The 55,393-nt window shown below is 63.0% G+C and carries 53 protein-coding genes and 2 pseudogenes; 20 read left to right on the forward strand and 35 right to left on the reverse strand.

What is annotated here, in order from left to right:
• Positions 1 to 133: 133 nt before the first annotated feature.
• On the forward strand, positions 134 to 1,072 hold the full coding sequence (locus tag CAG29_RS20940; protein ID WP_085695073.1) for a hypothetical protein: 939 nt from the start codon (positions 134 to 136) through the stop codon (positions 1,070 to 1,072).
• 47 nt (positions 1,073 to 1,119) lie between these two features.
• On the opposite strand, the gene CAG29_RS20945 is transcribed toward CAG29_RS20940, so the two are convergent.
• The 8 genes from CAG29_RS20945 to CAG29_RS20980 form a co-directional block, all read right to left on the reverse strand.
• Positions 1,120 to 1,863: a helix-turn-helix transcriptional regulator gene (locus CAG29_RS20945; protein ID WP_085632835.1), complete on the reverse strand. Its 744-nt coding sequence runs from the start codon at positions 1,861 to 1,863 to the stop codon at positions 1,120 to 1,122.
• Between the two features lie 164 nt (positions 1,864 to 2,027).
• Positions 2,028 to 3,398 carry an ATP-binding protein gene (locus CAG29_RS20950; protein WP_085695074.1) on the reverse strand — a complete coding sequence of 457 codons (1,371 nt, stop codon included), beginning with the start codon at positions 3,396 to 3,398 and terminating at the stop codon, positions 2,028 to 2,030.
• The gene (locus CAG29_RS20955; RefSeq protein WP_085585510.1) at positions 3,395 to 4,057 is read right to left on the reverse strand and encodes a response regulator; all 663 of its coding nucleotides are present in this window, start codon (positions 4,055 to 4,057) and stop codon (positions 3,395 to 3,397) included. The genes CAG29_RS20950 and CAG29_RS20955 overlap by 4 nt, the downstream gene beginning before the upstream one ends.
• Positions 4,058 to 4,066: 9 nt before the next feature.
• Complete coding sequence (locus CAG29_RS20960; protein WP_085585512.1) at positions 4,067 to 4,711, reverse strand: tetratricopeptide repeat protein; 645 nt, start codon at positions 4,709 to 4,711, stop codon at positions 4,067 to 4,069.
• The gene (locus tag CAG29_RS20965; RefSeq protein WP_085695075.1) at positions 4,708 to 5,517 is read right to left on the reverse strand and encodes an SDR family oxidoreductase; all 810 of its coding nucleotides are present in this window, start codon (positions 5,515 to 5,517) and stop codon (positions 4,708 to 4,710) included. Before CAG29_RS20965 ends, CAG29_RS20960 begins: the two co-directional genes overlap by 4 nt.
• Positions 5,504 to 6,178, reverse strand: a complete 675-nt coding sequence (locus CAG29_RS20970) for a TenA family transcriptional regulator (protein ID WP_085585516.1) — start codon at positions 6,176 to 6,178, stop codon at positions 5,504 to 5,506. The genes CAG29_RS20965 and CAG29_RS20970 overlap by 14 nt, the downstream gene beginning before the upstream one ends.
• Complete coding sequence (locus tag CAG29_RS20975) at positions 6,175 to 7,656, reverse strand: AMP-binding protein (protein ID WP_085695076.1); 1,482 nt, start codon at positions 7,654 to 7,656, stop codon at positions 6,175 to 6,177. The genes CAG29_RS20970 and CAG29_RS20975 overlap by 4 nt, the downstream gene beginning before the upstream one ends.
• Positions 7,646 to 8,323, reverse strand: a complete 678-nt coding sequence (locus CAG29_RS20980; RefSeq protein ID WP_085585520.1) for a thermostable hemolysin — start codon at positions 8,321 to 8,323, stop codon at positions 7,646 to 7,648. The genes CAG29_RS20975 and CAG29_RS20980 overlap by 11 nt, the downstream gene beginning before the upstream one ends.
• A 187-nt stretch (positions 8,324 to 8,510) precedes the next feature.
• On the opposite strand from CAG29_RS20980, the gene CAG29_RS20985 reads away from it, so the two are divergent.
• Complete coding sequence (locus tag CAG29_RS20985; protein WP_085632841.1) at positions 8,511 to 9,062, forward strand: cytochrome b; 552 nt, start codon at positions 8,511 to 8,513, stop codon at positions 9,060 to 9,062.
• A 15-nt stretch (positions 9,063 to 9,077) separates the two neighbouring features.
• On the opposite strand, the gene CAG29_RS20990 is transcribed toward CAG29_RS20985, so the two are convergent.
• Complete coding sequence (locus CAG29_RS20990; protein ID WP_085585524.1) at positions 9,078 to 9,998, reverse strand: universal stress protein; 921 nt, start codon at positions 9,996 to 9,998, stop codon at positions 9,078 to 9,080.
• A gap of 219 nt (positions 9,999 to 10,217) precedes the next feature.
• Between CAG29_RS20990 and CAG29_RS20995 the strand changes: the two genes are divergently transcribed.
• The 5 genes from CAG29_RS20995 (at position 10,218) to CAG29_RS21015 (ending at position 15,242) form a co-directional block, all read left to right on the forward strand.
• Positions 10,218 to 11,456 (forward strand): DUF4010 domain-containing protein, encoded by a 1,239-nt coding sequence (locus CAG29_RS20995; protein WP_085695077.1) that lies wholly within the window; start codon positions 10,218 to 10,220, stop codon positions 11,454 to 11,456.
• 177 nt (positions 11,457 to 11,633) lie between these two features.
• Positions 11,634 to 12,575 carry a universal stress protein gene (locus tag CAG29_RS21000; RefSeq protein ID WP_085695078.1) on the forward strand — a complete coding sequence of 314 codons (942 nt, stop codon included), beginning with the start codon at positions 11,634 to 11,636 and terminating at the stop codon, positions 12,573 to 12,575.
• Positions 12,576 to 12,616: 41 nt separating this feature from the next.
• Positions 12,617 to 13,501 carry a universal stress protein gene (locus CAG29_RS21005; protein WP_085632844.1) on the forward strand — a complete coding sequence of 295 codons (885 nt, stop codon included), beginning with the start codon at positions 12,617 to 12,619 and terminating at the stop codon, positions 13,499 to 13,501.
• Positions 13,502 to 13,538: 37 nt separating this feature from the next.
• On the forward strand, positions 13,539 to 14,459 hold the full coding sequence (locus CAG29_RS21010) for a universal stress protein (protein WP_085695079.1): 921 nt from the start codon (positions 13,539 to 13,541) through the stop codon (positions 14,457 to 14,459).
• A 420-nt stretch (positions 14,460 to 14,879) separates the two neighbouring features.
• Positions 14,880 to 15,242 carry a DUF6124 family protein gene (locus CAG29_RS21015; RefSeq protein ID WP_085585534.1) on the forward strand — a complete coding sequence of 121 codons (363 nt, stop codon included), beginning with the start codon at positions 14,880 to 14,882 and terminating at the stop codon, positions 15,240 to 15,242.
• 96 nt (positions 15,243 to 15,338) lie between these two features.
• Here CAG29_RS21015 and CAG29_RS21020 read toward each other — a convergent pair whose 3' ends face one another.
• The 3 genes from CAG29_RS21020 to CAG29_RS21025 form a co-directional block, all read right to left on the reverse strand.
• The gene (locus CAG29_RS21020; protein WP_085585536.1) at positions 15,339 to 15,626 is read right to left on the reverse strand and encodes a barstar family protein; all 288 of its coding nucleotides are present in this window, start codon (positions 15,624 to 15,626) and stop codon (positions 15,339 to 15,341) included.
• Between the two features lie 2 nt (positions 15,627 to 15,628).
• A complete protein-coding gene (locus tag CAG29_RS29155) occupies positions 15,629 to 15,706 on the reverse strand; it encodes a DUF2986 domain-containing protein (RefSeq protein ID WP_139831384.1) in 78 nt (25 codons plus the stop codon).
• A 103-nt stretch (positions 15,707 to 15,809) separates the two neighbouring features.
• A complete protein-coding gene (locus tag CAG29_RS21025) occupies positions 15,810 to 16,853 on the reverse strand; it encodes an alpha/beta fold hydrolase (protein WP_085695080.1) in 1,044 nt (347 codons plus the stop codon).
• A 221-nt stretch (positions 16,854 to 17,074) separates the two neighbouring features.
• On the opposite strand from CAG29_RS21025, the gene CAG29_RS21030 reads away from it, so the two are divergent.
• Positions 17,075 to 17,701 carry a LysE family translocator gene (locus tag CAG29_RS21030; RefSeq protein ID WP_085585540.1) on the forward strand — a complete coding sequence of 209 codons (627 nt, stop codon included), beginning with the start codon at positions 17,075 to 17,077 and terminating at the stop codon, positions 17,699 to 17,701.
• Positions 17,702 to 17,723: 22 nt separating this feature from the next.
• Here CAG29_RS21030 and CAG29_RS21035 read toward each other — a convergent pair whose 3' ends face one another.
• Positions 17,724 to 17,897, reverse strand: coding sequence for a DUF2986 domain-containing protein (locus tag CAG29_RS21035; RefSeq protein ID WP_085585542.1), 174 nt, complete (start codon positions 17,895 to 17,897; stop codon positions 17,724 to 17,726).
• Between the two features lie 155 nt (positions 17,898 to 18,052).
• A complete protein-coding gene (locus CAG29_RS21040) occupies positions 18,053 to 18,814 on the reverse strand; it encodes a leucine-rich repeat domain-containing protein (RefSeq protein ID WP_256575566.1) in 762 nt (253 codons plus the stop codon).
• A gap of 179 nt (positions 18,815 to 18,993) precedes the next feature.
• On the opposite strand from CAG29_RS21040, the gene CAG29_RS21045 reads away from it, so the two are divergent.
• Positions 18,994 to 19,455: an NUDIX hydrolase gene (locus CAG29_RS21045; protein ID WP_085632852.1), complete on the forward strand. Its 462-nt coding sequence runs from the start codon at positions 18,994 to 18,996 to the stop codon at positions 19,453 to 19,455.
• 653 nt (positions 19,456 to 20,108) lie between these two features.
• Positions 20,109 to 20,291: pseudogene (locus CAG29_RS21050) on the forward strand (transposase domain-containing protein); the annotation flags it as partial.
• A gap of 15 nt (positions 20,292 to 20,306) precedes the next feature.
• Here the strand turns inward: CAG29_RS21050 and CAG29_RS21055 are convergent.
• Positions 20,307 to 20,807: an N-acetyltransferase gene (locus CAG29_RS21055; RefSeq protein ID WP_085639338.1), complete on the reverse strand. Its 501-nt coding sequence runs from the start codon at positions 20,805 to 20,807 to the stop codon at positions 20,307 to 20,309.
• Positions 20,808 to 21,222: 415 nt separating this feature from the next.
• Between CAG29_RS21055 and CAG29_RS29160 the strand changes: the two are divergent.
• Positions 21,223 to 21,593: pseudogene (locus CAG29_RS29160) on the forward strand (SMI1/KNR4 family protein).
• 360 nt (positions 21,594 to 21,953) lie between these two features.
• A complete protein-coding gene (locus CAG29_RS21065; protein ID WP_256576803.1) occupies positions 21,954 to 22,874 on the forward strand; it encodes a GyrI-like domain-containing protein in 921 nt (306 codons plus the stop codon).
• 158 nt (positions 22,875 to 23,032) lie between these two features.
• On the opposite strand, the gene CAG29_RS21070 is transcribed toward CAG29_RS21065, so the two are convergent.
• The 4 genes from CAG29_RS21070 to CAG29_RS21085 all read right to left on the reverse strand — a co-directional run bounded on the left by CAG29_RS21070 (position 23,033) and on the right by CAG29_RS21085 (position 27,982).
• Positions 23,033 to 24,697: an ABC transporter ATP-binding protein gene (locus tag CAG29_RS21070; RefSeq protein ID WP_085632858.1), complete on the reverse strand. Its 1,665-nt coding sequence runs from the start codon at positions 24,695 to 24,697 to the stop codon at positions 23,033 to 23,035.
• A gap of 11 nt (positions 24,698 to 24,708) precedes the next feature.
• Entirely contained in the window at positions 24,709 to 25,350 is a 642-nt protein-coding gene (locus CAG29_RS21075; RefSeq protein ID WP_176244833.1) for a lasso peptide biosynthesis B2 protein, read from the reverse strand.
• A gap of 49 nt (positions 25,351 to 25,399) precedes the next feature.
• Complete coding sequence (locus tag CAG29_RS21080; RefSeq protein ID WP_170930390.1) at positions 25,400 to 26,812, reverse strand: asparagine synthase-related protein; 1,413 nt, start codon at positions 26,810 to 26,812, stop codon at positions 25,400 to 25,402.
• 792 nt (positions 26,813 to 27,604) lie between these two features.
• Complete coding sequence (locus CAG29_RS21085; protein ID WP_085639332.1) at positions 27,605 to 27,982, reverse strand: cytochrome c; 378 nt, start codon at positions 27,980 to 27,982, stop codon at positions 27,605 to 27,607.
• Positions 27,983 to 28,301: 319 nt separating this feature from the next.
• Between CAG29_RS21085 and CAG29_RS21090 the strand changes: the two genes are divergently transcribed.
• On the forward strand, positions 28,302 to 28,940 hold the full coding sequence (locus CAG29_RS21090; protein ID WP_085656473.1) for a hypothetical protein: 639 nt from the start codon (positions 28,302 to 28,304) through the stop codon (positions 28,938 to 28,940).
• Between the two features lie 8 nt (positions 28,941 to 28,948).
• Here the strand turns inward: CAG29_RS21090 and CAG29_RS21095 are convergent, their stop codons facing one another.
• The 4 genes from CAG29_RS21095 to CAG29_RS21110 form a co-directional block, all read right to left on the reverse strand.
• A complete protein-coding gene (locus CAG29_RS21095) occupies positions 28,949 to 29,353 on the reverse strand; it encodes a DUF6632 domain-containing protein (protein ID WP_085585554.1) in 405 nt (134 codons plus the stop codon).
• A 97-nt stretch (positions 29,354 to 29,450) separates the two neighbouring features.
• Positions 29,451 to 30,017 (reverse strand): hypothetical protein, encoded by a 567-nt coding sequence (locus CAG29_RS21100; RefSeq protein WP_256576804.1) that lies wholly within the window; start codon positions 30,015 to 30,017, stop codon positions 29,451 to 29,453.
• Positions 30,018 to 30,180: 163 nt separating this feature from the next.
• Positions 30,181 to 30,630: a GFA family protein gene (locus CAG29_RS21105; RefSeq protein ID WP_085695083.1), complete on the reverse strand. Its 450-nt coding sequence runs from the start codon at positions 30,628 to 30,630 to the stop codon at positions 30,181 to 30,183.
• A gap of 14 nt (positions 30,631 to 30,644) precedes the next feature.
• On the reverse strand, positions 30,645 to 31,103 hold the full coding sequence (locus CAG29_RS21110; RefSeq protein WP_085585558.1) for a GFA family protein: 459 nt from the start codon (positions 31,101 to 31,103) through the stop codon (positions 30,645 to 30,647).
• A 105-nt stretch (positions 31,104 to 31,208) separates the two neighbouring features.
• Between CAG29_RS21110 and CAG29_RS21115 the strand changes: the two genes are divergently transcribed.
• On the forward strand, positions 31,209 to 32,102 hold the full coding sequence (locus tag CAG29_RS21115; RefSeq protein ID WP_085695084.1) for a LysR family transcriptional regulator: 894 nt from the start codon (positions 31,209 to 31,211) through the stop codon (positions 32,100 to 32,102).
• Between the two features lie 55 nt (positions 32,103 to 32,157).
• Here the strand turns inward: CAG29_RS21115 and CAG29_RS21120 are convergent, their stop codons facing one another.
• Entirely contained in the window at positions 32,158 to 33,057 is a 900-nt protein-coding gene (locus CAG29_RS21120; RefSeq protein WP_371916648.1) for a GyrI-like domain-containing protein, read from the reverse strand.
• A gap of 151 nt (positions 33,058 to 33,208) precedes the next feature.
• Here CAG29_RS21120 and CAG29_RS21125 point away from each other — a divergent pair, with 151 nt between their 5' ends.
• Complete coding sequence (locus tag CAG29_RS21125; protein WP_085632871.1) at positions 33,209 to 35,413, forward strand: OsmC domain/YcaO domain-containing protein; 2,205 nt, start codon at positions 33,209 to 33,211, stop codon at positions 35,411 to 35,413.
• A 69-nt stretch (positions 35,414 to 35,482) separates the two neighbouring features.
• Here the strand turns inward: CAG29_RS21125 and CAG29_RS21130 are convergent, their stop codons facing one another.
• On the reverse strand, positions 35,483 to 36,331 hold the full coding sequence (locus CAG29_RS21130; RefSeq protein WP_085632873.1) for a hypothetical protein: 849 nt from the start codon (positions 36,329 to 36,331) through the stop codon (positions 35,483 to 35,485).
• A 141-nt stretch (positions 36,332 to 36,472) separates the two neighbouring features.
• Positions 36,473 to 38,032, reverse strand: coding sequence for a sensor domain-containing diguanylate cyclase (locus CAG29_RS21135; protein WP_085695087.1), 1,560 nt, complete (start codon positions 38,030 to 38,032; stop codon positions 36,473 to 36,475).
• Positions 38,033 to 38,246: 214 nt separating this feature from the next.
• Between CAG29_RS21135 and ycaC the strand changes: the two genes are divergently transcribed.
• Positions 38,247 to 38,879 (forward strand): isochorismate family cysteine hydrolase YcaC, encoded by a 633-nt coding sequence (gene ycaC, locus CAG29_RS21140; protein ID WP_085585570.1) that lies wholly within the window; start codon positions 38,247 to 38,249, stop codon positions 38,877 to 38,879.
• A gap of 56 nt (positions 38,880 to 38,935) precedes the next feature.
• On the opposite strand, the gene CAG29_RS21145 is transcribed toward ycaC, so the two are convergent.
• The 5 genes from CAG29_RS21145 to CAG29_RS21165 form a co-directional block, all read right to left on the reverse strand.
• Positions 38,936 to 40,195, reverse strand: a complete 1,260-nt coding sequence (locus CAG29_RS21145) for an FAD-binding oxidoreductase (RefSeq protein WP_085695088.1) — start codon at positions 40,193 to 40,195, stop codon at positions 38,936 to 38,938.
• A 3-nt stretch (positions 40,196 to 40,198) separates the two neighbouring features.
• Positions 40,199 to 41,776: an aldehyde dehydrogenase (NADP(+)) gene (locus CAG29_RS21150; protein ID WP_085695089.1), complete on the reverse strand. Its 1,578-nt coding sequence runs from the start codon at positions 41,774 to 41,776 to the stop codon at positions 40,199 to 40,201.
• Between the two features lie 68 nt (positions 41,777 to 41,844).
• Positions 41,845 to 42,792: a dihydrodipicolinate synthase family protein gene (locus tag CAG29_RS21155; RefSeq protein ID WP_085695090.1), complete on the reverse strand. Its 948-nt coding sequence runs from the start codon at positions 42,790 to 42,792 to the stop codon at positions 41,845 to 41,847.
• 52 nt (positions 42,793 to 42,844) lie between these two features.
• The gene (locus CAG29_RS21160; protein ID WP_085695091.1) at positions 42,845 to 43,771 is read right to left on the reverse strand and encodes a 4-hydroxyproline epimerase; all 927 of its coding nucleotides are present in this window, start codon (positions 43,769 to 43,771) and stop codon (positions 42,845 to 42,847) included.
• Positions 43,772 to 43,793: 22 nt separating this feature from the next.
• Positions 43,794 to 45,422, reverse strand: a complete 1,629-nt coding sequence (locus tag CAG29_RS21165; protein WP_085632882.1) for an APC family permease — start codon at positions 45,420 to 45,422, stop codon at positions 43,794 to 43,796.
• Between the two features lie 290 nt (positions 45,423 to 45,712).
• Here CAG29_RS21165 and CAG29_RS21170 point away from each other — a divergent pair, with 290 nt between their 5' ends.
• Positions 45,713 to 46,483, forward strand: a complete 771-nt coding sequence (locus CAG29_RS21170) for an AraC family transcriptional regulator (RefSeq protein ID WP_085585582.1) — start codon at positions 45,713 to 45,715, stop codon at positions 46,481 to 46,483.
• Between the two features lie 18 nt (positions 46,484 to 46,501).
• Here CAG29_RS21170 and CAG29_RS21175 read toward each other — a convergent pair whose 3' ends face one another.
• Positions 46,502 to 46,930 (reverse strand): hypothetical protein, encoded by a 429-nt coding sequence (locus CAG29_RS21175; protein WP_085656465.1) that lies wholly within the window; start codon positions 46,928 to 46,930, stop codon positions 46,502 to 46,504.
• A 181-nt stretch (positions 46,931 to 47,111) separates the two neighbouring features.
• Between CAG29_RS21175 and CAG29_RS21180 the strand changes: the two genes are divergently transcribed.
• The 3 genes from CAG29_RS21180 (at position 47,112) to CAG29_RS21190 (ending at position 51,549) form a co-directional block, all read left to right on the forward strand.
• Complete coding sequence (locus CAG29_RS21180; protein ID WP_139831520.1) at positions 47,112 to 48,776, forward strand: hypothetical protein; 1,665 nt, start codon at positions 47,112 to 47,114, stop codon at positions 48,774 to 48,776.
• A gap of 115 nt (positions 48,777 to 48,891) precedes the next feature.
• Positions 48,892 to 49,272, forward strand: a complete 381-nt coding sequence (locus tag CAG29_RS21185; protein ID WP_085695093.1) for a RidA family protein — start codon at positions 48,892 to 48,894, stop codon at positions 49,270 to 49,272.
• A gap of 288 nt (positions 49,273 to 49,560) precedes the next feature.
• Positions 49,561 to 51,549, forward strand: a complete 1,989-nt coding sequence (locus tag CAG29_RS21190) for a U32 family peptidase (RefSeq protein ID WP_085585590.1) — start codon at positions 49,561 to 49,563, stop codon at positions 51,547 to 51,549.
• 42 nt (positions 51,550 to 51,591) lie between these two features.
• On the opposite strand, the gene CAG29_RS21195 is transcribed toward CAG29_RS21190, so the two are convergent.
• The 3 genes from CAG29_RS21195 to CAG29_RS21205 form a co-directional block, all read right to left on the reverse strand.
• Complete coding sequence (locus CAG29_RS21195) at positions 51,592 to 52,827, reverse strand: aromatic ring-hydroxylating dioxygenase subunit alpha (RefSeq protein ID WP_085585592.1); 1,236 nt, start codon at positions 52,825 to 52,827, stop codon at positions 51,592 to 51,594.
• A gap of 119 nt (positions 52,828 to 52,946) precedes the next feature.
• Complete coding sequence (locus tag CAG29_RS21200; protein ID WP_085695094.1) at positions 52,947 to 54,296, reverse strand: MmgE/PrpD family protein; 1,350 nt, start codon at positions 54,294 to 54,296, stop codon at positions 52,947 to 52,949.
• 137 nt (positions 54,297 to 54,433) lie between these two features.
• Entirely contained in the window at positions 54,434 to 55,393 is a 960-nt protein-coding gene (locus CAG29_RS21205; RefSeq protein ID WP_085632890.1) for a LysR family transcriptional regulator, read from the reverse strand.

Genomic DNA, 55,393 nt, shown 5'->3' on the forward strand with positions numbered 1-55,393 from the left:
ACCTGCCCCACCCCGACATCCTCGAATGGTCAAAACCCCTGCCCCCCGAGCAATGGGCCCAACGCTCCCCGGCGCTTGTAGCCGCCATCGTCCAGCGCGAAGCGGAATTGGCCGCTCAAGCCGAGGCGCCGGCATGAGCACGCCAGCGGCCGGCACCACGAAGAAAGGGATGTTTTCGCGCAATGACTATCTGGCGCCGTTGCCGATCCCTACGGGGGAAAAGCCCTGTGACGTGCTCAATACCATCTGGCGCAAGAACGACGTCTTTATTGACATCGGCAACTACAGCATCGGTTCGGCGGTGATGGTGATGTGGCCGGGAGTTGTGTTGTTTTTAGCCATTTCATTCTTTATTCGAAACATCGACCCTGAATTCAGTCGCGATGTTCTGATCCTGGGTGCCTGCATCATGGCCCTCCCGATTTTTTGGTTGATCCAGGGCCTCCTCCGCGAAGTCCCCTTGCCCGTCCGCTTCAACCGCCAGCGCCGCGAAGTCTGCGTGCCCCGCGACAACGGCGAATACTGGATCGTCCCCTGGGAGACCGTGACCGCCGCCGCCACCCAGCATTCATCGGTCAGTCAGGGCGGCAGGGCCACGATGGGCCTGTTGGTCATCGGCTTCGAAAACCCCGACCCGACCGCCAGCGAGGACAACAGGCATTTTTCGCTGGGCTTCCCTTGCGGCGGCGGCACCACGGCGATGGCGTTGTGGGAATGCATGCGCAGTTACATGGAGGTCGGGCCGCAGGCAGTGCCGGATGCCGCGGCACTCGGGGCGGGCGTGAACCTGCGTTACTACATCGATTACATGAAGGAAAAAGCCGAGGAGCGTGGCTGGGTTTTGACACTGCTGTGGGAAGGCGTCGTCGGCGTCTTTATCTTCAACGCTCCTCTCGCCACATATCTGCAAAGGAGGAAGCTTTATCCGCCGCCGGAACTGTCCCACCCCGACATCCTCGAATGGTCAAAACCCCTGCCCCCCGAGCAATGGGCCCAACGCTCCCCGGCGCTTGCAGCCGCCATCGTCCAGCGCGAAGCGGAATTGGCCGCTCAAGCCGATGCGCCGGCATGAGCACGACCGCCGGGGAGCGCATCCTGGCTCCCCGGCGGTCGTGCCGCTCACGCGGCGTCGATGGCGCGCTCCTCCGGCGAGTACATCCAGCGCATCAGCGAGTGCCGGCCGCTGATGCCCAGCTTGATCGCCGCACGCTTGAGGTAGCTCTCCACGGTGTTGACCTTCAGTTGCAGCTGCTCGGCCAGCTCCGGCGCCGTGCGCCCGGCGAGCAGGCCGACGCACACCTCCGTTTCCCGGTTGGACAGGCGCAGGCCCTGAAGCCGCACGCGGTCGTGGAAGCGTTGGCGCAGGGTGTCCAGGCCTTGCTGGACGATTTCGGGCGAAGGGTGCAGGTGTTCGGCGGGCGGGTGGAGGGCGGTGATGTGTTTCTCCACCATCGGCAGCAGCACCGGCGAGATGTCCTGCAGCAGGCTGCGCTCCTGGGCGGAAAAACGCTGCGACGGGCAGCGGTACACCGAGATCACATAACGGTAGCCGTCCTTGCGCCGGGTCAGGTGCAGCTGCGACGCGTCGGAGATGGTGGCGGGCCCGCATTCGGCCGCCCGGTCGGCCGGGGCGACCGTGCTCAGCTCGGAGAACACCGTCTCGGCCAGCAGGGCGGGGTTCTTCACCGCTTCCGGCTCGTTGCGGGCCGCCGAACGGCCTACCGGCTCGACGCGCATCTGCCGGATGTGCATGGCATCCACCGCCAGTTGCGTGCGGATCAGGTCATGCAGCATCCGCGGAAAGTGGCGGCTGCCGGTGCTGGCAATGACCTTGCCGATGTGGGGGAACAGATGTGAGTTCATATGGTTCATCCATGAGTGGCTATGGGGTACTCGTTTCCGACACACCGGATGCCAACTCCGTGGCTAATGGCTGCGCGTCGGAGATTGGATCCTATCCTAATACAACGATTCAGAGACGGTTTAATGAAGGGGCTATTAGCTAATAACCGCGCAAGGGCCGCCGTTCATTCGCGCACCGGGATGGACAGCGTCGCCCGCAGGCCGCGTCCAGGCAAGTTGGCCATCTCGATGCGCCCGCCCAGGCGCGTGGCGATGGCGTTGACGATGGTCAGGCCCAATCCGGCGCCTTGGGCGTTGCCGCGGCTGTAGAACCGTTCGAACAGGCGCTCGCGATCCGCTTCGTCGATTCCCGGCCCCTGATCCTCGACGCTCAAGTGGCAGAAGCCGTCGGACAGGGCCAGCCGCACGCTGATCACGCCGTTTTCCGGCGAGAAGTTGGCCGCGTTGGTGATCAGGTTGTTCAGGGCGATGTCGATGGCGGCCGCGTCGGCCCGCACCCGCAAGGGCCGGTCGTCGGCGTCGAAGGCCAGTTCCAGGTGCTTGCTCAGCAACCAGGGGGTGAGCTGCACCAGAGTGCTGCGCACGGTTTCGCTGAGGTCGATGCGCTGCAGGGCCGGCGCGTTGGCCTTGGGGTCGAGGCGGGCCATGGTCAGCAGTTGGTTGACCAGACGGCTGGTGCGGTCCACGCCGGCGATCAGGAACGCCAGGGACTCGCGCCGCTCCTGTTCGGTGCCGGCCTCCAGCAGGTTTTGCGCATGCACGCGCAGCACCGCCAACGGCGTGCGCATCTCATGGGCGGCGTCGGCGATGAACCGCCGCTCCCGGCCCAGCACTTCCTGGAGTTGCGCGAGCATCCGGTTCAGGGCGGCTTGCATCGGTTCCAGCTCGCTGGGCAACGGCGTCAGTTGCAGCGGTTCGAAGGAGCCGCTGTCGCGGGCGCGCAGGGTGGCGGCCATGTTCGCCAGCGGCTTGAGGCCCCAGCCGATGGCCAGCCAGATCATCGCGGCCAGGATCAGGCTGCCGATCACGTTCGGCCCCAGGGTGTGGCGGACGATGCGGTCGACCAGGTCGGCGCGCACGTCGCCGCGCTCGCCCACCCAGATGCGCAGACCGTTCTGCTTATCCTCCAGGATGAAGGCCCGCCAGCGGTGTTCCTTCAGGTCCACCACATCGCTGAAGCCGGGATCGCTCGGCGGCGCGGTGAACGACGGTGCGCTGGCGGTGTGCACCAGCACCTCGCCTTTGCTGTTCCACACCTGAAAGGCCAACTTGCGTTCGTAGGGGTGGCCGTCGCCCCGGGGCACCGCCTCGGCCAGCGCCGTGTTGAAGGCGCGGTAGAGGTCGGTCTGCTCCCGCTCCGCCAGCGGCATGCGCATCACCCCTTGCAGCAGGCGGGCGTTCTGCGCCAGTTGCGCGTCGTAGATCTCGGCGATCTCGTGGTTGCTGTCGTGCAGGTTGAACACGCTGAGCACCGTCAGCCCGAACAGCATCAGGCCGATGATGAGGGTCAGGGTACGGCGTCGGATCGAGGTCAACGGCGTTCCTCCACCAGGTAGCCGACGCCTCGGATGGTGCGGATCAGGTCGGTGGAGAACTTCTTGCGCAGGTGGTGGATGTGCACTTCCAGGGTGTTGCTTTCGGCTTCCTCGTTCCAGCCGTAGAGCAGTTGCGTGAGGTGGTCGCGGGTCATGACCCGGCCCGGCGGCGACAGCAGTTCGTGCAGCAGTTGGTATTCCTTGGGCGTGAGCACCACCGGTTCGCCCAGATAAGTGACTTGCTGGGTGCCGGGGTTGAGGCTGATGCCGGCATGCTCGATCAGCATCTGCGCCCGGCCGGCGCTGCGCCGCAGCAGGGCGCGCAGGCGGGCCTTGAGCTCGGCCAGGTCGAAGGGCTTGATCAGATAGTCGTCGGCGCCGGCGTCCAGCCCGGCGATCCGGTCTTCGGTGGCGTCGCGGGCGGTGAGGATGAGCACCGGCAGGTTCGAGCCGCCGCCGCGCAGGCGGCGCAGCACCTCCAGGCCGTCCATGCGCGGCAGGCCCAGGTCCAGCACCGCCAGGTCGAAGGTCTCGGTGAGCAAGGCGTGCAAGGCGCTGCTGCCGTCCTTGATCCAGTCGACCGTATAGCCTTCGCGGCTCAGCGCCTGGTGGATGCCCTCGCCGAGGGCCTCGTCGTCTTCGATCAGCAGTAGGCGCACACCGGTTCCTCAGTCGAGTTTCTTGTTGACGTCCGCCAGCAGCGCGGCGATTTCCTTGCGGCGGCCGCTGTCCGCGCTTTCACGGCCCGGACGGGGCGCCGCCTGCTGGGCCTTCAGCAGCGCGGCCCTGGCTTCAGCGTAGCGTTTCTGACGGTAGAGGTGATCGCCCCAAAAGTACAGGCTGTCGATGCCGTCGGGGTTGAGCTGCAGGGCCTGCTTGAGCAGTTGCTCGGCCTTGTCGCTGTCGCCGAAGCCGATCGGCCAGCCCGGCACCCGGTCGTACAGCGCGGCGAGGCTGGTGTAGGCCGAGCCTTGCAGCGCCTTGGGATCCAGGGTCAGGGATTTTTCCAGGTCGGCCTTGGCGTCCTTGGCCTTGCCCAAGGCGCCGAGCCCGCCCTGGGCGCCGGCCCAACTGCTGGTGACGATGCCTTTCCAGATCCAGGCCTCGGCGACGGCGGGGCGTTCGGCGGTGAAGGCCGTCGCTTGGGCGGCCAGCTGTTCGAAGGCGGCGGCGCGTTGCTTTTCCGGCGTCTCGTATTGGATGTGCGCCCAGCCCTGCTGGATGGCGCTCAGGCGTTGCTGATCGGCGGCGTCCAGCGCCCAGGCGCTCTGGCCGAGTACGGTCAATAGCAGGCACGCGAAGAGTCTTTTCATGGTTTTGGCGTCTCGTTCTCGGTTTTTTCGCTCAGGTGACGGATCAGCGGCAATTGCTTGCGCAGGCCGCGGTCCACCAGGTTGGGCAGCAGGCTGTTCAGGCGCACGAAGAAGCGCTCGGGCCAGCCCAGATACAGGTCGCGGCGGTCGCCGGCGATGGCGTGGAGCACGGCCGACGCGACGGCCTGGGGCGCGTCGACGCTGGCCTTGAGCGCATCGTTCAAGGCTTGGGCGGCGGGGCTGTTCATTGCCGTCCGGGTGGCGCGGGGCGCGACATAGAGGACGTTGATCCGGGTGTCGGCCAGCTCGCGGCGCAACGCCTCGGAAAAGCCGCGCAACGCGAATTTGGTGGCGCAGTAGCTGGCGTAGCCGGGGTAGCCGATCGAGCCGTAGGTCGAACCGACGTTGACCACCATGGCGCTGTCGGCCTGCTTGAGCAGCGGCACCAACAGTTTGGTCAGGCAGATCGGCGCCGTGATGTTCACCGCCATCATCGTGTGGATCTCGCTGTCGTCGAGCTGCTCCAGCATGGCGAAGTGATTGACCCCGGCGGCGTTGATCAGCAGGTTGACGCCGCCGATGGCTTCGGCGGCGACCAGCACCTTGCGGCGGTCGCTCAGGAACGTCAGGTCGGCGGCGACCCAGGACAGCGTATCGGGGTAGCGCTGGAGCAAGGGCGCCAGGGCCTCGTGGTGGCGGGCGACGGCCAGCACCCGGGCCCCGGCCCGGCACAGGGCGTCGGTGATGGCCAGGCCGATGCCGCCGCTGGCGCCGGTCAGCACCACGCGGGCTTCACGCAGCTGCATGATCGGCCTCCCCGCCGCGGGGCAAGCCGCGGAACATGTCGGCGTAGAGCCGGTAGACGACTTTCGAGGCGTGGATCACCGCTGCCTGGTCGGCCGGATCGTCCAGCCGGTTCATCAGTCGGCGGTAGGTCTGCATGTGCTCGACGTCGAGCGAGCCGTGGGAGCTGAGGTAGCTGAACGCCGTCTCCGGCAGCGCCAGGCGTTCGCGGATGCTGCCCGCCGCATGGGTCGCCAGGGCGATGCTGGTGCCTTCCAGCACGTTGACCATGCCGAACAGGCCCACCGGGTTGCCCCGGGCGATCAGGTCGTAGAGGAAGCTGACCATCAGCTCGATGGGCAGCGACGGCTGCCCGTCGCGCACCGCATCGCGGTCGCCGCCGCACGCGGCGATGTCATCGAGCACCCATTGCTCGTGGCCGTACTCGTCTTCGATGTATTCGCACACCGCCTTGCGCAGCCATTCCAGGCGTGCCGGCAGGCGCGCGCCGCACGCCATCATCAGCGGCACGGTGTGGCGGACGTGGTAGTAGGCCTGGGCGAGGAACGCCCGGTAGCTCTCCAGGGTGACCTGGCCTTGCAGCGCGTCGACGATGACCGGCAGGTTGAACAGCGCGTGGCGTTCCTGCTGCGTGGCTTCTTGCAGGGTGTCGAAAAAACTCATGATGCGGAGTCCTCGGAAAGGGCAGGTTCGGTGAGCAGGCCGCGGTACTGCGCGACGATCGCCTCGCGGCGCGGGCGGCCGTTGGCGGTGAGCAGGCCGTTGGCCGGTGTGAAGGGTTGTGTCAGGCGCGTCCAGCGGTGCACCTGGGCGTAGTCGGGCAACGCCTCGTTGGCGGCGGCGACGGCGGCCGCCAGTTGTTCGTCGGTGCAGTCCGGGCGGTGCGGCCAGAGCAGGGCATGGTTGTGCGCCAAGGCCTCGCCGTACACGAAGGCCTGGGCGATGTGCTGGCGTTGGGTCAGCTCCGACTCGACCCACTCCGGATTGACGTTGCGGCCGAAACTGGTGATGAACTGATGCTTCTTGCGGCCCTTGAGGTAGAGAAAGCCTTCCGGGTCGAACTCGCCGAGGTCGCCGCTGGGCCACCACTCGCCGCTGTGCGGCGGTTCGCCCAGGTAGCCGAGCAGGGTCGAACCCTTGATCAGCACCTCGCCGTCCTCGGCCAGCCGCACCTCGACGTGGGGCAGGGGCTGGCCGACGCTGCCCGGCCGCCGTGCGCCGGGCCGGTTGAGGCAGACCACCGAGGCGCATTCGGACAGGCCGTAGCCTTCGTAGACCGGCAGGCCGACCCGTTGCGCCCGGTACAGCAGGTCCTGAGAGACCCGCGCGCCGCCGACGGCGGCAAAGCGCAGCGATTGCGGATTGAAGGCTTTCTGTTCGGCGGCGCTGACCAGCAGCAACAGCAACTGCGGCACCAGGATCAGGCTTTCGGGCGCCCGGCCGGCCAGGCAGCCGAGCAGCGCCGGCAGGTCGACGCCGCTGGCGCCGCGGATGCCCAAGGTCTGCTGGCTCGGCAGGCTCAGCGTCGCGCCGGCGTACAGCGCGGCGTAGCTGCCGAGGTTTTCCAGCAGGATCGCCAGCGGCAGCAGGGTCAGGTGATGGCGCGGCGCCGTGGGGGCGCTGGCTTGTTCCAGTTCCCGCGCCACCCGCAGCAGGCTGTCGGCGCTCAGGCACACACCTTTGGGGGTGCCGGACGTGCCGGAGGTAAAGGTCAGCTTGGCGGTGCCGGCGGGCAGGCGGCCGGGGCCGTCGAACGAACGGCACCAGAACTCACCGTTTGGGGTGTAGCCGGCGGCGAGCAGTTCCGCGGCCAGTTCCGGCTCGGCGATCACCCGTTCGGCCTGGCTTTGCGCCAGGCAGTGGGCCCTTTGCGCCGGGCTGAAGAACGGCGGCAGGGTCACGCAGGCCAGGCCTTCGAACAGCACCGCCAAGTCCCAGAGCATCGCCTCGACCCCGTTGTCCAGGGCCAGGGCGACCACCTTCACCTGCTCATCGCGCAGACGTTGCTGGCGGTACATCACCTCGGCGTACAGCGTCGTGTAGTTGATTTTCAGGGTGTCGCCCCACAGCGCCAGGGCGTTGTCGTTGCGCCCGGCGTGTTCGCGCAGGGTTTCCTGGAATCGTTGCCGTTCAAGCGACATGGCAGGCTCCTTCGAGGGAGGTCGGCAATCCCAGCCGGCTGAACAGTCCGATGTTGCGCAAATGGATGAAGCCGGCGCGGATATTGCCGACGTGCACCCAAGGCTTGCTTTCGTAGTAGCTGCCCCACTGGTGACGGTCGTCGCCCAGGCGTTGCGGGTCGGCGGCGCACAGCGTCACCGGTTTGAGCCCGAGGCGGTGGAAGCTGTTGACCAGGCCGACGTTGCCGGTGAAGGTCACCCATTCCAGGCCGCCCATGGCCAGCAGGTAGGTGATGGCGATGATGCTCATGCGGGCGCTGCCGGTGTCGCTGGCGGCGAGGTTGCCGACTTCGACGATGGCGGTGCGCATCACCGTGCGGTCGGCTGCGGCGCTGATCAGCGGCTCGATCGGTTCGTCCAGGTAACGCTCCAGGAACAGCGGTTCAAGATGGGCGCGGCGCACGCCGGCCACCGCGCACAGCTCACCGGCGCCGTCGTGCATGCCGAACAGCTGCGGCATGAAATGGCGGATGTCGGCGCCGTGGGCCTTTCGGAAACGCTGTTGGATGAACGCTTCGAACGTCTCGCGCAAAGGCTCGTCGGGCAGGGCGCCCGACAGGCGCATCTGCGGTGTCTCGGCCTGACCGAAGTGCAGGGGCAGGGGGATATTCCAGTCGGAGCCGGGCATGGGGCGGGCGCCTCCCTCAATGGGTTCGGGGACAGTATCCGAGCCATTTCTTAACGAAGTCTGAAGGTGAGAAAAGCGAGGGCCGGGCGGCCATCTTCAGATTGGCTTAAGACTTCGCGGGCAGGGTGTCGCCGTCGGTTCACCGGCAATCGGATCGAGTCGCCCACACAATCAGGAGGTTCCCCCCATGGCCCGCGACACTGGCGTCAACCGTTACGGAAAACTGTCGATCACCTTGCACTGGCTCATGCTGGCGCTGTTCGTCGGGGTGTACGCCTGCGTCGAACTCAAAGGCTTCATGCCCCGCGGCAGCGAAGCGCGGGGCTTGCTGATGGGCCTGCACGGCGTGTTCGGCGCCAGCATCTTCGTGCTGGTGTGGCTGCGCCTGTTCGGGCGCCTGACCCCGCGCCCGCCGATCACCCCCGCGCCGCCGGCCTGGCAGACCGGCGTGTCGCACCTCATGCACCTGGCGCTGTACGTGCTGATGATCGCCACCCCGGTGCTGGCGTGGCTGATGCTCGCCGCCGGCGACAAGCCGTTCCCCTATTTCGGCTTTCACCTGCCGGCACCGGTGGCCGTGGATCCGGACCTGGCCAAGCAGCTCAAGCATTGGCACGAACTGCTGGGCAGCGCCGGCTACTGGCTGATCGGCCTGCATGCGGCCGCCGGGCTGTTCCACCACTATTGGGTGGGCGACGACACCCTCGACCGCATGCTCGGCGGGCGTGACCGCAGCTGACGCAGCGCGGCGGGCTCAGAGCGTCTGCGGTGCGATCACCCAGACGCTGCACGGTATCTTGTACAGCAAGTGTTCCACCGTGCTGCCGACCAACCGGCCCGCGCCATGGTGGCCGACCCGGCCCATGACGATCATGTCGATGTCATACCCGGCCGCGTAGCTGCACAGCACCTTGGCCGGGTTGCCCATCACCATGTGCCGGCGTTCCGGCGCGATGCCGTTGCGTTCGGCCATGTCGCGGAAGGCGTCGGCCTGGGCGTCGAACAGCGATTTGGCGGCGCTGGAGGAGAAGAACGCCGAGGCATTGTCGAAGCCGAACTCATCGGCGCTGATCGACGACAGGTCATGGGCGTAGATCACATCGAGCTCGGCGTTGCAGATGCTCGCCAGCTTCACGGCCTCGCGCAGGATGCTGTCGTTGAGGTCGGCGTACTGGCCCTCACGGTGGAACGGATCCACCGCCGCCAGGATCCTGCGCGGCAGGGCGTGCCCGACGTGGCTGACGAAATGCAGCGGCACCGGGCATTCGCGCAGCAGGTGGATGTCCAGCGGGGTGAACATCAGGCGCGACAGGAACGATTCCGGCTCCAGGGCCTTGATCAGCGCCGCCATGGGCTGCTCCCTGAGGTGGATGAGGATTTCCTGCAGCGGCCGCTCCACCCACACCACTTCGGTGGTGACCGGCACCCCGATCTTGCGCAGGGGCCGCGCCTGCTCTTCGAGCCACTGGCGATGGCGCTCGGTGTAGCCGATGCGCATCTGTTCCAGCGCCTGTTCATTGACCATCCCGGCGGTGGCCAGCCCCTCCAGATAATCGAAGGCCACGATGTGCAGGGCCGCGTCCGACGCCTTGGCCAACGCCGCGGCGCGGTCGAACGCGGGGCTGTTTTCCATCAACGGTGAGGCGACCAGCATGAAACGCGAGGGCTCGGACATGATGAAACTCCTGTGGCGAGGCGTTTGGGATCAATGCCCACAGGGTGCGACCGGCGGTGGCGGGGGGCTTGACCTTTATCAACAACCGGCGACGGGCCCGCGTGCCGCCGACGGGCGGTCGGACGTGGCCCGCGTCATGGATTGTTGATCATTATCAAGTGCCGCCAAGGCCCGGCGGCGCAGTCTGGGCGGGGTGCGAGACGCTCGGGGGACAGGCTCATGAATGCCGCGCTGGAACTGGCGGGCGCCGCCGCCGCGCTGGGGATCGGATTGCTCATCGGCCTGGAGCGCGAGCGGCACAAGGGGCGGGGCGACAGCCGCGCCTGCGCCGGGCTGCGCACGTTCGCCATCGCCGCGTTGCTCGGTTACGTCGCGATGCAGGTGGGCGGCCCGCCGCTGGTGGGCGTCGTCGGCGGCTGCCTGGCCGTGCTGGTCAGCGTGGCCTATTGGCGCAGCCTGAGCCGCGATCCCGGCGTGACCAGCGAAGTGGCCTTGATCACCGTGGCCCTGCTGGGCGCGCTGTGCGGCACCGCGCCGGAACTGGCGGTCGCCATCGGCGTGGTGATGGCCGGGCTGTTGGCTTACCGGCGCCGGCTGCACCACTTCGCCCGCAGCCAGTTGAGCGACGCGGAGATGCGCGACGGCCTGGTGCTGCTGATCGCCGCACTGGTGGTGCTGCCCCTCACGCCCGACCGCTACCTCGGCCCGTACTCGGCGCTCAACCTGCGCACGCTGTGCACGTTGACCGTGCTGCTGATGGGCGTCGGCGCCGTCGGGCACATCGCCGTGCGCACGCTGGGGGTGCGCTACGGCTACGTCGTCAGCGCCATCGCGTCCGGTTTCGCCTCCGGCACCATGACCGTCGCCGCCATGGGGCACATCGCCCGCCAGGAGCCGGACAACCTCAAAGTGTTGAGCGCAGCCGCCATCGTGTCGAACCTGGCGACGGTGACCCAGGTCGCGCTGATCCTCGGCACGGTCGACACGGCGCTGCTGCCGTACCTGCGCAACCCGCTGCTGGCCGGGTTCGGCGCCGCGTTGCTGTTCAGTCTCGGTTTGCTGTTCCTGCGGCCGGCGGCCAACGCCGGGCAGCCGGTCAAGGTCGGCGGGGCGTTCAACCTCAAGCTCGCGCTGGCGGTCGCCTTGACCATGGCCGGGGTGACGTTCCTGTCGTCGCTGATGCTTGACCGCTTCGGCGAGGCGGGCGTGAGGGTGACGGCGCTGCTCGGCGGGTTCGCCGATGCCCATTCATCGACAGCCTCCATCGCCTCGCTGGCCAAGGGCGGGCTGCTGGCCTACAGCGCCGTCGCGACGCCGGTGCTGCTGGCCCTGACCAGCAACGCCCTGAGCAAATGCCTGGTGGCCTGGGTCAGCGGCGGGCGGCGGTACGCCGCGTATGTCGTCCCCGGACAGCTCCTGCTGACTCTGGCCATGTGGGCCGGTCTGCTGGTGCATTGAGCGGCGATTCGCCCAAGGGCTGACAAAGATCAACGCGCGCCCGGCGCACAGGCCCATGCTGCAGACGCAAGCCCGACGAGGGCGGGCCGCGCATGGCGCCCGGTTGACGTAAATCAAACGGGTGCGCAGCCCCCGAGGCCAAGCTGAAGGCCTGAAATTGTCTTGCGGAGGCGTGAAATGGATCGATACCGGCGTTTGCTGCTGATCGCTGACCGGACCCTGCATCCGTCCCCGGCCATGTCACGTGCCGTGGCATTGGCGGGGGCGAGCGGGGCCGCGTTGGACGTGCGGGTGTTCGCGGAGCCCGCACCGGTCGTTCACCTGTGGGAAGACAAGATCGACGAGGCCGAATACCAGCGCTACCTGCGCCATCACCGCCGCTGGGTCGCCGATCAGTTGGAGCAACTGTCGGGGCTGGGCCTGGACGTGACGGTGGAGGTGGTGTTCACCACCCACCCGCAATTGGACATCCTGCGCTGCGTGCAGGATCTGCAGCCCGACCTGCTGATCAAGGACGTGACCCTGGAGCCGTTGCTCAAGCGGGTGTTCGTCACGCCGCTGGACTGCCACCTGCTGCGCGAATGCCCGGTGCCCGTGCACCTGGTCAACCAGATCCGCTACAGCCTGCCGCACCGTGTCGTGGCGGCGGTCGACCCGTTCGACCCCGCCGGCATGGCCAGCGGCCTGAACGACACCATCATCCGCTCCGCCAGCGCCTTGGCGATCCAATGCGACGCGCCGCTGCACCTGCTGTATGCCTACGACCTGACGCCGGCGTTCAACGGCGATGCGCCGTTGGTCAGCGGCTGGGGGGCGGACTTCGTCGAGTCCCTTCGCGAATCCATGCACCGGGCCTTCATTGACCTGGCGGAGCGCCATGGCGTGCCGCCCGAACGCCGGCATTTCGTGATGGGCCTGCCGGTGCCGGTCATCAGCGAGTTCGTCGAACAGTACCTGGCCGATGTGGTGGTGATGGGCACCGTGCACCGCACCGGCCTTGACCGGTGGCTGGGCAGCAACACCGAACGGGCGCTCTACTCGGTGCCGGGCAGCCTGCTGGCGGTGGGGCATGCCGCGGGTGAGACACGAACGGGCGATGCCGCCGGCATTGCCGATTGAGGGGACAGACGTGGGTTTCACCCACCTGAAGGGAGATTGGCATGAGCCAGTATCAACGGTTGCTATTGATCACTAACCCGCTCCTGCGCCAGTCGTCGGCGCTGAACCATGCCGCAGCGCTGGCCAAGGCCAGCGGCGCCGGCCTGCACATCCTGGCGCTGATGCCGTCGCTCAAGGGGCTGTCGCTGCTCGAAGAGGGCAACCGCGCGCAGGCGCGGGAGAGCTTCCTGCAGGAGCACCGGCAGATGCTCGACGCTCAGGTGGACAACCTGCGCAGCCGCCGGATCGAGGTGACGTCGCAGGTGGTCTGGGCGCAGGACATCGAGCGCGACATCCTCCAGCACGTCGCCGAGTACCGGCCCGATTTGCTGATCAAGGAAATCGAGCAGGTCTCGTCCCTCAAGCGCGCGTTCTTCACCCCGCTGGACTGGCACCTGCTGCGCCATTGCCCCGTGCCGATCTACCTGGTGGGCGGCAACGGCTACGTGCTGCCGCGCAAAGTGGTGGCGGCGGTCGAGGTCTCGGACAGCGAGTCCGCCGACAGCGAACTGAACGAACGGATCATCCGCCAGGCCAACGCCCTGGCCATCCAGTGCGACGCGGAGCTGCACCTGGTGAGCGCCTGCGACCTGTCGGCGGCCTACCTGGCGGACATGGGCGGCTTCCCCCTGGCCGACCTCACGCGGGCCATGCGCGACGACATGCAAAAGGCCTTTCTGCACCTGGCCAGCCGTTTCGGCGTGCCGTCCGAGTGCCGTCACTTCATCGACGGGCAGCCGGTCAACGTGCTGAGCCAGTTCGCCGAAGAGCGCCACGTCGACGTCATCGTGATGGGCCGGGTGCAGTCCCGCGGCCTGAGCAAACTGCTGGGCAGCACCACCGAGCACATCCTCTACCAGGTGCCTTGCTGCGTCTTGGCGGTGTGAACACGCAGCGCCGGCCACGGCCCTTCGGGAGCGTGCGATGGTCAAGCTCAAGCGGATTCTGTTGATCGCGCCCCGCGAAACGGTGCGCACCCCGGCCTTCGAACGGGCGCGGGCCCTGGCCTGCGCAAGCGGCGCGCTGCTGCACATTGTCGCGTTCGATTACGTCCGGGTGCTGGCCGTGGCCGGCCTGCTGGATCACGAAGCCATGGCCCAGGCGCGGGAAGGCTATCTGCAGGTGCACCGCCACTGGCTGGAACAGCAGGCGCGGCTCCAGCAGTGCGCGGGCCTGCAGGTGACCACCGAAGTGGTCTGGTCCAAGGCGAGCCCGGCGCACCTGCTGGACTACGTGAACGATTTCCATCCCGACCTGGTGATCAAGGACGCCCGCTATGTCGTGGCGCTGGGCCGGGCCTTCCATCGCCCGGCGGACTGGCAACTGATGCGCGAGTGCCCGGCGCCCCTGCACCTGGTCACCGACGCCGTCCACCCCGCGCCGCAGAAGATTCTGGCGGCGGTCGACCTGTCCCACCTCGAAGAACTCACCCAAGGCCTGAACGACCGGATACTGGACGTGGCCGCGACGCTCGCCGAGCGCTGCGGCGCCTCGCTGCACGTGCTGAACGTGACGCGCTGGGCGGTGACGGACGGCGCTCCCTTGAGCAGGCCGACCGCTTGCCTCGACCCGCGCCTGAGCGAGGCGATCAACGACGCCCAGGAAGAGGCGTTCGCGACCCTGGCCGAGCGTTACGGCATCGCCCCGGCGTGTCGGCACCTGCTGACGGGCATTCCCGACGAGGTCATCGTCCGGTTCGCCCGCCAAGGCGCCTTCGACATGTTGGTGTTGGGTTCGGCGTATCGCGGGATCGTGGGGCGCTTGCTCGGCCGCACCGCCGAAAGCGTGCTGAACCGTGCGCCGTGCAGCCTGGTCGTGGTCAAGCCCGCCTCGTGGGAGGACTGAGCGCGGCCCGTGCAGGTTCGGCCCGGCCGACGCGCAGGGCAGGGGAGAGGGCCGACGCCAGTGGTGTTTAAGTCGTGGTGTTTAAAGACACCCACGGTTACTTCCCCAAGGCTACGACGCCTTGCGCCGTTGCCTACGCCTGCGCCAGAATCCGCCGGCTTGTGCGTCTGGGGGGCGGGTCTTATCGTTTTCGGGTCACTGAAGAACAGTGATCGGGTTTGGTAGCCCGGACATTCCAGGCGCATTACGCCACCTTGCGCAGACGTCGCTTTCGTCTGTGTGCTTGATGGTGGCCATGCGCAGGGCTTCTTCGGAAGCGCCGGGTTCCTGGACCGGTCTACCAACCTGTGTATGGTCGCCACCCATCGTTTGGTAGCGAAGGGTGATGACTCCTAAAGCGTTTGCCCAGGAGATTCATCTATGTTCAAGCCAACACCGAATCCACCCGTCACCGATCCGGCATCCCCGTACGAATCCGCCGATTCGCGAAAACTCAACGAAGCCGCCGAACGCGCCCTCGACCACTACCTCAACCCTCCGTCCCCTCTGCTGGGCCACCGTCAGGCGCCCGAACCGATGTACCTGGCCAACCCGGTCTACGACACCGAATCCCTGCTGGCCAACGCCAGCGAATCCCTGGGCTCGGCCGGCGCCATGCTCAACAACTTCGCCGCCGTGCTGGAGCCCATCCACCGCAAGACCGCCGTCGGCATCGCGCAACTGGTGATGCTGGGGGAGGTGGCGGTGAATCAGGCGCTGGATAACGTCGAGCCCAAGACGTAAGGGACGTAAGGGCAAAACCTCTGCGGCGGGCCGATGAGGGCTGGCCGCAGAGTGAGTATTTGCAGGCCGGTTGTTGAGTGTCGGCCGGAAAACCAACTACAGGAACTCAACATCCGGCGCGAATTCCGGGTATTCGGTTTTCATGTGTGCGAGGCATTTCTGCAGGAGCCTTGCCTCTTCCGGCAAGCGCCCCGACAGAATGTTCCACCCTAAAAGATGCAAGTGCCGGGGCATTTCAACGAGCCCTGTAATGGCATCCCAGAAAGCGTCCCAGTTGCAGCCGTACCAGCCAGGGAACTGAAGTGCATCTCTCAGGATGGCATGCAGTTCGGCGGAACTTCTGACTTCACTCAAGTCAATTTTCACGAGCGATAAGCGGGACATCGTCATTGTCTCGAAGGCTGTTCGCTGGCCTTTTTGGCGTGAGCCTTCAGCAGTTGATTGATCTTTTTCCGGCGGTTCATCGTTTCAGGTCTCTCTAGAGGTCATCCATCTCACCGCAAGACCGCCGTCGGCATCGCGCAACTGGTGATGCTGGGCGGGGCTTGCGACGGTGGATTGCGCCGGTCATCGGCCAGAGAGCGTCTGGGCCAGAAACTCGGTGATCAGCGTAGTCACCTGCTGCTGGATCGCCTCACGCGGGCGGCCGTTGTCGCCATCCCGGCAAATGATGCCGTCGCCGGGCGAGTCTTCTTCGAGCAACGCCTGCGCGCCGGGTTTGCACCGCGAAAGGAAGCTGAAGTGACTGGCGTCGCTGATTTCGACGTAAGTGCTTGAGGCCGGGGGCAAACGCTTGGCCAAGTGGGCGGACTCTAGCTGTGCGGGCAGCTCCGGCGACGGCACGCCGGCGGCGATCACCAACGTGGGCACCGGCAGCGCGGCAAGGCTCGCATCGGTCAGCCCCCGTGCCAGGCCCAGGTCCAAGGTGACCACCGCCGTGACGCGTTTATCGCGCCAGTCGGCGCCCTGGGCGGTTCTGGATTCTGCGGTGCTTGCGGGGTTCATCTGCCGGTAAACGGTGCAACTGGCCAACTTCGGGTGGGCTTTGCAGTCATCGGCGAAACGCTCCGGATCGAATCGGGCACCGGCGATCTCGAGCGCTGTCCAGCCGCCCAACGAGTGGCCCATGACCGCGATCCGGCGCTCGGCCACCGCTCCGAACCTCTCAGGCTGGGCGGTGACGGCCTCGATGGCCCGGCTGATGTCGACCGGACGTTGCCACAACTGCGCCGCGGCCTCAGGGCTGCGGTCGTGGGTGGTGGTGCCGGGGTGGTTGACGGCGGCGACGATGTAACCTCGGTGGGCCAAGGCACTGGCCAGCCAAGTCTGGTTGTTCCAGTTGCCCCTGAACCCGTGGGACAGCACGACCAAGGGATGCTCGCCGGCAGCGGGCGGCGCGTCGCGCACGGCGGGTGCGCCGATGAACACCACGTCATCGCCGATCAGTTGCGTTGCTGCGGCCGTCGCGCCGGGATACCAGACGACCATTTCCACGGCACGCCCGTTGCCCGTGTCCGGCAGTGTCGAAGCATGGAAGCCGACCGGGGTCTCGTCAGCCAGTGCGAGGGTTGTCACGCAGGTCAGGAGCAGGGCGCCGAAAGCTGTTTTCAATGTCGTTATCGTCCTTGAGCAGAAAAGAGCACGAACAACCGGGGCCGCCGTTGGGCGCGCCTGCCTTCGTCCGTGGTCGAAACCCGATGCGGGTGCCATTCAGTTGCCTGGGCATTAAGCCTGTTTTCACGTCGGCGCGCACGGGGAGAAAGGCACTCGGTTGCTTTCGGCGGCCAGATCAGGATAACTGTGGCGCTGAACTGCCTTGAGGGGGATACGCGATGTTCGATCCGGCATCTATCGTGACGTACGTGGCCGTGGTGATCGGCCTGTTCTTGATTCCCGGCCCCGCCGTGCTGTTGGTCATCACGCGCACCCTGCAGGGCGGACGCAAAGTGGGGATCGCCACCGGGCTGGGCGTCGCCTCCGGCGACCTGGTCCATACGCTGAGCGCGGCGCTGGGGCTGTCGGCCATTCTCATGACGTCGGCGCTGGCCTTCAACGTGGTGAAGATCGTCGGCGCCTGTTACCTGATCTACCTGGGCGTGTGCGCCTTTCTGGCCAAGCCGGGCGCTGCCGCACAGGCCAAACTGCCTGCCGTGACCCCGGGCCAAGCCTATTTCCAGGCCGTCGGCGCCGAAGTGCTGAACCCGAAAACCGCGATTTTCTTCCTGGCGTTCCTGCCGCAGTTCATTCATCCGGAATCGGGCTCGTCGTTGAGCCAGTTCGCCGTGCTGGGGCTGATCTTCTCAGGGCTCAGCGCGATCTACACCAGCCTGATCTCCGTCAGCATCCGCCCGTTGAGCCGGTGCATCAAAGGCCTTTCGAAGCTGCGGCGCTGGGAAGGGAAAATCATCGGGACGCTGTTTGTCGGGCTGGGGGTCAAGATCGCCTTGCAGCAGCGCTAGCGCAGCGAACCGCCCCAAACGGTCAAACCGGCGCGGCGTCCTGCGCAGCCTCGGCCGACGCCTGACTGGCCTCGGCCGCCATCTTCAACCGGTCCGCCTTGCAGATGTACTTGGGCTTGCTCTTGGGCGCCAGTTTGGCGCTGGCCTTTTTCGCGTGGGCCTTGAGCAGTTGATTGATCTTTTTGCGACGGTTCATTTTTCCACTCTCGTCAGACGACGGCTGCTTCGCACAACCGCGCGGCCATTTCATCAAATCGCCCGGCAACCTTCAAATGCGTTTGCGTCCGGTCGCCGCAAAGGCTTGCCGTTGGCGGGCCGGTTCTGTCGGGTGCAGCCCCAAAAGATCTTGCCCTATACAGATTGCGACATCGCCGGGAGCGATGCATCGATCACCATCTGTTCGAATTGACGGGTCAGCTTCTGAAACCTCGGAGCATCGCAGGCCGAACAAAGGAAAGGCATTCTCCGCCCCGTGAACATGGCCGTCGGGCCATTGCACGTCGCGCAACCGATATGGGTTGTGACGTAGGCCTTCAAAGGTTCGAGAAGTTGCCCGTTCAGCCGGCTGGCGAGAAAGGCGACCTGAGCGCGATCAAACTGATTGGTCAAACTCAAATGGCGAAGGTGGGTGCAGCGGGCAAGGCCAGTGATATCGTCGTCGCCCAGCTTCAGGTTCGCCAGCGACAGCTTGTTGAGCCTGGGAAGGCGTAACAGCGGTTCGAGGGTGTTTAGGCGCAGCGGTGTCGAGCCGCCCCACAAGGTGCCGGTCAGGCGCAGTTCAGTCAGTTCGCTCAAGGCTTCGATCCCGTCGAGCCGATGCAGTCCCACGCACTCTTCGACGGTGAGGTGCGTCAGGCCTTTCATTTGGAAGACAGGCGCCAGCGTTTCAATTTTCTTCGCCCGTTCCAACTTCAATCGCCGCGTGTTCGTTAACCCGGCGATTCCCTCAAGTGATGTCAGCTTCAGGAGGCGGAGTTGAAGTTCGACCGCGTTGCAGTTGGACAGCACGATGGGCCATGTTTTGTCTGAAACGTTGTAAAGCTGCAGCTCATCGGCTTGCGCAAGCTCTTGTTCGGAGAACGGCTGATCCAGTCTCAACATCATGTTTTGCATTCTCCGCAGTCGGTCCGTGAGGCGAGGTATCAGGCGGGGAGGCTATCGGCCGCAAGCGCACCTGTCCAGCGAGCGCACGGGGTCGGTTGCCGGCACTGGCGCGACGGGTGAAGTTTGTGCCTTGCCGTTGCCCGGAGTCACCCTTAACCTGCGCGCCTTTTCACTCAGGGAACGAACAGATGCGAGAGCGCAAGGCAGCCCGGCTATTGGTCATCAACCCTTCTCTGGAAGTCCTGCTGTTCAAGTTCTGCCACCACGACGATGCCTTGGCCGGCACCAGCCACTGGGCGACGCCGGGCGGCGGCCTGGAGGAAGGCGAAACGTTTCACGCCGCGGCCATCCGTGAGCTGCGTGAGGAAACAGGCATTCACGTCAACGAAGTGGCCGGCCCCGTGGCGGAGCGCAGAGTGTCGCTGCTGTTGCCGAGCGGAGAACCTGTGTTGGCGGTCGAGCAGTACTTTGTCGTGCATGTTCCGGACAACGACCTCTGCCGTTCGGAATGGACCGAGCATGAGAAGAAGGTCATGGCTGAGCATCGTTGGTGGTCGGTTCAGGCGTTGAACACTACGCAGGAAACGGTGTGGCCGGAGAATCTGGTGCAGATGTTGATAGGGGCGGGGGACGGGTTGCCTGACTGTTGACGGCGGCAGACATCAATCGCTTCCTGGCTGTCACGCAGGGTACTGATCGTGCCGGCGGTTGCGTCGGCCGGTTGAATCCACAGCCAAGAGCAGACATTCACCGCCATTTTCAAAGCCGCGTGGATACCTAAGTCTCGAAGCACAGGCCCCTTGCCGCTTCGTTCTCCGCTGCGTGTGATCGCCGTACCCCGGTCTTCGACGCTGTGTGCCAAGTGGCTCAGCACGCGCAATCAATGGGGCATGGCGACCAGGACGTATCGTCCATAGCCCAATCATTCATGAACGAGGATGCTGACTGAGCCGCCGGTGATTCGACAAGAGGCTTGATCGACACCACCTCTTGAGCATTCTCGAATCAGACAGCGTGCAGGAAGCTTTTAAAGCTTGATACTACTGGCCGATTACGGTCTTTCACCACCGTTACATTGACTTCCGCCCTATGCTCAATCTGCTCCCACACCTGGCTCCTGTGCGGGAGCCTTTTCTTGCTCGCCCGGCAATCACGCCGACCCGTGTTGGTCCACCATCTCCCGGCCAGCTGGACTCACGGCAGCCATCTTCTACGCCTGGCGCGCATCCATTAGACCGACAGTGCCCACGGTCTGTGGGGTGCCAGCGATTGTGCCGCCGGATTTGCAATGGCGCTGTAGATGGTCGAGGCGCTGATCCAATCGGCGCGCATGAATAGGCATGATCCGTATGCCTATCTCAAAGATGTGCTGACACGACTGCCGACACAGCGGGCCAGTGAGATCGGGTACTTGCTACCGCATCAGGGGACGCTTGCCTGTCTTGTGCAAGGCATGTTGCCTATCCACTTACCAATCATCAGCTGATTGAAAGTTAGCTAATTATCCACACGGTGCTTCTGTATCCAATAAGAGACTCATGTCAAAGCCAGTGATTCGAAAACCTAACTTTCTGTATAAATTCATAGCACGATGATTGTCAGGAGACACTCTGAGCTCTAGCTCACTGATTTTTAGAGCGCCTAGTTCATTTACAAGCTCACAAATAAAACTCTTCCCTATACCTTTACCCTGAAACTCAGGAAGTAAAATTATATCTGACAGAAACGCTGAGTCATTATCAACACTGAACCAAATGTATCCAGCCACCTGCCCCCCAGTTTCGTAAACTCGAAAATGGTTGTTCTTCGTGTTCATTCCTTGCGGCAATGCGACTCTATAGGTTCTGAAAGCCTCTGATCTCGCTTTGGTTTGACTGTAGAGATGGCTAGCCATTAAATCCTGAGCATAATCATCTACAGACAGAATTTCCCATGAATTATATTCGTTATCTCGCATGGGGCGATAAAGAAAAATATCTTTCTCCTTGCGCTCTTCTGTCATTTTTTTACAACTCCAACTGGTTTGTAATGCGTCTGTTCAATAGACCCACGCAGCAGCACTGAATTTAGGGGGTGGGTGTATATATTCCGGATTCAAATCTTGATCTCATATCAATATTCTAAGAAGCATATCGTCCAACCGCATGCGATCACCCGCGCAGAGCTATTATCACACAGATTTGTCCGTCGGCCGAGTGGTAGCAGAGCTGTCCAGTGGTATACGTAAGGTGAACTCACCTAGACAATTCTAGCCATGCAGCAGGCCGCGACCAGACTTGATTATTGGGACTGCGCCCCTCCTGATAACTCCGTGTCCCGGCCTCGCTGGGGTATAAGTTTTTAATCCTTCGATAGCCAGGTTCCGCTGACGGAACCAAACAGTTTGCTCATTAATCCTAGCGTAAGGTGACTCGTTTGTGATTAGCGATCCGTTCCGTGTCCTTGAAGACGCAGATATCGCAGAAGCAGAACGTAACCTTACTTCCATTTTCCTCCCGCCTATGTCGAGTTTTTAAAGGGGGGGGAAGTAACGTGGCGAATGCCTATTTTGAACCCGCTGTTATTCTTCCTGGGAGCAGCGATGTCGACATATTTCAAATTGCCGAGTCAGCATGGAACCATAGCGGTGTACCAAAGGACTGGCTCCCTTTCGTTGAGGGCAATGGCGACTACTTCTGCGTCTCACAAAACCGGTGAGGTAAGTTTTTGGTCTTACAATGGCGCGACGAATGAAAGGTGGCCGAATTTTTCGGCGTGGTTTCAGCAGGTCTGTGTAGAGCGCAATTAATACAACCATGAAAAAAACCGAAAGCGGACACAATAGCCTCGTCTAGATATCAAAATTCAGCCAATTTCCGCCGATGCTGACCGGCAGCTATGGGTCGTAAGCAGCCGGCCGCGAACGACTGCTATTGGCCGATAGCCGCCATGGAAAATGAGGCCGCCTTCGACCCACAGCTGACGGCGGCAACAAGCAAAACTCGCCAGTCGCGAATACTCAATCCTACGTCGATAAAACGAGCTACGGTTGTCGCAGAACCTCAACAGCTCAACACCCCCATGAACGGTAACCTTCAGACTACCCAACATGACCACCAACCCCTCCGCCCAAGCCTCCCGCGCTGAGTACGCGCGACGGATTAACCGCGTGCTCAACTACATCGATGCCCACATCGATCAACCTCTGGATGGCGCGCATTTGGCCGACATCGCCAATTTCTCGCGTTTCCATTTCCATCGGATTTTCGCCGCCTGGATGGGAGAGACGCTTGGCAGTTATGCACAGCGGCGACGGCTCGAGAAGGCGGCGTTACGGTTGGCCTGCGGCGGCCATGAAACGGTGCTTGAAACCGCGTTGGCCACTGGCTTCCAGTCGGGCGAGGCGTTTGCGCGGGCGTTCAAGCTCAAGTTCGGCTGCACGCCATCGGCCTGGCGCGACACCACGCCTCAGCGGCTCAAGGCTCAGGCGGCCGCGATCGGGCAGTCACCCGGCGGCCAAGAGAGCAATCCTGATCAGGTCTTCGGCAATCGCCATCAGGCAGGCGAGGGCGCGTTCGGTGAATCTGGCGGCTCTTATCGGCCACTGGAAGCCATCGCCATGGAAGTACGCATCATTGATCTACCAAAAGCGCGAGTCGCGTATCAACGTTTTATCGGCCCGTACGGTCCGGCCATCGGCGAATTCTGGAGAGCGGCCATTGCGCCGTGGATGCACTCCAATGGCCTCAGTGACCAAACGTGCTACGGCATCGGTTATGACGACCCCTCGATCACGCCGGCCGACAAGTGCCGCTATGACGCTTGCGTCGAAGTGCCCGCGCATTTCGTGGCCGGCGGCCAGGTGGATACTCAAGTCCTGCCGGGTGGCCGTTACGCCGTGGCGGGTTTCAAAGGGAAAACCGAGGGATTGGCCAACGCCTGGACTTGGCTGACGCGCGAGTGGATGCCGTCCAGCGGACTGCAATGCGACGATCGGCCTTGCTTTGAGAGGTTTGAAGCGGCCACCGCATTTGACGTCCGGACCGGTGAATTCAGCTGCGACATCTGCATTCCGGTGCGAGCGCTGTAGCGCAACAGGTAATGGGCCCGCACAAGGGCCCATTATCCTTCCTATGGACGCTGGGATTGACAAAGTCCCAGGCTACTTCGCCTTTGGAATGACGCCAGTCATGTACTGATTCAAAATGCTGCCATCGCTGATTAAGTGACCTATTATATGGGGAGATGTTATATGCACTCCTCCGGTTCAATAGGTTCTTTGCTAAGTTCAAGTGCAATGCCGTATTTCTTCTTCAAATTTTCATCATGTGTGACTACTATCAGGCACGGTATGTTGAGAACGAGCCAGTCAATAATTGTTTGAGAGCTTTTTTCGTCTAAAGCTGATGTTGGTTCGTCCAGTATAATTGTCCGCTTTTCTCTTAAAATAGCTCGGCCAATGGCAATTCGCTGTCTTTCTCCTCCACTCAGTCCACTGCCCGAAATGTCAATAGGACTAGATAGAAAAGTATCTATGTCAGAACCTGATGGAGTCAGCCTTAATAGTTCAACAACCTGTCTCAATCGTTGAGGGCTAACCGTTTCAGCTCCATAGATTAAATTATCCCTAAAAGTTCCAGGTATCAGAATCGGTTTTTGTGGAGCCACGGCGACTTCCGAAAGAATATGGTCACTAAGCGCTTCGGTTATCGAAAGCCCCTTGTAGTATGCGGCACCTGTATATTCGTGCTCAAATCCTAGCAGTACATTAATAAGCGTTGTTTTTCCTGCGCCGGAGCAGCCTGATATTATGTTCATGCCGGTTTTGAATTGGCAGTTGATTTGGTTAAGAATAGGTTTATTGTCTTTTTTTAGCGAAACACCTTCTAGGGTAAAACCTTCGATCTCTGAGTGCTCTTGAGGGTGAATAGGTTTGATTACACTTTCTTCGATGTATTTAATTCCATCGTTTAAAGATACTAGGTGGGCCTGTAGATTTATAAGGGTTCCGGCTAGCATATGCAGTTGCAAAGTAAACATGGTTATATACCCAACCACCATGACGAAGTCGCCGGCAGTGAAGGTCGAGTCATAGTTAAGCCCTGAAAGCATTATGAAAAATGCTAGCGCTGTACCAATCGCAAGTCCCTGACTAGCGATTTTTACACCCATAGCAAGATTTGCCTTTCTGATGGTATTGACATAATTGTCAAAAAAAGTTCTGCTGGACTGAAATTCCTTCATCAGGGTGTTGTTGAGTTTTATATCGTAGACGCGAGCAAGTCTCTCAATGGTGTAGCTGGACAGGTTGTTGTCAGCCTCGAATAGCGCTCTATGAATGCTAGAGCTAGATTTTGCGACATAAATGGAGATGCTAACTAGTATTATGCAAACAGCGAAAAACAGGGCTGCATACATCGCTCCCATTATTGTATAAAGAACACTTATGGCGATCGTGATTTCTACTATTATGGGGACAATTGTCCAAAAAATACCAACTGTTACCATGCTGAAGCTACTTGATGATCTGTTTATATCTGCAACTACGTATCCCGGATCAAGTTTTTGCTGTGCTCTATATGGGTATCTAAATATTCTGGATACAATGGCCTCGTAAATGGTGGCGTCGCACTTGGCAAGTATCCAAGCGGAAAAGACGCCTCGAATGTTGGAGAGGACTTGTGAGAATGTCCATAAAGCTGCGTAGCACCCGGAGTAAAATAAAAACTCTGCTTGAACGTTGTTTTCACTTTCGAAAGTATTTGCGGCGCTTCGCAACAAGACTGGAAGTAGAGAGTTCAGAACGCTGCAAAAGATGAATATCGCCGATACTGCAGAGAATCCTGCGATGAACCAACGATAGTTGGCTGCTATAATTCTAAAACTCTTAATGTACTGATTGATCCAGTTCATGTGATTTTGCCTCAAATGGTTAAGATTTTTGGTAGCTTTTTTGAGAGATCCTTGTCGTCAGCTATTACTTGCCCATCAATCTCTACCCACGCATGCGAAAGAAAGTCGTACAGTTGAACGCCAATAAAAAAGTCACAGGAAAAATTGTTCCTCGTGGCATGTTTGAATATGCATATAGAAGACTCTAGGCATTTTATTTTGAATGGCAGAACTAAAGAGGCGATGTGGATTCCACGAACGTAATGTTCAAGATTAGCGGTTCGGTCAAGTGGGATTTTTGATGTTGCTTTGTTTTTTGATGCTCTCATCTCATTTAAAGTATCTTCTAGTCCAAACCATGCTAAGTTTATTTTTAGCAGAAATAAGTCCATTAAGGCGCGTAGCGTTGGTAGGAGTTTTGTGTTGCTTGGTGTTTTTATGTTGTTTGTCTTCCAGACATAGTTGTCTAATCCCTCATAGCTTTCGCAAGCCTTATTGAGTGGCTGCAGTTTTTCAGCTGAGTTGTTGATAATGCCTAGCTTGGAGAGCTCTGTAATAACCGCCAGGTATGACGCGCTACGTGTGTCTCCATTGACTAGTGCCCTTGATTGAGATTCATCAAGGATAATATAGGAGTCCTCTCTTTCATTGAGGATTATGAGTTGGTCGTGCATAAGGATGTGGTGCGCATGGGGCTGAAAAGGCATGTTCATATATTCAGACTTATTTTATAAGAGAGGCGCAAATTACTTTAATTAGAAGTTTTTCCATTCCACCAATACCCATCATTGAACGTTTGAGTGCCTTTTCAATGTTGGGAACATTGATCAGGCGTTCTTTTGCAAGCCAACTACCTCTTAGGCTACTCAGGATTTTTTCTTCATGGAGCCTGAGTGCTCTTTGGTATGCGCCCGTGATGTGGCCCTTGTCACTTCTTAGGGGGATGTCTGAATATTTTATTTTGACGGATTTTTTTAGTGGAATTCTAACTTCGTGATGGTTGAACATGTCGTACGGGTTCTGTTTTAACACATAGTCAACCATTCGTTTGGTTGTGAATGGGTACACAACCTTAATTTTTTGTTTGTTTGAAAATAAACTTGAGGCATTCTGGCATAGGGCTTGTGCCACAGCCTGTATATGTTCATCTGATAGATTCTTTGGCTGTTCTATGTTCAGCGAAGGTGGGGTTTTTACGTTTAAAAAGTGATTTCGTAGAAGATTTTCATGATTTCGCTGCTTTCGTTCGCTAACCATCGTTTCATAGAGGCTAGCTCCGCTTAGCTTTGCCACCATTGCAGCAATTTTAACGGCTTGAAAAAAATTTTTATTTCGTAATAAATCATGAAATGCGGCAGCGGGAACAGGATCTAAAAAAAGGTGATCCCCACCGTGACCATCCAGTACAATGTAATCTTCATTCAGTTTATAATTTAGGAACTCTCTCTCTTTTTCGAAGACTTTATCAGACGCCATGCCGGAATGAAGAAATAAGTGATCTCCTGGCTCGATACTCTGAAAAAGATAATGTGGCTCGAACTTGAATAGAAGTTGTTTTACATTTAGTTTTCTGCAAAGGGCGGTGGCAGCGTTGCGATCATTGTTGGAGCTGGATTTTTCATCGGTCCAAGTTATCGCAATAATATTGTCTGCCCCAGCAATTTCTATGGCTGCAAGAAGTAAGCATGTTGAGTCAACGCCGCCGGACAGCCGAACCACAATTTTGCAATGGCCATTTCTTTGATGTTCTTCAGCGATGCAAGTAAGAAGTATGTTAAACGGATCAGGAGTTTCGTTGCTATCAATGCTTTCCTGGTGAGGAAAATTAATTTTGATATTGTCAGTATTATTTTTTTGATCGTGTGTGTACGTACATCCGGGAGGTAGTAATAGGCAATTCTCCCAATAGCTTGAAGTCGTTATTTTTTCTTCGAATGAAATTTGACGAAGGATTTCGTCTTTGTCTAATATTTTGGCTTGGTCATTATCGGCAACGATTTTACCGTTGCTCTTGTTTATGACTATTAGTTTTCCAGAAAATACAGGGTTCACATGTGTTATTTGGTTTTTTTTTGTCTCTAGGTTTTTATCTGAAAAAGGTGAAAATACCCTATGGGGCTGTCTTTTATTGCTCACGGCCATTCCTTTGGCTTTTCTTTGAAATAACAACTGAGTACTCAATGCTGAGTACTCAGTGAACTATTTAGGGCTTCAATGGTTAGGGATTCTTGGGCCGCCACAGTCTGGCCGATAAACAAAATATTTCCCTTCCATGATGCAGCCTCCACTGTATCCATTTATGGTAGGGCTAGCTTTGAATGTCACGAAGCTGGTCCTCGTGGAACGAGGAGCTTGAGCTTTGTTTTTTTTGAACATGAATTATTCCTTTATTTATATTCAACTAGGTTACCCTTCAGGGATGCTAATGAATATCATTCAGCCTTGCTAGATGTCAATAAATATTTTTGTTTTTGTCTTGGTAGGTACTTTTTGTACTGAATACAGCTTTGAGGGCGCTTTAATCGGTAGCGAATCGGTTTTGTATTAATTGTTAACTATCCAATACGAACAATCCGGTTCCCAAGGCACTGTGTGCGCTTCCGTGGAAGCATAAGGTTTATAGTTGACTCTGGTTAGGAAGGTCATAAGTCAATAAGCGGGGTTGGCAGCCTGCTAGGCTCTTAATTTTGCGCGATTAACAGTGTCTTGACCTCCACAAACTCTGATTCGCGTGATGTTATTTCGTGGTTTGGCTAAATTGCTTGATTCTGGTTGTGTTTAACCATGTTTACCGGCGGCGATTGATGTCATTCACAGGCGCTGGCTTACGGTAGGCAGCGGACGTACATGGAAAATATGTCCACCCCATTAGGCTTTCTTGCGTCATCGTGAATGCTCGTCTGCTTTTCTCATGCATCAATTTGAAGGCTACTTCGCCTTTGAAATGACGCCAGTCATGTACTCATGCAAATCGCGAAAGTCATTCACGCTCCAGGCATGGGGCGGAATCTTCACGCCGTTCTCCCGCAGGGTCCTTGGAATCAAGTCGCCGTTGGGGCGAAGAATGACCGAAGACACGATAACGCCCGGATATTCATTAAGCCGTTTCTTGAAGGCGGGTGTCGTCAGGTCCGGTGTCGGCGGGTTGCTTCGCTTGGCCAGCGGGCCGGTGCCTTTGATGTCCGGCCCGTGGCACACGGCGCATCGCTGGGCATAGAGGTTCTTGCCGTTGAGGGTGTCGGCGAAAGCGGGCGTTGTTTGGGGGAGTATCGAACTTGCCAGCAGCGCGATGAGCGTTCTTTTCATTTTTATCTATCGAAAGTGATGGGGATGCGTTGGCGCAGTCGCTGTCACGTTTACTGGCGGATCAGTGAGATCGCAATCCGTTGCATGAGGACGTCCTGTCGCACAGAGCCCGGGGATTGTGCAGGGTCTGGAAATGGAGTTAAAGACCGTGAATCCACAATGGCTATAACCATCGTGTTGCTCATGTTGACTTGGTCTAAAAAGTCCAAAATCCGCCAAGTACGCTTGCACTAGAGTGTCTGGGACACCGGGTGTCGTTGCGCGTTTTCAGGGAGTAGAGGCGGGATCCGCCAGCATTTTTCAGGGAGAGATTCGAGTCATGCCATTCGTTCTGACCGACCCGATTAACCAAGGCAACGGCCCGTTTTGCGGGGCTGCCTGTGCCGTGTATGTGCTGCACTGGTTGAGGGATTTGGGTTTGAGGGAAGGGGTGGCGGACGGGGTAAGCGGCGATGTAAACGCGGAAGTCACGCACGCAATGACCTATACCCGTACGGTCGATTGCACTAACTTCCTGGGCAGCACCCCCGCCAACATCGCCACCTACCTGAAAACGCATGAGCCCACCGTCAGCATTTATGCACCGACGGAGATCATCACCAATTGGTCCGTGCGCCCCTGGTACGCCGGGCTGCGCATGGGGCTGCAGACGTGCAGCAGCGTCAACTGGTCGTGCGGCTGCACCTGCGCGATGCCGGGCGGCGTGCTGGGCGATGACTATCTGATCATCAGCCTGATCAGCAAATCGTGGACGGTGCCTTTCTTCAGCTTCGATTTCTACAATGGCCACTTCGTCGTGCACATCAGCGATACCCAGTTGATGGATCCCAATGGCTATATCCGGGACTCTGCCACGTACCTGTCGGGCGGGTATCTGAGCCGTGGGTGGGCATCCGTGGGGCTTGATCTGCATATCTATAAGAATCGGGTGACGGCAGCCACACCGCTCCTGGTTTGATCCTGCTCTCAGGCCCCGTTGCCTGTCCTGGGCCGAGCGACCGACCGCGCGCGCCGTGTCAAAACGGCCAAGGCCACCGCCACGATGAACAGTGCCGGCACGTCACCTGCCAGGTGCCCCATTTGCCCAGACTGGGTAAGCGCCTGGACGGTCATGATGCCTGCGTGCACGGCGCTGGACCACACGGTGAACCCGATCAGGCTCAAGTGGGCCAACGGGTCACGCGCGGCCAGGATCAGGAACACGCCAAGCGTGGCGTAGAGGCCGACGATCATCATCGGGTAGTCCGAGTGACCGGTGTGCCAGGCCCAACCGGACGGCCAGAACACCATGAGCGGGTAGAGGGCAAGGCACGCGAGGCCTGCCAACACCAGCACGATGCGTAAGTACTTGAGGCAATCGACGGCGGTCATGGCGGGCTCCTCTTTGGGCTTGGCTCGGCACAGACTCCAAGTGGGGGATAACAGAAAGTGGACAGATCCATCGGTAACTATAGATCTGTCCCCTTTTTCAAGACGGGTACTCCCTGAGCCAATGCGCCATCACAGAGCCAGCCTCCAGACTGGAACGCTGTCGGCTAAGCACGCTCTCGAATCCATTGCGATCCCGAAACCGGGCGGTGAACTCAAGCAACTCCCGGTTGATCTGGTCAACTGTTCCAACTGTCCCGCCCTCAGCCAATGAATAGGCATCTTCGAAATAGCCGCACAGGCCAAGAGCGTCAGGAAAGTCGTAGTTAGATCGAGACCAAGATCGGTACAGTCCTTGCGCCAAGACCATTCCAAAATCGGGATTCATGAGGAGTTGTTCATGTGCCTTGGCTAGCACATAGGGCAACACCTCTGCGCTGCTCAAGGAGGGTGTCGCGACTCGAAGTAACTGACTTGCAACATCGTACCGATTCGAGCTGCTCATCAGTGCTAGCTCTATCAGCTCATAGGCAGGATCTTCCTGTGCCATGATCTGGTTATCCGCCCATTGCACGATGTCGGATACCTCAAGGACACCGAGTTCTAACGCTTCTCTTAGGTAAGCGATTTGATCCTCAATGCTAGGGTTGTAAGTGTTGCTCGTCATGCTGCCTTCTCGATTGTCCTGCCGGCATCTCTATTCTATTTCAACGATGAAGCTTTGTTGTCTGCCCAGAGAGGACCATGACAGAGCACGGCGAAGGGGGAACTGATGCCCTCGGGGTGCTGCACGCAATCAATCGCAGGCCGACACCTCCCCGAACCCAACATCACCCCCGCAAAAACCGCTCCATCAACCCCGCATATTCCCCCACCTCCGGAAACCCCTCAAAGCTGACGGACGCCCCCGTACCCGCCCACGGCAGCTTCTCCGACACCCACGTCTCCATGAACGGCGCATAGTCCTGCGGCCGGTCCAGCAGGCTGCTGCGCACGCCGACAAAGGCCTCGTTCTGCGCAGGGCGGGTGAACAGCCAGGTCAGGCAGTGCGGGCAGAAGTAGTGGCGGGTCGGGCCGTGGAGGCCGCCGATGACCGGGGTGCCTTGGGTGACGGCAAAGCGTTCGGCGGGGAACAGGGCGGTGAGGGAGAACGCGCTGGCGGACATTTTCTGGCAGCCGGTGCAGTGGCAGGCGCTGGTCATGACCGGCCGGCCTGACGCCTGGAAGGTCACTTGCCCGCAACGGCAACTGCCGGTGGCGCAGGGGGTGGGATCGGTCATGGGCAATGCTCCTTTCAGGGGTTGGAGGACGGTTGGCCGGAAGCGCTCAACGCGGCGGCGAACGCTTCGGGAGTGGGGCTTTCGGGCCAGGTCGGGATGCCGGCGGGCAGGTTCAGCCACGGCTGTTTGTGCTTGACCCAGATGTGCGCCACGGGGCTCAGGGCGGTGCGTTCATGGAGGGTGCCGGCGCGCAGCACCCAAAGGCCCGGTGCGGCGGAGGTGGTGTTGTAGATCCGCGTGTGGCAGGTCGCGCACAGGTGATGGTGTGAGATTACGCCTTGGTCTTCGTAGGCGTATTCGCGGGTGGGGCCGTCGACGGTGAAGGCGTCGGCGGGCAGCAAGGCGTGCAGCGCGAAGCTGCTGCCGCTCCAGGCCTGGCAATGCTGGCAATGGCAGGCGTAGACCGCGAGCGGCAGGTCGGTCGTGGAGCGGTAAGTGACGGCGCCGCAGCGGCATCCACCGGCAAGTGTCATGGATCAGGTCTCGTGTCAGTGCGATTTGATGGGTTGGGTACAGCATGCGCGCGTTTCGGATTGATTAGAATTGATCAAACTTGCCCAGCCGCTCATAGGAAATGTATGAACGCCCCTCAGCTCCAATGGGAAACCCAGCGCGTCTTCCTGGCCGTCCTGCGCACCGGCAGCCTGTCCGCCGCCGCCCGTGCGCTGGGCATCGCTCAGGCCACCGCGCGGCGGCGCATCGATGCGCTTGAGCAGAGCGTGGGGATGAGGCTGTTCGTGCGTTCGCCGGCGGGGCTGATGCCCACCGACACCGCCCGGGAACTGATCGGCCATGCCGAATCCATGGCGATGGCGGCCGAGGCCTTTACCCGCGCCGCGTCCGCGCAGGCCAGCGTGCCGGGCGGGACGGTGCGTGTCACCAGCAGCCAGTTGCTCGGCGTGGAAGTGTTGCCGCCCATGCTGCGCGAAATCCGCTCGGCCCAGCCGCAGTTGACGGTCGAGCTCAGCGTGTCGAACCGTCTGGAAGACCTGGCCTTGCAGGAGGCCGATGTGGCGGTGCGCATCCGGCGCCCGACGGAGGCGGCCGTCGTCGCCCGTCATGTGGGGGACTTGCGTATCGGTCTGTACGCCTCGGCGGATCTGCTCGGGCAGAAGGGCGCGCCCCGCAGTGTGGACGAGTTGAGCGAGTACCCGTTGATCGGCCCCGACCGCAACCTGACGGAAGTGGCGTTTCTGCAGCAGCAGGGTTTTCTCTGCGCCACGGCCCGCACGGTGTTGCGCACGGACAATCACCTGGCGCAGTTTGCGGCGCTCAGGGCCGGGCTGGGCATCGGCGTCTGTTCCAGCCAGTTGGCGCGGCGCCACGGGCTGGTGCGGGTGTTGCCGCAGTCGGTGGATTTCCGGGTGGACATCTGGATGGCCATGCACCACGACCTGCGGCGGGTGCGCCGCATCGCGCTGGTGTTCGATGCGTTGGCGCAGTCGATGTCACGTTTTCTGGCGGATCACTGACCGGCGGGCTCCGTCGGGTCAGGTGTCGGGGGCAGGCCGAGCGTGCGCCTCGTTTTCACTTCAGCGGCACATAAACATCCGTCTGCCACTGCGCCTGCGGCACGTCCGTCCCCACGCTCAGGTACTCGAAGAACAACGGTGCATCACGCAATTCCTCACCGCTGCCCGGCAGCCAGTCGCGGTAGACCGGGTAAATGGTTTCGCCCACGTGATCGGTCGAGCCCACGTGCCGCACCACCGCGCAGCGGCCGGCGGGGATGACGAGGTCGCGCACCCCGGCGTCGTTCGGCGCCACGGCTTCGTGGATTTCGCCGCAGATGTCGAAGCGGAAGTCCTCCGGCGCAATGGTGTCGGGGTTGCCATAGGGGATGCCGAAGGTGCGGCTGGATGCGACAGGCGACTGGCCGCTCTGCTGGCGCCACTGGATGAAGCGCTGCACGCTGGCGTTGAGCCGGCCCGGTGCGCCGCGGTGTTCGAGGGCGGCGACGTGGATCGGGGGGCATTCGACGATGTTGACTTGCATGGCGATGTTCCTTGAGAAGTGAGGGATGGCGAAGACCGCGTGCCAGTGCTTCCAGTCCGGCGCCTTGGCGAAGGCGGCGGGCGAGTTGCCGAACGCCCGCCGGAACGCCCTGGAAAACGCTTCGGGGCTTTCGAACCCGGCGTCGAACGCCGCTTCCAGCACCGTGTGGCCGGGGCGGGCGGTCAGGTTGTGCGCCGCCCGGCGCAGGCGCATCAGTTGCACATAGCGCGAGACGGGCACGCCGGTGAACGCCGAGAACTGCCGGTGGAAGTGGAACTCGGAGAAGTTCGCCACCCGGCTCAGCGCCTTCACCGACAAGTCGCCTTCGAGGTTGGCGTCGATGTAGGCGAGCACGGCGTTGAAGCGTTTGGCGTAGGCGGTTCGGGTCGGCGTGTCGGCCACGGGCAAGGCTCCTGGGTTGCGGTCGGCCATAGCATCGGCGAGGGCGGCAGGCCCGCGCCTAGCCGCGTTTGCTCAACGCGGGGTTCCGTCCGGCGACCGAATGACATTCGCACAAGACTTCCGGCGCAAAAGCCGGATAATGGCGGCCAATTCGTACAGCCCGCTATTCTGGTAACCCCGCATGGAAATCAAGGTCAACTTTCTCGACAACCTTCGGCTTGAAGCCAAGTTCGACGACTTCACGGTGATCGCCGATCAGCCCATCCGCTACAAGGGCGACGGTTCGGCCCCGGGGCCGTTCGACTACTTCCTGGCGTCGTCGGCGTTGTGCGCGGCCTACTTCGTGAAGCTGTATTGCGAGACCCGCAATATTCCCACCGAAAACATCCGTCTGTCGCAGAACAACATCGTTGATCCGGAGAACCGCTACAACCAGATCTTCAAGATCCAGGTCGAGCTGCCGGCGGACATCAGTGCCAAGGACCGCCAGGGCATCCTGCGCTCCATCGACCGCTGCACCGTGAAGAAGGTGGTGCAGACCGGCCCCGAGTTCGTGATCGAGGAAGTGGAAAACCTCGACGCCGACGCCCAGGCGTTGCTGATGCCGAGTGCGGGCTCGGGCGAGGGCACGTACATCATGGGCAAGGACCTGCCGCTGGAGCAGACCATCGCCAACATGTCCGGCATCCTGGCCGACCTCGGCATGAAGATCGAGATCGCTTCGTGGCGCAACATCGTGCCCAACGTGTGGTCGCTGCACATCCGTGACGCGCAGTCGCCGATGTGTTTCACCAACGGCAAGGGCGCGACCAAGGAAAGCGCGCTGGCCTCGGCGCTGGGCGAGTTCATCGAGCGGCTCAACTGCAACTTCTTCTACAACGACCAGTTCTGGGGCGAAGAGATCGCCAACGCGCCGTTCGTGCATTACCCGGACGAGCGCTGGTTCAAGCCGGGTCCGAAAGACGAGTTGCCGAGCGAGATCCTCGACGAATACTGCCTGGAGATCTACAACCCGGACGGCGAACTGCGCGGCTCGCACCTGTACGACACCAACTCCGGCAACACCCAGCGCGGCATCTGCTCGCTGCCGTTCGTGCGCCAGTCCGACGGCGAGACGGTGTACTTCCCGTCCAACCTGATCGAAAACCTGTACCTGAGCAACGGCATGAGCGCCGGCAACACCCTGGTCGAGGCGCAGGTGCAGTGCCTGTCGGAGATCTTCGAGCGGGCGGTGAAGCGCGAGATCCTGGAAAACGAACTGGCGCTGCCGGACGTGCCGCAGGAGGTGCTGGCCAAGTACCCCGGCATCGTCGCCGGCATCGAAGGCCTGGAGGCCCAGGGCTTCCCGGTGCTGGTCAAGGACGCGTCGCTGGGCGGCGAGTTCCCGGTGATGTGCGTCACCCTGATGAACCCGCGCACCGGCGGCGTGTTCGCCTCGTTCGGTGCCCACCCGAGCTTCGAAGTGGCGCTGGAGCGCAGCCTCACCGAGCTGCTGCAGGGCCGCAGCTTCGAAGGCCTGAACGACCTGCCGGCGCCGACCTTCGAGAGCCATGCGCTGACCGAGCCGAACAACTTCGTCGAGCACTTCATCGACTCCAGCGGCGTGGTGTCGTGGCGCTTCTTCAGCGCCAAGGCCGATCACGAATTCGTCGAGTGGGACTTCTCCGGCCACGGCGAGGACTCCAACGCCCAGGAGGCCGCGACCCTGTTCGGCATCCTCGAAGACCTGGGCAAAGAGGTGTACATGGCGGTGTACGACCACCTCGGCGCGCAGGCCTGCCGGATCCTGGTGCCGGACTACTCGGAGATCTACCCGGTGGAGGACCTGATCTGGGACAACACCAACAAGGCCCTGCTGTTCCGCGAAGACATCCTCAACCTGCACAGCCTCGACAACCGCAGCCTGCGGGTGCTGGGCAAGCGTCTGGACAACAGCGAACTGGACGACTACACCGACATCACCACCCTGATCGGCATCGAGTTCGACGACAACACGGTGTGGGGCCAGTTGACGATCCTGGAGCTCAAGCTGCTGATCCACCTGGCACTGCAGCGCTTCGAGCAGGCCAAGGAGCTGGTGGAAGCCTTCTTGCAGTACAACGACAACACGGTCGAGCGCGGGCTGTTCTACCAGGCGCTGAACGCGGTGCTGGAAGTGCACCTGGACGACGAGCTGGAACTGGCCGACTACGAGACCAACCTGCGCCGGATGTTCGGCAACGAGCGGATGGACGCGGTGATCGGTTCGGTGGACGGCAGCGTGCGCTTCTACGGCCTGACGCCGACGAGCATGAAGCTCGAAGGGCTCGACCGGCACCTGCGGCTGATCGACAGCTACAAGAAGCTGCATGCGGCGCGGGCGGCGGTGGTGGGCGTGGCCCGCTGATCGCGACCACAACGAGGCACCTAGGGGTGCTTCGTTGTGGGGGACGCGCCTGGAGCGGCCGCTTCAGACTCACCGGTGATGACGGTGGTTCTTCCCGACCGCACTCAGGATATCGAATTGGCCGGTCACTTTTACGCTCTTGCCATTCTCAAGGAAATCCGCTGCGAATGTTCCCTTGGTGTGCCCCGTTACAGGAAGGGCGGTAAGGGTGAGAGTGCCGGCCTCCGCGAAAAAAGCACCTTCGTACGGTCTGGAGTAGTGTATCCAGACATTTGGGTTGTTCCTCAGGTCGTGGGTGCCGAGGTTCGTGTCGTCCTTGAAGAAAACGCCGATCTGAGCTTTTTTCGGCGGCACCCCGTCCTCCACGGTCATGCGGCCGATGACTTCCCATACACGGAGCGTTGAGCCCTCTGGCGTCAGCTGAACGCTCAGCTGATCGGCACGGAAATCGCCCCATTCACTGGAGGCCGTGAACGTGCCGCTGCCGGTTGTGTCTACGACGCCACCGGTGATGCCTGTGATGTCGAAGCTGCCTGCACTGATATGGACGGTGGTGTCGCCGAGCCGGGCCTCGAACTGGAAATCGCCCTCCATCCGTTGCGTTTGCATGTCCAGCTTCAAGGTCAGCGTTCCGGAACGGGAAGCCAGGACGAGACCGTTTCCTGATGAATACCTTATGTACTCGCCACGGGCTTGACCAAGCTGCATGGGGTCGGGCACCAAGGACAGCGTCACAGACGAACCGTCGCCCGGAATGTCCACGGGAACCCAGAAGGCAATGGAGTGCTTTTCACCGTTCGGCAAGGCCTGACTTGCCTGCACGACATAGCGGTTGCCGACCCGGCGAATCTCGAAATCGTCTTGGCCGACGAAGGTCTCTTCGTAGTAGCTGATCGAAGCTTTCATGCTGTTGTTCATGGCTGGCTCCCTGTAGAGGCTCACGGGGGGATCCGTGAGTCCGTAACGTAGCAACGAAACCAACAGCGCATAACTGTCAGAGTTGACAGGTGGGTCAGGCCTGATTCGGCTCCCTTCGCCAGCGCTCGGGCTGCCGGCCGATCATGCCGGGGGCGCACAACACCAGCGGTTGCGGCCCTGTTGCTTGGCCTGATACAGGCAGGTGTCCGCCGCCTTGAGCAAGCTGGCCGGCGTGACGTCGTCGGTCACCGGATGGCCGGTGGCGATCCCGGCACTGGCGGTGACGTAACCCAGCGGATGCCCGCTGTGCTCAAGCCGCAAGGCGCGGATGGCCTGCAGGATCTGCCCGGCCACCTCGATGGCCCCGGCGCCGTCGGTGTTGGGCAGCAGCACGGTGAACTCTTCGCCGCCGTAGCGCACGGCCAGGTCGCCGGGGCGTTTGACCGCCAGCCGGATCGCCTGGCCGACGGCGTGCAGGCAGTCGTCGCCGGCGGCGTGGCCGTATCGGTCGTTGTAGCGTTTGAAGTGATCGACATCGAGCATGATCAGCGACAGCGCCGAACCCTGGCGGCGGGCCAGGCGGATCTCGTCGGCCAGCGCCGCGTCCAGCCGGCGGCGGTTGCCCAGGCCCGTGAGGCTGTCGGTCAGCGCCATGTCGCGCATGGTCTGGTGGGCCTGGCGGATCTCACGCTCCATGGCCATGCGCTGGCGCAACTGGTTCAGCACGATGAGTCCGAACGTGGACAGCACCCCGATCAGGAACACCAGCACCAGGCCGTTCTTCAACAGATCCCGGCGCCAAGGCGCGATGATCGAATCCCGGGACAGGCCGGCCTCCACCACCAGCGGATAGGTGGTCAGGGCGCGGTAGCCGTAGAGGCGTTCGGTGTCGTCGACCACGGCCTTGATCTGCGCGGTGCCGGTGTTGGCGCTGGGCAGGTAGGTCCTGAAAATCTCGCTGCCGGCCAGGCTCTTGCCCACCACCTGGGCGATGAACGGGCGCCGCACGAGGATGGTGCCGTCGCGCAGGGCCAGCACCAGCGCGCCCTTGTCGTCGATCCTGAAATCGCCGTAGTAGTCGACGAAATAGCTGACCTTCACCGTCCCCAGCAGCACGCCGGCGAACGAGCCGTCGGGATTGTTCAGGCGGCGCGAGATGGGAATGATCAGGTCATGGGTGGAGCGGCTTTCCACCACCTGGCCGATGCGCACCTGCCGATCCTCGTGGGTGCGGTGGTACTGGAAGTAGTCGCGGTCTGCGTTGTTGGCCATCTCCGGCGTGACCTCCTTGTCGGTCACGATCCATTGCCCGTCGGGGCCGTAGATGAACAGGCCATGCAGCTGCGGCATGATTTTCGATTGTTGCACCAACAGGTTGTGGATGCGCTTCACATCCATGTTCTGCAGGCCGTCGCCCTCGACCCGCTCGCACAGCCCGGCGGTGAGCACGTCGACTTGGCGGATGGTGTCTTCGGCGTGCTGCGCGGTGGCGCGGGCCAGGTTGGTGACCGAATCGCGGGCAGAGGCGAACGCCGCCCGGTAGTCGCGCCAGGTGCGCCAGCTCTCGACCGCCACAAAAGCGATGACCACCACCAACATGAAGCTGACGGTCAGGCGCAGGGTCGATCCGGCTTTGGCGTGGCGGGAAGGGGGCGGTGCGGCGTGGTCTGTTGTCAGCTCTGGCCGGTTGCGTCCGAGCATCAACATCTCCTTGGGGCATTCTGGACGTATTGCAGGGGGCCATTATGACAAGGATCGGCGCCAAGGTCGGGCCGGTCTTGAGGTTGTCATTGGATTGTCCTTTTTGAGTTGACGGTGAAACGCGTTTCAGCCGATTTATCACCTGAGGGTGACTCATTAATCTGTGCACATCTTGAACGCAACGCACTTCAACAATGAAAAAGGAGCTCCACCCATGACCGCTTACACCTACAACCGCCTCAACAAAGACGACGCCATCGTACTGCTGGTGGATCACCAGACCGGCCTGATTTCGCTGGTGCAGGACTTCTCGCCGAACGAGTTCAAGAACAACGTGCTGGCCCTGGCCGACCTCGCCAAGTTCTTCGACCTGCCGACCGTGCTCACCACCAGCTTCGAGCAAGGCCCCAACGGCCCGCTGGTGCCGGAACTCAAAGAGATGTTCCCCGATGCGCCGTACATCGCCCGCCCGGGCCAGATCAACGCCTGGGACAACGAAGACTTCGTCAAGGCGATCAAGGCCACCGGCCGCAAGCAGATCATCATCGCCGGCGTCGTGACCGATGTGTGCGTGGCGTTCCCGACCCTGTCGGCGCTGGCCGAAGGCTTTGAAGTGTTCGTGGTGACCGATGCCTCCGGCACCTTCAACACCACGGTGCAGCAAGCGGCCTGGGCCCGCATGTCGGCGGCCGGCGCGCAACTGATGAACTGGTTCTCGGTGGCTTGCGAACTGCACCGCGACTGGCGCAACGACATCGAAGGGCTGGGCAACCTGCTGTCCCAACGCATCCCGAACTACCGCAACCTGATGAACAGCTACGCGGCGCTGTCGGCGCGTCAGGGTTGATCGAACCCGACCACTGAAACAAAAGGCCTGCTTGTGAAAGCAGGCCTTTTGTCGTTTCAGAACCGGCTCAACCGATACGGCGCCAGATCCGGCAGTTGCCCGCTCTGGGTCGTCAGCGCAGACGCCATTCGCACCACCAGTTCCGCCGTCACCGCTGCCTGGGTGAGCCCCAGGTGCTGGTGGCCGAACGCGAGCAGCACCTTGCCGTCGCAGGCCTGGTCGATGATCGGCAGGGAGTCCGGCAGCGAGGGGCGAAAGCCCATCCAGGGGGTGGCGGCGTCGGCGTTCAGCGGGGTGCGGAACAGGCCGTCGCTCAAGCGGTGCAGCTGCCAGGCGCGGGCCATCGTCGGCGGGCGCTCAAGGCCTGCGAACTCGACGGTGCCGGCCAGCCGCAAGCCTTCGGCCATCGGCGTCATGATGAACTTGCGTTCCAGGGAGGTCACCGGGAAGGGCAGGCGTGCGTGTTCCTGGGACAGCATCAGGTGATAGCCGCGTTCGGTGTCCAGCGGCACCCGTTGGCCGGTCAACGCAGTGGTGAGCGCTGCCGAGTGGGCGCCGCAGGCGATCAGCACGCGGCGGGCGTGCAGCGCGCCGGCGTCGGTCGTCAGCGCGACGCCTTGGCCGCTCAGCCGGCCGCCCTGTACTTGCCGCGTCAGGAACTGTACGCCGCTGGATTTCGCGGCGTCGACCAGTTCGCGCACGACCCGGTAAGGGTCGAGGAAATGCCCGGTGGCGGGAAAGAACAGCCCGCCCTGAATGTGCGGGCTGAGCTGCGGCGCGACGTCTTGCACCGCACCGGCCTGCCAAAGGTCCACCGGCACCTGTTGCTGGCGCAGGCGTGCCTGAAGCGCTTCGATGGCCGCACGGGACTCGGGCCGTTCGAACACCAACAGCGAGCCGTCCACCTTCAGCAGGTCGGGGCGCTGGATGTCACCGAGCAACCGGTGCCAGGCGTCGAGCGAATGTTCATTCAGCGCCCGCAAAGCCGCAACGGTGTGGCGAAACGGCGCCGGGCGCAGGTTCAGCAGCAGGCGGGTGAACCAGGGCAGGGCCCGGGGCAGGTATTTCCAGTCCAGGCGCAGCGGGCCCATGGGGTCCATGAGCATGGCCGGCAGGCGCTTGAGGATCGACAGGTCGGCGATCGGGAACACCTGCTCGGTCGCCAGGTGCCCGGCGTTGCCGAACGAGGCGCCGTGGCCGGGCGCCTGCCGGTCGATCACCACCACGCGCAGGCCTTGCCGCGCCAGGCGCAGCGCACAGGCCACGCCGATGATGCCGGCGCCGACCACGGCGATGTCGTGCGTGTCGTCGGTCATGGCCTAGGCTTCCCTTTGGCCGTCGAGCAGCCGGCGCAGGCCCAGCGGATTGGCCTGGCGCAGCGCTTGCGGCAACAGCGCGTCCGGGAAGTCCTGGTAGCAGACCGGGCGCAGGAAACGCTGGATCGCCGCCGTGCCGACGGAAGTGCTGCGTGGGTCGGAGGTGGCCGGGAACGGGCCGCCGTGCACCATCGCGTCGCAGACTTCGACGCCGGTGGGCCAGCCGTTGACCAGCAAGCGTCCGGCCTTGCGCTCCAGGGTCGGCAGCAGGGCGCGGGCCTGATCCAGATCGTCGTCGTCCAGGTGTAGGGTGGCGGTGAGTTGACCTTCCAGGTGCTCGGTGACCCGGCGGATCTCGTCGAAGTCCTCGCACTGCACGACCAGCGAAGCGGCGCCGAACGCTTCGGCCTGCAAGCGGCGGTCGGCGAGGAAATCGGCGGCGTCGGTCACGAACAGGTGCGCCTGGCCCTGGTTCGGCCCGGTGGCGCGTTGGCCGACGGCGGCGATGCGCGCGTGCGGGTGTTCGGCCAAGGCGTTCACGCTGGCCTCGAATGCACTGAAGATGCCCGGCGTGAGCATGGTCTGGGCGGCGCTGCGTTGAAGGTGCTCGGCGGCGCTGGCGACGAAGGCGTCCAGCGCCGGCCCCTTGAGGGCGATCACCAGGCCGGGGTTGGTGCAGAACTGGCCGGCGCCCAGGGTCAGCGACGCCACGAAGCCTTGGGCCAGGGCCTCGCCCCGGTTGCGCAGTGCCGCCGGAAACAGCAGCACCGGGTTGATCGAGCTCATTTCCGCGTACACCGGGATCGGCTCCGGGCGCGCCTGGGCGGCCTGGCACAGGGCGAGCCCGCCGCTGCGCGAGCCGGTGAAGCCGACGGCTTTGATGCGCGGGTCGCTGACCAGCGCGATGCCGACCTCAGGACCTGAGCCGTAGAGCAGCGAAAACACCCCCTCCGGCAATCCGCAGGCCTTCACCGCACGGGCCACGGCGCGGCCCACCAGTTCGCTGGTGCCGGGATGGGCGCCGTGGGCCTTGACGACCACCGGGCAGCCCGCCGCCAGCGCCGACGCGGTGTCCCCACCGGCCACGGAGAACGCCAACGGGAAATTGCTCGCACCGAACACCGCCACCGGGCCCACCGGCACCTGACGCTGACGCAGGTCGGCGCGGGGCAGGGGCTGGCGTTGCGGTTGGACGGGGTCGATGCGCACGTCCAGCCATTCGCCGGCCCGCACCGTGCGGGCGAACAGGCGCAGTTGCTGGCAGGTGCGGCCGCGTTCGCCCAGCAGGCGCGGGCGCGGCAGGCCGGTTTCGGCCATGGCGCGGTCGATCAGCGCGTCGCCGAGCGCTTCGATTTCCAGGGCGATGGTGTCGAGGAATTCGGCGCGCCGTTCAACGGGCGTTTCGCGGTACGGATCGAAAGCGGCCTCGGCCAAGGCGCAGGCCTGTGCGACCTGCTCGGCGTCGCCGCCGAGGTAGGCCGGCTCCAGCGCGGTGTCGGTGGTCGGGTCGATCCCTCGGATCGCCTCGCGGTGGCCGGTGACGGCGTGTTGGCCGATCAGCAGTTTGCCCGTCAGGGTCATGGCGTGTACCTGGTCAAGAGAATGAGGCCCGCCGCAGGTGCCTGCGGCGGGTGGGCGCGCAGCGCAGGTCAGGCGAGGTTCTGTTCCGCCGACCAGTTTTCGTACCAGTGGCGGAACAGCGCGTACTGGTTTTCCGCGTAGCGGCGCTGGGCGTCGGTGAGCGCGTCGGTCTCGTTGAAGTGCAGGGTGTATTCCTTGTCGCCGTTGAGCACCATCAGGTGCTTGTAATACAGCACCAGGTCGGTGCCCTCGTCGAAGGACGACAGCACCGCCAGCGCCGATTCCAGCTCGCGCGCCTGGCGACGGGCCTTGGCGTCGCCCTTGGCCGCCTGCTTGCTCAGGGCCACCAGTCGCAGCACTTCCCGGGGCAGGGCGTTGCCGATGCCGGTGATGGCGCCGGTGGCGTTGCAGTTGACGAAGCCGTGCACCACCTGGGTGTCGACGCCGACCATGAGGGTCACGTCGTCATCTTTGGAGGTGATGTGTTCGGCGGCGTAGCGCAGGTCGGCGGCGCCGCCGAACTCCTTGAAGCCGATCAGGTTCGGGTGCTCGCGGCGCAGTTCGAAGAACAGGTCGGCGCGGGTGGCGAAGCCGTAGTAGGGGCTGTTGTAGATCACCGCCGGCAGCTTCGGCGCGGCGTTGAGGATGGCGGCGAAGTGGGCCTTCTGCGCGGTCGCCGAGGCGCCCCGGGACAGCACGCGGGGAATCACCATCAGGCCCTGGGCGCCGACCTTGGCCGCATGGGCGGCATGGGACACGGCCTCGCGGGTGTTGACCGCACCGGTGCCGACGATGGTCGGGACGCCGGCGGCCACCAGGCGCGCCACGCCTTCCTGGCGCTCGGCTTCGGTCAGCAGCGGCCAGTCGCCCATGGAGCCGCAGTACACGACCGCGCTCATGCCGATGTCGATCAGCTCGCGTCCCTTGGCCACCAGCGCGTCGAAGTCCGGTTTGCGCTGTGGGGTGCACGGGGTCATCAGGGCGGGCATGCAGCCGGTGAAAATGTTGTCGCTCATGGTCGTTCTCCAGGGTTCAGTGATTGATCGGGTTGAAAAGCGGCGCGGCGGCTCAGATGCCCCACGCGAACGGATCGGTCTCGTCGATCAGCAGGGTGCTGTCGGCGGTCATGTGGGCGCGGCCGGTGATGGCGGGGCGGATGCGTTCGCCTTCCCATTCGTAGCGGCCCTCGAAGCGGCTGCCGGTGACGCTCGCCTGCACCCAGCGCTGGCCGGGCGCAAGCTTGCCGTCGGCGGCCAGGCACGCGAGCTTGGCGCTGGTGCCGGTGCCGCAGGGCGACCGGTCGTAGGCCTTGCCGGGGCACATGACGAAGTTGCGGCTGTCGGCCTGGGCGTCGGCGGCGAACAGTTCGACATGGTCGATCAGTGCGCCGTCCTCACCCTGGATGCCTTGGGCTTCGAGGGCCTTGAGCATCGCCCAGGTGAACTCGGTGAGGGCTTCGGCGTTGTCCAGGGTCAGCGTCTGCCCGTGCTCGGAGACAAGGAAGAACCAGTTGCCGCCCCAGGCGATGTCGCCGAGGAAGCGGCCATGGCCCGGCACGTCTACCGGCACCTGTTTGCGGTGGCGGTAGGCGGGCACGTTGTACAGGGTCACCGCGCCGTCCTCGTGCAGGACCGCACTGACCGGGCCCACCGGCGTGTCGATCTTGTGCACGCCGGGCGCGATCAGGCCCAGGTGCGCAAGCGACGCGACCAGGCCGATGGTGCCGTGGCCGCACATGCCCAGGTAACCGGCGTTGTTGAAGAAGATCACGCCGCAGGTGGCCTCCGGCGACACCGGTTCGCAGTACAGGGCGCCGACCAGCACGTCGTTGCCGCGGGGCTCCAGCAGGCAGGCGCGGCGCCATTGGTCGTGGTGCTGGCGCAGGGCGTCGCGTTTTTCGGCCATGGTGCGGCCGGGCAGGTCGGGGAAGCCTTTCATCACCAGGCGCGTGGGTTCGCCGCCGGTGTGCGAATCGATGACGTGTACTCGTTTCATGGACGTGTCCCGTTGAGTGGTTTCAGTAGGCGCCGGCGGTGCGCGGCTTGGCGGTGGCGTGGTCGGAGGCGGCGGCTTCGCTTTCGTCGTCCTCGGATTCCAGCTGCAGCAGGTGCGCCGGCACGCCGGTCGCCGCGCCCCAGTAGTAGATGCCGGTGGCGCAGGCGGCTACGACGAGGGTGTCGAACGGGTGGGCGAGCAAGCCCAGGCCGCCGAAGGTGCCGAGTTTCGACAGCACCAGGGTCACGGCGTAGAACGCGATCAGCCAGGCCGAGGAGCGCACTTGCCGCGCCAGGCTCAGGTGGGCGGTGGGCACGAACCGGCCGCACAGCAGGTACACGACGAACATCAGGATCTGCAGGCCGAGCAGCCAGGACACGGTGCTCCAGCCCGACCAGTAGACGATCAGCGCGGCGATGATGAACGACACCGGCCCCAGCACGCCCATGCGCTTGACCCGGAACGGGCGCGGCAGGTCCGGCGCGTTGCGGCGCAGCGCCGCCACGGACACCGGCGCCACGGCATAGCTGAGCACCAGGGCGGCGGACACCACGTTGATCAGCGCTTCCCACGACGGGAACGGCAGCGTCCAGAACACCGACAGGCCGAAGGTCAGCCACAGCGCCGGGCGCGGAATCCCGGACTGGGCGTCGATGCGGGTGAAGACCTTGAAGAAGGTGCCGGTCTGCGCCCAGCCGTAGATCACCCGAGGGGTGGCGTTCATGTAGATGTTGCCGCAGCCGCTGGGGGAGATCACCGCGTCGGCCACCACCAGATAGGCCAGCCAGCCCACGCCCAGCGCCAGGGCGATGTCGCGGTAGGGCAGGGCGAATTCCTTGGTCACGCCGGCCCAGCCGTTGGCGAGCATTTCGGTGGGCACGCCGCCCAGGAACGCCACTTGCAGCAGCACGTAGATGGCGGTGGACAGCAGCACCGACAGGATCAGCGCGATCGGAATGGTGCGCTGCGGGTTCTTCACCTCGCTGGCCACCGAAATGATCGGGGTCAGGCCGAGGTAGGCGAAGATGATCCCGCCGGCGGAGACCGCCATCTCCACGCCGGACAGGCCGAACGGCGCGAAGCCCTGGACCTGGAAGTTCTCTGGCTTGAAGAAGGTGAACAGCACGCCGATCACCAGCAGCGGCACGATGAACTTGAACACGCTCACCAGGTTGTTGGCCTTGGCGAAGGTCTTCACGCTGCGGTAGTTGAGCAGGAAGAACACGCAGAGCAGGCCGAACTGCACCAGCCAGCCCAGCAGCGTCGGGTCGCTGCTGCCGGCCTTGGTCAGCCCGGGGAACCAAGCCGCCGCGTATTGCCGCGACGCCACCACTTCGATCGCCACCAGGCTGGAGAAGGCGATCAGGGTGATGAAGCCCATCAGGTAACCGAGCAGCGGCCCGTGGGAATACACCGGGTAACGCACCACGCCGCCGGCCCGGGGCAGGGCCGCGCCCAGTTCGCAGTAGACGATGCCCAGCAGCAACACGGCGAACCCGCCCAGCAGCCAGGAGAAGATCCCCGCCGGCCCGGCGATGGCGGACACGTGGCTGGCCGCGAACAGCCAGCCCGAACCGAAGATCGCACCGAGCCCGATGAAGGTGAGGTCGATCAATGAGAGTTGTTTCTTGAACTTGCCTTGGCCTGACATGGCATCGCCTTCTTGTGAGTTATTGGATAGGCAGTCGTGACGTCATTGGAACGGCCAAACAATGAACCCATCGGCTGCGGCGCGATTGATGTTTTGTGCAGGCACCGATGACGAAATCGGCACAGTCGCGGTTCCGCGCACCAGCCCTCGACACGCCGTCGGCGTTGCTGCACTCTGCACCCGGACTGCATTGCACCCGGACTGCAGTGCACCCGGACCGCATTGCACCCGAACCGCATTGCATCTGGACCGCATCGGGCCGGATCATCCGCCGGAGGGAGAGACTCACCATGCACGACGCATTCGCGATCCTGTGCCAGGGCGACGACGCGCACCGGCCCCGCACGCTCCAGGAGCTGCTGGCGGGGGTGGGGCTGCTGTTGCCGATGCTGGATGCGATCCCCAACGCGGCGATCTTCATCAAGGACGTGGAGGCGCGGTACGTCCTGGCCAACCGCACGCTGGTGCAGCGCTGCGGGTTGAAGGACCTCAAGCCGCTGCTGGGCAAGACCAGCGCGCAGGTGTTTCCGGCGCAGCTGGGGCCGGGCTACACCGAGCAGGACCGGCGGGTGCTGGAGGAAGGGTGGGTGCTGGAGGACCAGCTTGAGCTGCACCTGTACGGCAGCCGCGAGCCGGGCTGGTGCCTGACCCACAAGCGGCCGCTGTACGACCGCGACGGTGCGATCATCGGCCTGGCGGGGATTTCCGTGGACCTGCAGTCGGCCAGCGAAACCCACCCGGCGTTCCAGCGGCTGGCGGCGGTGGACGAACACATCCGCGCCCATTTCAACCGGCGTGTCACCCTGGGCGAGCTGACCCGCATCGCCGGCATTTCAGTGGCGCAGTTGGAGCGCTACTGCAAGCGGGTGTTCCACCTCACGCCCCGGCAGATGATCCAGAAAGTGCGCCTTGAGCATGCGCACCGGCTGCTGCACACCGACCTGCCGATCACCGAGGTCGCGCTGCAGTGCGGCTACACCGACCACAGCGCATTCACCCGGCAATTCAAGGCCTCGACCGGCTTCACGCCGCGCCAGTACCGGCAGGCGACCGCGCCGTGAAGGCGGGCGCCTTGCGGATCAAGGGGCGCGTCGCAACGCCAAGGCGAGGGACATCTTGCCGATCAGCGCGGCGATTTCCTTGGCGCCGAAGCAGCGGAACTTGACGCTGCCGGCCGGGGTGTCGAGGCGCACGATCTTGGTCACGAACCCGCCCTCGACGGTGACCTTGCGGATCGCGGCCATCGGCACTTCGATGTCCATCGTGCCGGTCTGCACCGCGCGGTTCATGGCGTTGGCGCTCAAGCGCACGGCGCGCTGGGTGACCTCCACCTTGCCGCCGACCCACAGGCCGCCGTACGCCTCCTTGAACGCGTCCAGCACTCCGGCCAGGACAGCGACATGGCCTTCACCGACGTCGTCATAGAAATCGGCGACTTCGTCGTCGTTCATTTCGGCATCGGCCACCAGAAAGTTGGCCAGTTTCGATTTCAAGATCTCTTCGCTCATCCATGCCTCTCCATGATCGGGTTCGCCCTCCCAAAAACAGATGCCTGTTTACCTGATCGCGGTGCCGGAGGCCAACCGAATGTCTAGCGCCGATGCTGCTTCGGTGCCGGCCCAGTGCGTTTTCGCCAAGGCCTGCTAGCGTTGATCCTTCATCGTCAATCAGCCGACAGGAATGGATGCCATGAGCCAACGAACAACCTTGTGTCTCGTGAACGTGAGCGGGCACGACATCGCGGCCATGCTGGTCAGCGGCGCCAGCGGCTTCGAAAAGGGCAATGACCCGTCGGGGTTCATCCACGGCCCTTTGCCCAACCAGGATTCGGTCACAGGTTACGTCGAGCTGATTGCCGCCCCGGCGAACTTCACCGTCGGGCTGACCTTCGCCGACGGCACCACCCTGAGCTTCACGGACGACCAGCAAAGCGCGCAGACCCGGCACATCGGCGTGATCCCCCACACCGGCACGGCGCAGGGCCTGGAGGTGTGGCGCAGCACCGGGGGCGATGTGGGCGACAGCTCCCACGGCACCAACGGCCTCTACATCCGGACGGTGGCGGTGCCCGACCATTCCGGCTGGATGGGGGCGCTGCAGAAGCGCAAGCCCGGCATCCTGCTCAACGACGTGACGATGCCCGGCAGCCACGACGCGGGCATGTACGTGACCCACGACTATCCGTTGGGGGGCGGCGGCGAGTGGGCCAAGACCCAGAGCCTGACCACCCTGCAGCAGCTTCAGGCCGGTTCGCGCTATTTCGATCTGCGGATCTGCTGGCGCGACGGCCACCTGTCGACCTATCACGGGGACACCGGCTACGGCGCCTACGGGGCGCTGCTGAGCGACATCCTCACGGATGTGCAGGCCTTTCTTACCGGCCCCAGCGGCAATGAGGAAGTGGTCATCCTCAAGTTCTCCCACACCTACACGGACACGATCGACAGCATCATCGACGTGGTGAAGACCCAGTCGATGCGGCTGATGCTCCCGAAACAGGGCTCGGGAACCAATCTCGCGCAGACGCCGTTGAGCATGATGAAAGGCAAGATCGTCATGGTGTTCGACAGCGAGTTCGAGGGGGAGTGGGACCAGGCGCAGGGGATCTGGCCGTACTTCGACACGACGGAAAACCCGTCGTCGGTCATCGGGCGGGATCTGACGGTCTACGACCATTACGCCGACCAGACCGATTACCCGACCATGGCCGGCGACCAGACGGCCAAGCTCGGCAAATACGGCGGTTGGGGGGACAGTTATCTGTTCTTGCTGTCGTGGACGTTGACCGGGGACACGCAGGTGCGCGATATCGAGGTGCTGGCCGGCATGGCCAACCCGTGGTTGCCCCAGGTGCTTGCCGACAAGACGATCAGGTACGGGCGGCGCCCGAACATCGTTTACCTCGACTTCATCGACCCTTGGCTGTGCGGGGTGATCCTCGGACTGAACGACCAGGTGCTGATCCGTCGCTACAACTACGCATCGGCAGGCGGCATCGGCGATTGCCTGGGGATGTGCCCGCCCTCGGGGGGCTGGCAGTTTCCCGTTCCGCTGTTCTACGCGCCGACGGTGGCCGCTGCCGGCAACGTGCCGGTCTACCAGTACCAGGCGCACGATCCTGAGCGCTACTGCTACACCCTGGACAGCGACTTCCCGTTCGGCACCCGCGAGCAGGCGCCGTTCTTCGGGCTTGTCACCGGGCAGCCGGACAGTGCACCGCTGTACCAGTACATCAAGCCGTTCACCGACAAGCACGGCAAGCCGCAGACCGCCTATGGCTACGGCCTGACGACGACACCGCCGGCCGGCTGGGGCAACAGCGGCGTGGCGTTCGACGTGTTGCCGTATCGTTGAGGCGCTTCGGCGGGGGCGGTGAGCAGGTGGCCTGCCGGGTGTTCGCGGGGTCGGCAACGGCGGACATCTGGCTTACACTGGCCGCCGTTTTTCCATCCACCGACAAGAGATAGCCATGGCCAACGCGGACATCACCTTCATCCCCGATCCCGATGCGGACTCCATTTCCTCCGACGTCGCCGGCTTCGGCGGCCTGCTGGTCTCCACCCAGATCCCGACCCGCGCCGACGGCAGCCTTGAGCTGGGCGACATCACCCTGCAAAGCGAATGCACCCTGCAAGCGCTGAAAGTGGCGCTGGAGAAGGCCGGCAGCTCGATGGACCGGGTGCTGCACCTGACCATCTACCTCACCGACATGGCCGACCGCGGGGCGTTCAACGAAGTCTACAAGCGCTTCTTCGCCAAGCCTTGGCCGGTGCGCGCCGCCGTCGGCGTGGCCTCCCTGGCCGTGGACGGCATGCGCGTGGAAGTCACCGCCATGGCCGCCAAAGCCTGATCCCGATCCCTTGGCGGGAGCGAGCGGGTCAGCCAATGATGATGTCGGCAATGCCGGCCTCATCGCTGGCAAGCCAGCTCCCACAGTGATCCCAGGTGTTCGCAATCGCTGTACACCACCAAACCCTGTGGGAGCTGCGGTGCGACGATTCGACTTGCCAGCGATGAGGGCAGTCCTGCCGACATCTGTGGTGCCTGACCCACCGCCATCGGGCAGGGCACGCGTGCCGCCCGGCCGTTTCGCAGCTACAATGCGCGCCTCAACCGTGTCAGCCTGATTAAAAAAACTATGTCCTTGCCCAAGCATCACCTGGAACTGCTCAGCCCTGCCCGCGATGTGGCCATCGCCCGCGAGGCCATCCTGCACGGCGCCGATGCCGTCTACATCGGCGGCCCGAGCTTCGGTGCGCGCCACAACGCCTGCAACGAGGTGAGCGAGATCGCTGAGCTGGTGAAGTTCGCCCGCCGCTACCACGCGCGGATCTTCACCACCATCAACACCATCCTGCACGACAACGAACTGGAGCCGGCGCGTAAGCTGATCCACCAGTTGTACGACGCCGGCGTCGATGCGCTGATCGTCCAGGACCTGGGGGTGATGGAGCTGGACATCCCGCCGATCGAGCTGCACGCCAGCACCCAGACCGACATCCGCACCTTGGCACGGGCCAAGTTCCTCGATCAGGCCGGTTTCTCCCAGCTGGTGCTGGCCCGTGAGCTGAACCTCAAGGAAATCCGCGCCATCGCCGACGAGACCGACGCGGCCATCGAATTCTTCATCCACGGCGCGCTGTGCGTGGCGTTCTCCGGGCAGTGCAACATCTCCCACGCGCAGACCGGCCGCAGCGCCAACCGCGGCGACTGCTCCCAGGCCTGCCGCCTGCCGTACACCCTCAAGGATGAGAAGGGCGGCGTGATCGCCTACGAAAAGCACCTGCTGTCGATGAAGGACAACAACCAGAGCGCCAACATCCGCGCCCTGGTCGAGGCTGGCGTGCGTTCGTTCAAGATCGAAGGGCGCTACAAGGACATGGGCTACGTGAAGAACATCACCGCCTACTACCGCCAGCGCCTGGACGCCGTGCTCGAAGACCGCCCGGACCTGGCCCGCGCCTCCAGCGGCCGCACCGCGCACTTCTTCGTGCCGGATCCGGAAAAGACCTTCCACCGCGGCAGCACCGACTACTTCGTCAGCGAGCGCAAGATCGACATCGGCGCGTTCGACTCGCCGACCTTCACCGGCCTGGCCGTGGGCACCGTGGAGAAAGTCGGCAAGCGTGACCTGCAAGTGGTCACCCACGAGCCGCTGTCCAACGGCGACGGACTCAACGTGCTGATCAAGCGCGAAGTGGTGGGTTTCCGCGCCAACATCGCCGAGCCCAAGGGCGAGTTCGACGAAGACGGCGAAAAGCGCTACCGCTACCGCGTCGAGCCCAACGAAATGCCGGAAGGCATGTACAAGCTGCGGCCGAACCATCCGCTCAACCGCAACCTCGACCACAACTGGCAGCAGGCCTTGCTCAAGACCTCCGCCGAACGCCGGGTCGGCGTGTCGTGGGCGGCGCGCCTGCGCGAAGAGCGTCTGGAACTGACCGTCACCAGCGAGGAGGGCGTCAGCGCCAGCGTGGCCCTGGACGGCCCGTTCGGCCTGGCCAACAAGCCGGAGCAGGCGTTGGAGCAACTGCACGACCTGCTCGGCCAACTGGGCACCACCCAGTACCACGCCACCGCCGTCGAGCTGGACGCGCCGCAGGCGTTCTTCATCCCGAACTCGCAGCTCAAGGCCCTGCGCCGCGAAGTGATCGACGCGCTGACCGAGGCGCGGATCGCCGCCCACCCGCGTGGCGGGCGCAAGGCCGAGACCACGCCGCCGCCGGTGTACCCGGAGTCGCACCTGTCGTTCCTGGCCAACGTCTACAACCAGAAGGCCCGCGACTTCTACCACCGTCACGGGGTCAAGCTGATCGACGCGGCCTACGAGGCCCACGAAGAACCGGGCGAAGTGCCGGTGATGATCACCAAGCACTGCCTGCGGTTCTCCTTCAATCTGTGCCCGAAACAGGCCAAGGGCGTGACCGGCGTGCGCACCAAGGTGGCGCCGATGCAACTGATCCACGGCGACGAGGTGCTGACCCTCAAGTTCGACTGCAAGCCGTGCGAGATGCACGTGATCGGCAAGATGAAAGGCCACATCCTCGACCTGCCGCAGCCGGGCAGCGTGGTCGGCCACATCAGCCCCGAAGACCTGCTCAAGACCATCCCCCGCGCCCCGCACTGACCGGGTGCCGGCGCGCGCCTCCGCGTCGCGCCGGCCGCAGGCTCAGCCCACGGACTTCAGCGGGATCGGCCCCTGGAGCCGCTCCGTCAGGGTGGCGCAGTACCAGTCGTCGAACTGGCACACGCCGGTCTCCGCCGTTTCCGAGTAGGGCCCCGGCTCGTAGGACGGCGACGTCACGCCGCGCTGCGTGCCTTCCACCAGCGTGCGGTCCTGGTCGTTGGTGGCGAGCCAGACCTTGGTCAGCCGTTCGATGTCGTAGTCCACGCCTTCCACCGCCGAACCGTGCACCAGCCACTTGGTGGTCACCAGCGTCTCGGTGGCGCTGATCGGCAGCACCCGGAAACTCAGCGCATGGTCGCCCAGGAAGTGGTTCCAGGTGGACGGGTAGTGGAAGTACAGCAGCGCGCCGATGTCCGGTTCGCCGGTCTTGTCGAGCCTGCCGGCCACCGCCGGCTTGCCGTCCAGGGTGTAGCTCACCGCGCCGGACGACAGCGGGATGCGGGTCATGCGGAACTGGCCGTTGATGTCCATCACCAGGCGGCTCGGCAGCCCGGCGCTCTCGCAGGTGTTCCAGTAGGCCGACAGCACGGGGTCGTCCTCGCCGCTGGTGCCGCCCACCGACAGGTTGTCGACGAACGACTTCAGCAGCTCAGGGTGCGAACCGTCGCAGTGGTAGCACTCGCGGTTGTTCTCGAACACCAGTTTCCAGTTGCCCTTTTCGACGATGTTCGACTCGAACGCCACTTTGCAGTCGTCGAGGAAGTGCGGGGCGAGGAACGGGCTGACTGCCTTGCGGAAACCCTCGAAGTCCGGCGCCTTGGCCGCGACGCAGACATAGATGTAGCTGTGCACGATCTCGCAGTGCACGGGCTTGAGGTTGTATTGCGTCTTGTCGAAGTCCTGGCCCATGTTGCCGGCGAACAGCAGGTTGCCGTCCAGCTCGTACGTCCACTTGTGGTAGGGGCAGACCATCTTCGCCACCTTGCCGTGATCGGCTTCGCAGATCTTCGCGCCGCGGTGGCGGCAGGCGTTGTGGAAGGCGCGCACTTCGCCGTCCTTGCCGCGCACCACCGCGACCGGGTAATCGCCGACCTGCAAAGTGAAGTACTGGCCCGGCTTGGGGATCTCGAAGGTGTGCCCGGCGAAGATCCAGTCCTTGTGCCAGAGGTGCTCCAGGTCCTGCCGGTAGACCTCTTCGTCCTTGTAGAGGGCGCCCGGCAACGAATGCCAGGGTTTGCGCTGTTTGATCAGGTCAAGCACGGTGTCTTTGTTGTTCATTGTTTTCCTCGCCATGAGCGTTGGGGCCGGTTTCCCGCCGGGGATGACTGACAGCAGCCTATCCCCGGGAGGAAAACCGTCACAAACGACATTTGCTGCGGGCAATCGATGCGTTGAGGTTATGGAACGGAGCGGTCGGACGCCTGGAACAGCGGCTCCAGCGCCACGATGGCGGACGGTGCCCGGGCCAGTTGCCGCACGGCCTGTTTCACGGCCTGGGCGTGTTCCTGGCCGAGGCGGGCAGCGAACAGATCGAACTTGTGTTCGAGCTCCAGCGCCGTGAGTGCCGTGGCGGGGTCGCCACGGGCGGCGGTGATGGGGCTGACGACCTGGCTGCCGTCTTTGCGGGTGACGGTGAGCCGCGAAAGGATTTCGCCGGGGAACCGCGCCGAGAGATCGGCGGCCTCGACGACCTCGATGCGCCGGCTCAGGGCCAGGATGTCGGCGGCGTGGATGGCCGCGCCGGTGACTTCTTCCGGCCCCAGCCGGCCCCTGACGATCAGCGCGGCCAGCGGGAAGGCGAGGGCGTACTGGGCCTGGTCGGCGTCCTGCGGCGTGTGGCCTTGCAGGCACATCGACTCGTAGAAGGTCTCCACGCGGATCGTTTCGATGGCGTCGGCGGTGAGGCCAGGGTCGATTCGCTGCAGTTCCAGCATCGCCGTCAGCGCCGGCTGCGCCCAGCGGCAGACCGGCCAGGGCTTGAAGTACTGGCTGTCGATTTCCCAGCGCTGGCCGAGGTCGCTCCAGTGTTCGGCCACCGAGGCATCCTCGACCGTTTCCGCCGGCGCGCCGGTCACGCCCTCCATGGCCATCAGCAGCGCATTCAGCCCGGTGAACGCCCCGGCGCCGTGGGCGTCGCGCAGCATGGTCGGCGCCAGCACCACGCGCATCATCGGGCAACGGGCGCTGAAGTATTCGGCGATGCCCAAGGCATGGCGGAAGGTCGCTGCGTCGAAGTCCAGCAAGCGGGCACCGGCGCAGACCACGCCGATGGCCGAGAACCCGCCGGAGGCGTGGTAGGTGGGCGAGGTCGCCATCAGCGCGGTGCCGGCGCGCAGGGCGGTTTCATAGCCGATGCACAGCGCGGTCAGCAGTTCATGGCCGCTGATGGCCTTGCCTTGCCGGTGCAACGCATCCGCCAGGGCGAGCAGCGCCGGCACCACGGTGGCGCCGGCATGGCCCTTGGAACGGAAATGGCCTTCATGGGCGTCGAGGCTGTCGGCGCAGAAGCCACCGGCCCAACCGGCCCCGAGCACGTTGACCGGATGGCCGTCGAAAGGCAGGCGGCTGGTGAAGGCCGCGGCGGGGTAGTGCGACCGGGCGAAGCGGCGCAGCATCGTACTCGTGTCGTTGGACGCGGCGCCCGCCATCACGCCGACGATGTCCAGCAGGCTGTCCTGCAGGATCTCCCGGGTGCGGGGCGGCGCGTCGAGGAAATCGAAACCGCGGCAGAATTCGTAGAGTGACATTCAGCAATTCCTTCCTGTGAGAGAGCCGAACCAGTGCCTGGCCGGCGCGGCTCAACAATGGGTCAGGAAGGCGGTGAGGCTCCAACGACATTTTCGCCGTGCAATCGATAACCGGACCGAATGCACAGCACCCTGGCTCAGCGGCGGGGGAACTTGGAGAGGATCCACTCGCGAAAGCGCCGCAGGGCGTCTTCGTTGTCCGCGCCGTCCCGGCAGCTGAGGTAGTGCCAGCTGTTGCGCAACTGGACTTCCTGCTCGATGGGGCGCACCAGCAAGCCTTGCTGCAGCAGCGGCGCCACCAGGTGGTTCCAGCCCAGCGCGATGCCCTGATGGGTCAGCACCATGCTGATCAGCAGGTTGTAGTCGTTGGCGTTGAAGATCTGCGGGCTGGTGGCCGGCCGGTCGTCGATGTCGATGGCCTGGAACGCCAGCCACACGCCCCAGTCGACGTGCTCGGCCACCTGCGAGCGGCCGTAGGGGCTGAGGTTCAGCAGGGCCGAGTCGCGCACGCCTTCGATGGTCGAGATCTCCGGGTGCTTCTCCAGGAACTGCGGCGTGCACACCGGGTAGATGATGTCGTGGCACAGCGGGTAATTCCTGTACCCCTCGCGGATGCGCGCGATCTTGGTGATGAAGATGTCGGGCTGGACGCCCGGCTCCATGGTCAGGAAGTTCTGCGTGGTGATCAGGTTCAGCTCGATGCCCTCGCTTTGGGCGAAGAACTCGGGCAAATGGTTCGACAGCCACAGGGCGGAGAACGCCGGCGAACAGCAGACGGTCAGGACTTTCTTGCCCGACTGGCTGCTGCGGATGCGCTCGGCGGCCTGGGCGATGTTGACGAACGACAGCTGCGCGGCATCGAAGAACAGCGCGCCCGCCGAAGTCAGTTCGACGGCGCGGCCCACCCGGGTGAACAGCTGCGCGCCCAGGTAGCTTTCCAACTCGCGGATCTGCCGGCTGATGGCGGCCTGGGACACGCACAGCGCTTCGGCCGCCCGGGTGAAGCTCAGGTACTTGGCGGCCGCGACGAACGCCTTCACCGCCCGCAGCGACGGCATTTTCAAAAGGACGGTGTCTGGGTCCACATGCTTGGTCAT

The sequence above is a fragment of the Pseudomonas sp. B7(2017) genome, assembly GCF_002112745.1.
Lineage (GTDB): Bacteria > Pseudomonadota > Gammaproteobacteria > Pseudomonadales > Pseudomonadaceae > Aquipseudomonas > Aquipseudomonas ekonensis.

What these genes read in the sequence shown, in the direction of transcription:
- CAG29_RS21145 (WP_085695088.1), bottom strand. Translation starts at nt 40,195, where the DNA reads ATGACCGACGACACGCACGACATCGCCGTGGTCGGCGCCGGCATCATC.
- CAG29_RS21185 (WP_085695093.1), top strand. Translation starts at nt 48,892, where the DNA reads ATGGCCAACGCGGACATCACCTTCATCCCCGATCCCGATGCGGACTCC.
- CAG29_RS21000 (WP_085695078.1), top strand. Translation starts at nt 11,634, where the DNA reads ATGGATCGATACCGGCGTTTGCTGCTGATCGCTGACCGGACCCTGCAT.
- CAG29_RS21135 (WP_085695087.1), bottom strand. Translation starts at nt 38,032, where the DNA reads ATGCTCGGACGCAACCGGCCAGAGCTGACAACAGACCACGCCGCACCG.
- CAG29_RS20990 (WP_085585524.1), bottom strand. Translation starts at nt 9,998, where the DNA reads ATGTCCGAGCCCTCGCGTTTCATGCTGGTCGCCTCACCGTTGATGGAA.
- CAG29_RS21085 (WP_085639332.1), bottom strand. Translation starts at nt 27,982, where the DNA reads ATGAAAAGAACGCTCATCGCGCTGCTGGCAAGTTCGATACTCCCCCAA.
- CAG29_RS20945 (WP_085632835.1), bottom strand. Translation starts at nt 1,863, where the DNA reads ATGAACTCACATCTGTTCCCCCACATCGGCAAGGTCATTGCCAGCACC.
- CAG29_RS21200 (WP_085695094.1), bottom strand. Translation starts at nt 54,296, where the DNA reads ATGTCACTCTACGAATTCTGCCGCGGTTTCGATTTCCTCGACGCGCCG.
- CAG29_RS21175 (WP_085656465.1), bottom strand. Translation starts at nt 46,930, where the DNA reads ATGAGCGAAGAGATCTTGAAATCGAAACTGGCCAACTTTCTGGTGGCC.
- CAG29_RS20960 (WP_085585512.1), bottom strand. Translation starts at nt 4,711, where the DNA reads ATGAAAAGACTCTTCGCGTGCCTGCTATTGACCGTACTCGGCCAGAGC.
- CAG29_RS21115 (WP_085695084.1), top strand. Translation starts at nt 31,209, where the DNA reads ATGAACGCCCCTCAGCTCCAATGGGAAACCCAGCGCGTCTTCCTGGCC.
- CAG29_RS21100 (WP_256576804.1), bottom strand. Translation starts at nt 30,017, where the DNA reads ATGACGAGCAACACTTACAACCCTAGCATTGAGGATCAAATCGCTTAC.
- CAG29_RS20940 (WP_085695073.1), top strand. Translation starts at nt 134, where the DNA reads ATGAGCACGCCAGCGGCCGGCACCACGAAGAAAGGGATGTTTTCGCGC.
- CAG29_RS21160 (WP_085695091.1), bottom strand. Translation starts at nt 43,771, where the DNA reads ATGAAACGAGTACACGTCATCGATTCGCACACCGGCGGCGAACCCACG.
- CAG29_RS21075 (WP_176244833.1), bottom strand. Translation starts at nt 25,350, where the DNA reads ATGCACGACCAACTCATAATCCTCAATGAAAGAGAGGACTCCTATATT.
- CAG29_RS20970 (WP_085585516.1), bottom strand. Translation starts at nt 6,178, where the DNA reads ATGAGTTTTTTCGACACCCTGCAAGAAGCCACGCAGCAGGAACGCCAC.
- CAG29_RS21070 (WP_085632858.1), bottom strand. Translation starts at nt 24,697, where the DNA reads ATGAACTGGATCAATCAGTACATTAAGAGTTTTAGAATTATAGCAGCC.
- CAG29_RS21090 (WP_085656473.1), top strand. Translation starts at nt 28,302, where the DNA reads ATGCCATTCGTTCTGACCGACCCGATTAACCAAGGCAACGGCCCGTTT.
- CAG29_RS21015 (WP_085585534.1), top strand. Translation starts at nt 14,880, where the DNA reads ATGTTCAAGCCAACACCGAATCCACCCGTCACCGATCCGGCATCCCCG.
- CAG29_RS21125 (WP_085632871.1), top strand. Translation starts at nt 33,209, where the DNA reads ATGGAAATCAAGGTCAACTTTCTCGACAACCTTCGGCTTGAAGCCAAG.
- ycaC (WP_085585570.1), top strand. Translation starts at nt 38,247, where the DNA reads ATGACCGCTTACACCTACAACCGCCTCAACAAAGACGACGCCATCGTA.
- CAG29_RS21170 (WP_085585582.1), top strand. Translation starts at nt 45,713, where the DNA reads ATGCACGACGCATTCGCGATCCTGTGCCAGGGCGACGACGCGCACCGG.
- CAG29_RS20975 (WP_085695076.1), bottom strand. Translation starts at nt 7,656, where the DNA reads ATGTCGCTTGAACGGCAACGATTCCAGGAAACCCTGCGCGAACACGCC.
- CAG29_RS21020 (WP_085585536.1), bottom strand. Translation starts at nt 15,626, where the DNA reads ATGTCCCGCTTATCGCTCGTGAAAATTGACTTGAGTGAAGTCAGAAGT.
- CAG29_RS21040 (WP_256575566.1), bottom strand. Translation starts at nt 18,814, where the DNA reads ATGCAAAACATGATGTTGAGACTGGATCAGCCGTTCTCCGAACAAGAG.
- CAG29_RS21165 (WP_085632882.1), bottom strand. Translation starts at nt 45,422, where the DNA reads ATGTCAGGCCAAGGCAAGTTCAAGAAACAACTCTCATTGATCGACCTC.
- CAG29_RS21095 (WP_085585554.1), bottom strand. Translation starts at nt 29,353, where the DNA reads ATGACCGCCGTCGATTGCCTCAAGTACTTACGCATCGTGCTGGTGTTG.
- CAG29_RS21110 (WP_085585558.1), bottom strand. Translation starts at nt 31,103, where the DNA reads ATGACACTTGCCGGTGGATGCCGCTGCGGCGCCGTCACTTACCGCTCC.
- CAG29_RS21180 (WP_139831520.1), top strand. Translation starts at nt 47,112, where the DNA reads ATGAGCCAACGAACAACCTTGTGTCTCGTGAACGTGAGCGGGCACGAC.
- CAG29_RS21010 (WP_085695079.1), top strand. Translation starts at nt 13,539, where the DNA reads ATGGTCAAGCTCAAGCGGATTCTGTTGATCGCGCCCCGCGAAACGGTG.
- CAG29_RS29155 (WP_139831384.1), bottom strand. Translation starts at nt 15,706, where the DNA reads ATGAACCGCCGGAAAAAGATCAATCAACTGCTGAAGGCTCACGCCAAA.
- CAG29_RS20985 (WP_085632841.1), top strand. Translation starts at nt 8,511, where the DNA reads ATGGCCCGCGACACTGGCGTCAACCGTTACGGAAAACTGTCGATCACC.
- CAG29_RS21045 (WP_085632852.1), top strand. Translation starts at nt 18,994, where the DNA reads ATGCGAGAGCGCAAGGCAGCCCGGCTATTGGTCATCAACCCTTCTCTG.
- CAG29_RS20965 (WP_085695075.1), bottom strand. Translation starts at nt 5,517, where the DNA reads ATGCAGCTGCGTGAAGCCCGCGTGGTGCTGACCGGCGCCAGCGGCGGC.
- CAG29_RS21155 (WP_085695090.1), bottom strand. Translation starts at nt 42,792, where the DNA reads ATGAGCGACAACATTTTCACCGGCTGCATGCCCGCCCTGATGACCCCG.
- CAG29_RS21195 (WP_085585592.1), bottom strand. Translation starts at nt 52,827, where the DNA reads ATGAACAACAAAGACACCGTGCTTGACCTGATCAAACAGCGCAAACCC.
- CAG29_RS21150 (WP_085695089.1), bottom strand. Translation starts at nt 41,776, where the DNA reads ATGACCCTGACGGGCAAACTGCTGATCGGCCAACACGCCGTCACCGGC.
- CAG29_RS21205 (WP_085632890.1), bottom strand. Translation starts at nt 55,393, where the DNA reads ATGACCAAGCATGTGGACCCAGACACCGTCCTTTTGAAAATGCCGTCG.
- CAG29_RS21055 (WP_085639338.1), bottom strand. Translation starts at nt 20,807, where the DNA reads ATGACAGAAGAGCGCAAGGAGAAAGATATTTTTCTTTATCGCCCCATG.
- CAG29_RS21130 (WP_085632873.1), bottom strand. Translation starts at nt 36,331, where the DNA reads ATGAACAACAGCATGAAAGCTTCGATCAGCTACTACGAAGAGACCTTC.
- CAG29_RS20980 (WP_085585520.1), bottom strand. Translation starts at nt 8,323, where the DNA reads ATGCCCGGCTCCGACTGGAATATCCCCCTGCCCCTGCACTTCGGTCAG.
- CAG29_RS21105 (WP_085695083.1), bottom strand. Translation starts at nt 30,630, where the DNA reads ATGACCGATCCCACCCCCTGCGCCACCGGCAGTTGCCGTTGCGGGCAA.
- CAG29_RS21005 (WP_085632844.1), top strand. Translation starts at nt 12,617, where the DNA reads ATGAGCCAGTATCAACGGTTGCTATTGATCACTAACCCGCTCCTGCGC.
- CAG29_RS21035 (WP_085585542.1), bottom strand. Translation starts at nt 17,897, where the DNA reads ATGAACCGTCGCAAAAAGATCAATCAACTGCTCAAGGCCCACGCGAAA.
- CAG29_RS21120 (WP_371916648.1), bottom strand. Translation starts at nt 33,057, where the DNA reads ATGGCCGACCGCAACCCAGGAGCCTTGCCCGTGGCCGACACGCCGACC.
- CAG29_RS20995 (WP_085695077.1), top strand. Translation starts at nt 10,218, where the DNA reads ATGAATGCCGCGCTGGAACTGGCGGGCGCCGCCGCCGCGCTGGGGATC.
- CAG29_RS21190 (WP_085585590.1), top strand. Translation starts at nt 49,561, where the DNA reads ATGTCCTTGCCCAAGCATCACCTGGAACTGCTCAGCCCTGCCCGCGAT.
- CAG29_RS21030 (WP_085585540.1), top strand. Translation starts at nt 17,075, where the DNA reads ATGTTCGATCCGGCATCTATCGTGACGTACGTGGCCGTGGTGATCGGC.